The organism is Streptomyces sp. NPDC045998 (assembly GCF_056430285.1).
In genome coordinates this window covers 378,438-433,217 of the sequence record NZ_JBWKLJ010000005.1, presented here as the reverse complement: position 1 = coordinate 433,217, position 54,780 = coordinate 378,438, and the positions used below count along the sequence as shown (strand labels likewise).

General features: G+C 72.8%; 51 protein-coding genes, 1 tRNA gene and 2 pseudogenes (2 of these 54 running past the window's edge). 22 read left to right on the top strand and 32 right to left on the bottom strand.

The features are described 5' to 3' along the window. Both AC07FJ_RS18430 and AC07FJ_RS18425 read right to left on the bottom strand, forming a co-directional pair. On the bottom strand, nt 1-334 hold the 5' portion of the coding sequence (locus AC07FJ_RS18430; RefSeq protein ID WP_479050101.1) for a GNAT family N-acetyltransferase. Its footprint begins 218 nt before the window's first position; only the first 334 of its 552 coding nucleotides appear in the window; its start codon is at nt 332-334; its stop codon lies beyond the left edge, outside the window. Between the two features lie 135 nt (nt 335-469). Further along, nucleotides 470-1,627, bottom strand: a complete 1,158-nt coding sequence (locus AC07FJ_RS18425) for an acyl-CoA dehydrogenase family protein (protein ID WP_361428739.1) — start codon at nt 1,625-1,627, stop codon at nt 470-472. A 178-nt stretch (nt 1,628-1,805) separates the two neighbouring features. Between AC07FJ_RS18425 and AC07FJ_RS18420 the strand changes: the two genes are divergently transcribed. Further along, complete coding sequence (locus tag AC07FJ_RS18420; RefSeq protein WP_361428741.1) at nt 1,806-3,149, top strand: UDP-glucose dehydrogenase family protein; 1,344 nt, start codon at nt 1,806-1,808, stop codon at nt 3,147-3,149. 275 nt (nt 3,150-3,424) lie between these two features. On the opposite strand, the gene AC07FJ_RS18415 is transcribed toward AC07FJ_RS18420, so the two are convergent. Continuing rightward, complete coding sequence (locus AC07FJ_RS18415) at nt 3,425-3,931, bottom strand: CGNR zinc finger domain-containing protein (RefSeq protein ID WP_479050099.1); 507 nt, start codon at nt 3,929-3,931, stop codon at nt 3,425-3,427. A 93-nt stretch (nt 3,932-4,024) separates the two neighbouring features. On the opposite strand from AC07FJ_RS18415, the gene AC07FJ_RS18410 reads away from it, so the two are divergent. Continuing rightward, the gene (locus AC07FJ_RS18410) at nt 4,025-4,384 is read left to right on the top strand and encodes a VOC family protein (protein WP_479050097.1); all 360 of its coding nucleotides are present in this window, start codon (nt 4,025-4,027) and stop codon (nt 4,382-4,384) included. A 29-nt stretch (nt 4,385-4,413) separates the two neighbouring features. Next, nucleotides 4,414-4,788, top strand: a complete 375-nt coding sequence (locus AC07FJ_RS18405) for a VOC family protein (protein WP_361428747.1) — start codon at nt 4,414-4,416, stop codon at nt 4,786-4,788. A gap of 21 nt (nt 4,789-4,809) precedes the next feature. Here the strand turns inward: AC07FJ_RS18405 and AC07FJ_RS18400 are convergent, their stop codons facing one another. From AC07FJ_RS18400 to AC07FJ_RS18385, 4 genes are all read right to left on the bottom strand, one after another. Further along, a complete protein-coding gene (locus AC07FJ_RS18400) occupies nt 4,810-5,898 on the bottom strand; it encodes a dipeptidase (protein WP_479050095.1) in 1,089 nt (362 codons plus the stop codon). 168 nt (nt 5,899-6,066) lie between these two features. Beyond that, nucleotides 6,067-7,221, bottom strand: a complete 1,155-nt coding sequence (locus AC07FJ_RS18395; RefSeq protein WP_479050210.1) for a dipeptidase — start codon at nt 7,219-7,221, stop codon at nt 6,067-6,069. Nucleotides 7,222-7,271: 50 nt separating this feature from the next. Beyond that, the gene (gene purE, locus AC07FJ_RS18390) at nt 7,272-7,745 is read right to left on the bottom strand and encodes a 5-(carboxyamino)imidazole ribonucleotide mutase (RefSeq protein ID WP_479050209.1); all 474 of its coding nucleotides are present in this window, start codon (nt 7,743-7,745) and stop codon (nt 7,272-7,274) included. Nucleotides 7,746-7,782: 37 nt separating this feature from the next. After that, entirely contained in the window at nt 7,783-8,934 is a 1,152-nt protein-coding gene (locus AC07FJ_RS18385) for a 5-(carboxyamino)imidazole ribonucleotide synthase (RefSeq protein WP_479050093.1), read from the bottom strand. A gap of 148 nt (nt 8,935-9,082) precedes the next feature. On the opposite strand from AC07FJ_RS18385, the gene AC07FJ_RS18380 reads away from it, so the two are divergent. Then, a complete protein-coding gene (locus AC07FJ_RS18380) occupies nt 9,083-9,613 on the top strand; it encodes a GtrA family protein (protein WP_479050091.1) in 531 nt (176 codons plus the stop codon). Nucleotides 9,614-9,630: 17 nt separating this feature from the next. Here AC07FJ_RS18380 and AC07FJ_RS18375 read toward each other — a convergent pair whose 3' ends face one another. Further along, nucleotides 9,631-10,896, bottom strand: coding sequence for an ATP-binding protein (locus tag AC07FJ_RS18375; protein WP_361428757.1), 1,266 nt, complete (start codon nt 10,894-10,896; stop codon nt 9,631-9,633). A 40-nt stretch (nt 10,897-10,936) separates the two neighbouring features. After that, nucleotides 10,937-11,614 carry a response regulator transcription factor gene (locus AC07FJ_RS18370; protein WP_361428759.1) on the bottom strand — a complete coding sequence of 226 codons (678 nt, stop codon included), beginning with the start codon at nt 11,612-11,614 and terminating at the stop codon, nt 10,937-10,939. Between the two features lie 497 nt (nt 11,615-12,111). On the opposite strand from AC07FJ_RS18370, the gene AC07FJ_RS18365 reads away from it, so the two are divergent. Further along, nucleotides 12,112-13,617: a peptide MFS transporter gene (locus tag AC07FJ_RS18365; RefSeq protein ID WP_479050089.1), complete on the top strand. Its 1,506-nt coding sequence runs from the start codon at nt 12,112-12,114 to the stop codon at nt 13,615-13,617. Nucleotides 13,618-13,705: 88 nt separating this feature from the next. Here AC07FJ_RS18365 and AC07FJ_RS18360 read toward each other — a convergent pair. Both AC07FJ_RS18360 and AC07FJ_RS18355 read right to left on the bottom strand, forming a co-directional pair. After that, nucleotides 13,706-14,119, bottom strand: a pseudogene (locus tag AC07FJ_RS18360) (ATP-binding protein); the annotation flags it as partial. A gap of 566 nt (nt 14,120-14,685) precedes the next feature. Further along, nucleotides 14,686-15,054, bottom strand: coding sequence for an STAS domain-containing protein (locus tag AC07FJ_RS18355; RefSeq protein WP_361428763.1), 369 nt, complete (start codon nt 15,052-15,054; stop codon nt 14,686-14,688). A 243-nt stretch (nt 15,055-15,297) separates the two neighbouring features. Here AC07FJ_RS18355 and AC07FJ_RS18350 point away from each other — a divergent pair, with 243 nt between their 5' ends. From AC07FJ_RS18350 to AC07FJ_RS18340, 3 genes and pseudogenes are all read left to right on the top strand, one after another. Continuing rightward, nucleotides 15,298-16,251 carry an RNA polymerase sigma factor SigF gene (locus AC07FJ_RS18350; protein WP_479050087.1) on the top strand — a complete coding sequence of 318 codons (954 nt, stop codon included), beginning with the start codon at nt 15,298-15,300 and terminating at the stop codon, nt 16,249-16,251. 158 nt (nt 16,252-16,409) lie between these two features. Next, a complete protein-coding gene (locus AC07FJ_RS18345; RefSeq protein ID WP_479050208.1) occupies nt 16,410-17,546 on the top strand; it encodes a DegT/DnrJ/EryC1/StrS family aminotransferase in 1,137 nt (378 codons plus the stop codon). Next, a pseudogene (locus tag AC07FJ_RS18340) lies at nt 17,536-18,789 on the top strand (lipopolysaccharide biosynthesis protein); the annotation flags it as partial. The gene AC07FJ_RS18345 and the pseudogene AC07FJ_RS18340, both read left to right, overlap by 11 nt. A gap of 10 nt (nt 18,790-18,799) precedes the next feature. Here AC07FJ_RS18340 and AC07FJ_RS18335 read toward each other — a convergent pair. The 10 genes from AC07FJ_RS18335 to hutU all read right to left on the bottom strand — a co-directional run bounded on the left by AC07FJ_RS18335 (nt 18,800) and on the right by hutU (nt 31,089). Then, complete coding sequence (locus tag AC07FJ_RS18335) at nt 18,800-19,861, bottom strand: glycoside hydrolase family 26 protein (protein ID WP_479050085.1); 1,062 nt, start codon at nt 19,859-19,861, stop codon at nt 18,800-18,802. Then, nucleotides 19,858-20,235 (bottom strand): hypothetical protein, encoded by a 378-nt coding sequence (locus AC07FJ_RS18330; RefSeq protein WP_479050083.1) that lies wholly within the window; start codon nt 20,233-20,235, stop codon nt 19,858-19,860. Before AC07FJ_RS18330 ends, AC07FJ_RS18335 begins: the two co-directional genes overlap by 4 nt. After that, a complete protein-coding gene (locus tag AC07FJ_RS18325; RefSeq protein WP_479050081.1) occupies nt 20,232-22,127 on the bottom strand; it encodes a hypothetical protein in 1,896 nt (631 codons plus the stop codon). The genes AC07FJ_RS18330 and AC07FJ_RS18325 overlap by 4 nt, the downstream gene beginning before the upstream one ends. Before the next feature lie 38 nt (nt 22,128-22,165). Further along, entirely contained in the window at nt 22,166-22,960 is a 795-nt protein-coding gene (locus tag AC07FJ_RS18320; protein WP_479050079.1) for a polysaccharide deacetylase family protein, read from the bottom strand. Then, the gene (locus tag AC07FJ_RS18315) at nt 22,957-24,264 is read right to left on the bottom strand and encodes a glycosyltransferase family 2 protein (protein ID WP_479050077.1); all 1,308 of its coding nucleotides are present in this window, start codon (nt 24,262-24,264) and stop codon (nt 22,957-22,959) included. Before AC07FJ_RS18315 ends, AC07FJ_RS18320 begins: the two co-directional genes overlap by 4 nt. 15 nt (nt 24,265-24,279) lie before the next feature. Then, nucleotides 24,280-25,383, bottom strand: coding sequence for a GNAT family N-acetyltransferase (locus tag AC07FJ_RS18310; protein ID WP_479050076.1), 1,104 nt, complete (start codon nt 25,381-25,383; stop codon nt 24,280-24,282). Nucleotides 25,384-25,536: 153 nt separating this feature from the next. After that, nucleotides 25,537-26,784 carry an imidazolonepropionase gene (gene hutI, locus AC07FJ_RS18305; RefSeq protein WP_479050074.1) on the bottom strand — a complete coding sequence of 416 codons (1,248 nt, stop codon included), beginning with the start codon at nt 26,782-26,784 and terminating at the stop codon, nt 25,537-25,539. A gap of 98 nt (nt 26,785-26,882) precedes the next feature. After that, on the bottom strand, nt 26,883-28,223 hold the full coding sequence (locus AC07FJ_RS18300) for a formimidoylglutamate deiminase (RefSeq protein WP_479050072.1): 1,341 nt from the start codon (nt 28,221-28,223) through the stop codon (nt 26,883-26,885). Then, a complete protein-coding gene (locus tag AC07FJ_RS18295) occupies nt 28,214-29,404 on the bottom strand; it encodes an allantoate amidohydrolase (protein ID WP_479050206.1) in 1,191 nt (396 codons plus the stop codon). Before AC07FJ_RS18295 ends, AC07FJ_RS18300 begins: the two co-directional genes overlap by 10 nt. Nucleotides 29,405-29,424: 20 nt before the next feature. Next, entirely contained in the window at nt 29,425-31,089 is a 1,665-nt protein-coding gene (gene hutU, locus AC07FJ_RS18290) for a urocanate hydratase (RefSeq protein WP_468289033.1), read from the bottom strand. A 149-nt stretch (nt 31,090-31,238) separates the two neighbouring features. Between hutU and AC07FJ_RS18285 the strand changes: the two genes are divergently transcribed. From AC07FJ_RS18285 to AC07FJ_RS18260, 6 genes are all read left to right on the top strand, one after another. After that, a complete protein-coding gene (locus AC07FJ_RS18285) occupies nt 31,239-32,633 on the top strand; it encodes a type III PLP-dependent enzyme domain-containing protein (protein WP_479050071.1) in 1,395 nt (464 codons plus the stop codon). Nucleotides 32,634-32,661: 28 nt separating this feature from the next. Further along, nucleotides 32,662-34,023 carry an APC family permease gene (locus AC07FJ_RS18280; RefSeq protein WP_479050069.1) on the top strand — a complete coding sequence of 454 codons (1,362 nt, stop codon included), beginning with the start codon at nt 32,662-32,664 and terminating at the stop codon, nt 34,021-34,023. Between the two features lie 158 nt (nt 34,024-34,181). After that, the gene (locus AC07FJ_RS18275) at nt 34,182-34,631 is read left to right on the top strand and encodes a hypothetical protein (protein WP_361418370.1); all 450 of its coding nucleotides are present in this window, start codon (nt 34,182-34,184) and stop codon (nt 34,629-34,631) included. Further along, entirely contained in the window at nt 34,628-35,320 is a 693-nt protein-coding gene (locus AC07FJ_RS18270; protein ID WP_479050067.1) for a transcriptional regulator, read from the top strand. Before AC07FJ_RS18275 ends, AC07FJ_RS18270 begins: the two co-directional genes overlap by 4 nt. Further along, complete coding sequence (locus AC07FJ_RS18265) at nt 35,317-35,838, top strand: roadblock/LC7 domain-containing protein (RefSeq protein ID WP_479050065.1); 522 nt, start codon at nt 35,317-35,319, stop codon at nt 35,836-35,838. Before AC07FJ_RS18270 ends, AC07FJ_RS18265 begins: the two co-directional genes overlap by 4 nt. Nucleotides 35,839-35,845: 7 nt before the next feature. After that, nucleotides 35,846-36,217 (top strand): hypothetical protein, encoded by a 372-nt coding sequence (locus AC07FJ_RS18260; RefSeq protein WP_361418361.1) that lies wholly within the window; start codon nt 35,846-35,848, stop codon nt 36,215-36,217. Nucleotides 36,218-36,224: 7 nt separating this feature from the next. Here the strand turns inward: AC07FJ_RS18260 and AC07FJ_RS18255 are convergent, their stop codons facing one another. The 7 genes from AC07FJ_RS18255 to AC07FJ_RS18225 all read right to left on the bottom strand — a co-directional run bounded on the left by AC07FJ_RS18255 (nt 36,225) and on the right by AC07FJ_RS18225 (nt 41,748). Continuing rightward, nucleotides 36,225-36,788 carry a hypothetical protein gene (locus AC07FJ_RS18255; RefSeq protein ID WP_479050064.1) on the bottom strand — a complete coding sequence of 188 codons (564 nt, stop codon included), beginning with the start codon at nt 36,786-36,788 and terminating at the stop codon, nt 36,225-36,227. A gap of 88 nt (nt 36,789-36,876) precedes the next feature. Then, nucleotides 36,877-37,737: a MurR/RpiR family transcriptional regulator gene (locus tag AC07FJ_RS18250; protein ID WP_479050062.1), complete on the bottom strand. Its 861-nt coding sequence runs from the start codon at nt 37,735-37,737 to the stop codon at nt 36,877-36,879. 103 nt (nt 37,738-37,840) lie between these two features. Beyond that, complete coding sequence (locus tag AC07FJ_RS18245; protein WP_479050060.1) at nt 37,841-38,308, bottom strand: DUF3574 domain-containing protein; 468 nt, start codon at nt 38,306-38,308, stop codon at nt 37,841-37,843. A gap of 70 nt (nt 38,309-38,378) precedes the next feature. Next, nucleotides 38,379-39,299, bottom strand: coding sequence for a DNA-binding protein (locus tag AC07FJ_RS18240; RefSeq protein ID WP_479050058.1), 921 nt, complete (start codon nt 39,297-39,299; stop codon nt 38,379-38,381). 9 nt (nt 39,300-39,308) lie between these two features. Then, the gene (locus AC07FJ_RS18235; protein ID WP_479050056.1) at nt 39,309-40,523 is read right to left on the bottom strand and encodes an MAB_1171c family putative transporter; all 1,215 of its coding nucleotides are present in this window, start codon (nt 40,521-40,523) and stop codon (nt 39,309-39,311) included. After that, on the bottom strand, nt 40,520-41,083 hold the full coding sequence (locus AC07FJ_RS18230; RefSeq protein ID WP_479050054.1) for an ImmA/IrrE family metallo-endopeptidase: 564 nt from the start codon (nt 41,081-41,083) through the stop codon (nt 40,520-40,522). The genes AC07FJ_RS18235 and AC07FJ_RS18230 overlap by 4 nt, the downstream gene beginning before the upstream one ends. A gap of 185 nt (nt 41,084-41,268) precedes the next feature. After that, nucleotides 41,269-41,748 (bottom strand): helix-turn-helix domain-containing protein, encoded by a 480-nt coding sequence (locus AC07FJ_RS18225; RefSeq protein WP_479050052.1) that lies wholly within the window; start codon nt 41,746-41,748, stop codon nt 41,269-41,271. A 244-nt stretch (nt 41,749-41,992) separates the two neighbouring features. Here AC07FJ_RS18225 and fabG point away from each other — a divergent pair, with 244 nt between their 5' ends. Next, complete coding sequence (gene fabG, locus AC07FJ_RS18220) at nt 41,993-42,736, top strand: 3-oxoacyl-ACP reductase FabG (protein ID WP_361418337.1); 744 nt, start codon at nt 41,993-41,995, stop codon at nt 42,734-42,736. Nucleotides 42,737-42,862: 126 nt separating this feature from the next. Then, nucleotides 42,863-43,480, top strand: coding sequence for a hypothetical protein (locus AC07FJ_RS18215; protein WP_479050050.1), 618 nt, complete (start codon nt 42,863-42,865; stop codon nt 43,478-43,480). A 264-nt stretch (nt 43,481-43,744) separates the two neighbouring features. Here AC07FJ_RS18215 and AC07FJ_RS18210 read toward each other — a convergent pair whose 3' ends face one another. Continuing rightward, nucleotides 43,745-45,130, bottom strand: coding sequence for a cystathionine beta-synthase (locus tag AC07FJ_RS18210; RefSeq protein ID WP_479050048.1), 1,386 nt, complete (start codon nt 45,128-45,130; stop codon nt 43,745-43,747). Nucleotides 45,131-45,235: 105 nt separating this feature from the next. Between AC07FJ_RS18210 and AC07FJ_RS18205 the strand changes: the two genes are divergently transcribed. The 3 genes from AC07FJ_RS18205 (at nt 45,236) to AC07FJ_RS18195 (ending at nt 48,818) form a co-directional block, all read left to right on the top strand. Next, nucleotides 45,236-46,270, top strand: a complete 1,035-nt coding sequence (locus tag AC07FJ_RS18205; RefSeq protein WP_479050046.1) for an SGNH/GDSL hydrolase family protein — start codon at nt 45,236-45,238, stop codon at nt 46,268-46,270. A gap of 140 nt (nt 46,271-46,410) precedes the next feature. Beyond that, on the top strand, nt 46,411-47,631 hold the full coding sequence (locus AC07FJ_RS18200; RefSeq protein ID WP_361418325.1) for an acetyl-CoA C-acetyltransferase: 1,221 nt from the start codon (nt 46,411-46,413) through the stop codon (nt 47,629-47,631). 329 nt (nt 47,632-47,960) lie between these two features. Continuing rightward, nucleotides 47,961-48,818 carry a hypothetical protein gene (locus AC07FJ_RS18195; RefSeq protein ID WP_479050205.1) on the top strand — a complete coding sequence of 286 codons (858 nt, stop codon included), beginning with the start codon at nt 47,961-47,963 and terminating at the stop codon, nt 48,816-48,818. A 130-nt stretch (nt 48,819-48,948) separates the two neighbouring features. Here AC07FJ_RS18195 and AC07FJ_RS18190 read toward each other — a convergent pair whose 3' ends face one another. After that, nucleotides 48,949-49,299 carry a hypothetical protein gene (locus AC07FJ_RS18190; RefSeq protein WP_479050044.1) on the bottom strand — a complete coding sequence of 117 codons (351 nt, stop codon included), beginning with the start codon at nt 49,297-49,299 and terminating at the stop codon, nt 48,949-48,951. Between the two features lie 99 nt (nt 49,300-49,398). Between AC07FJ_RS18190 and AC07FJ_RS18185 the strand changes: the two genes are divergently transcribed. Beyond that, nucleotides 49,399-49,629, top strand: coding sequence for a DUF4287 domain-containing protein (locus tag AC07FJ_RS18185; RefSeq protein ID WP_355362153.1), 231 nt, complete (start codon nt 49,399-49,401; stop codon nt 49,627-49,629). Between the two features lie 95 nt (nt 49,630-49,724). Here AC07FJ_RS18185 and AC07FJ_RS18180 read toward each other — a convergent pair whose 3' ends face one another. Continuing rightward, nucleotides 49,725-50,603 (bottom strand): Bax inhibitor-1/YccA family protein, encoded by an 879-nt coding sequence (locus AC07FJ_RS18180; protein ID WP_479050041.1) that lies wholly within the window; start codon nt 50,601-50,603, stop codon nt 49,725-49,727. 413 nt (nt 50,604-51,016) lie between these two features. Next, nucleotides 51,017-51,097 (bottom strand) — tRNA-Leu (locus AC07FJ_RS18175). A 482-nt stretch (nt 51,098-51,579) separates the two neighbouring features. Here AC07FJ_RS18175 and AC07FJ_RS18170 point away from each other — a divergent pair. Beyond that, nucleotides 51,580-52,350, top strand: a complete 771-nt coding sequence (locus AC07FJ_RS18170; protein ID WP_468289089.1) for an ABC transporter ATP-binding protein — start codon at nt 51,580-51,582, stop codon at nt 52,348-52,350. A 96-nt stretch (nt 52,351-52,446) separates the two neighbouring features. Next, nucleotides 52,447-54,780: the 5' portion of an ABC transporter permease gene (locus AC07FJ_RS18165; protein ID WP_479050039.1), read on the top strand. 195 nt of this gene lie beyond the right edge of the window; 2,334 of the gene's 2,529 nt are visible here — the first part of the coding sequence; it begins with the start codon at nt 52,447-52,449; the stop codon falls past the right edge of the window.

The window sequence follows — 54,780 nt, the reverse complement described above, 5'->3', positions numbered from 1 at the left end:
AGGCGTATCCCTTGCCCCGGTGCTCGGCGGCGATGGTGACGCCGTACTCGAAACGGCCCGCTCGCGGGTCGGCGTGGTTCGTGCCGACGGCGCCGACCGCGTCCCCCGAGCCGGTGGCTTCGATCACCAGCTGGAAGCAGTCGCCGTCGGGCGGGGCGGCGGCCCGCTCCCGCGCCCAGACGCGGTGACTCTCGGTGGAGCGGGGCGGGCCCAGCAGGTCGCCCAGGCGCTCCTCGTCCGTGGCGAAGCGCATGAACGCGCGCCAGTCGTCGGGCTCGATACCGCGCAGGCGTATCCGCTCGCCGGTCCAGAAGGAGGTCGTTCCGGAGGTCATTCCGGCAGGTGATCACGGGCCCGGGTGTGGCGTCCATCCCCCCGTACATCCCCCGGGAAGTGGAGCGGCCCCGCCCCCGGCGCGCGCTGCGGTGCGCCGGGGGCGGGGCCGAGCCGGAGAGGGCCCGCCGGGGGCTTACGGCAGGTTCCGCGCCATCACGATGCGCTGGACCTGGTTGGTGCCCTCGTAGATCTGGGTGATCTTGGCGTCGCGCATCATCCGCTCGACCGGGTAGTCGCGGGTGTAGCCGTAGCCGCCGAGCAGCTGGACCGCGTCCGTGGTGACCTCCATGGCGATGTCGGAGGCGAAGCACTTCGCCGCGGCGCCGAGGTAGGTGAGGTCGGCGTCGCCGCGCTCCGAGGCGGCCGCGGCCTGGTACGTGAGGGCGCGGGCGGCGGAGATCTTCATGGCCATGTCGGCGAGCATGAACTGGACGCCCTGGAAGTCGGCGATCGGCTTGCCGAACTGCTTGCGCTCCTGGACGTACCCCTTGGCGTAGTCCAGCGCGCCCTGGGCGATGCCGAGCGCCTGGGCCGCGATGGTGATGCGGGTGTGGTCCAGGGTCTTCATCGCGGTGGCGAAGCCGGTGCCCTCCGCGCCGATCATGCGGTCGGCGGGGATGCGGACGTTGTCGAGGTAGACCTCGCGCGTCGGGGAGCCCTTGATGCCGAGCTTCTTCTCCGGGGCGCCGAAGGAGACGCCCTCGTCGGACTTCTCCACGACGAAGGCGCTGATGCCCTTGGAGCGCTTCTCGGGGTCGGTGACGGCCATGACCGTGTAGTACTCGGAGACGCCCGCGTTGGTGATCCAGCGCTTCACGCCGTTGAGGACCCAGAAGTCGCCGTCGCGTACCGCGCGGGTCTTCATGCCGGCCGCGTCCGAGCCCGCGTCGGGCTCGGAGAGGCAGTACGAGAACATCGCGTCGCCCTTGGCCAGCGGGCCCAGGTACTTCTTCTTCAGCTCCTCCGAGCCGGAGAGGATCACCGGGAGGGAGCCCAGCTTGTTCACGGCCGGGATCAGGGAGGACGAGGCGCAGGCGCGCGCCACCTCCTCGATGACGATCACGGTCGCGAGCGCGTCGGCGCCCGCGCCGCCGTACGACTCGGGGACGTGGACCGCGTGCAGGTCGGCGGCGACGAGGGCGTCGTGCGCCTCCTGCGGGAAGCGGGCCTCCTCGTCCACCGCGGCGGCGAACGGGGTGATCTTGGCCTCGGCGAGCGAGCGGACGGTGTCCCGGAGCATGTCGTGCTCCTCGGACGGGCGGTACAGGTCGAAATCAGGCGTTCCCGCCACGATCACTCACTCCCCTGGGCGTGTGCTAACTACCGTTAAGTAACCCGAATTTTAGTGCGCCGGATCCGAATGGCATAGGTGACCTTGCTGACAGGGCGGGCCCGACGGAAACGTGCCCGGGGCGGGGCGCGACTATGCTCGGGCGCGCACCGCCTCCCGCTCGTCAATGGAGAACCGCATGGCCCTCAAGATCACTGTGATCGGCACCGGATACCTCGGCGCCACCCATGCGGCGGCCATGGCGGAGCTGGGGTTCGAGGTGCTGGGCCTCGACGTCGTACCCGAGAAGATCGAGATGCTGGCCGCCGGCCGCGTCCCGATGTACGAGCCGGGCCTCGAGGACCTGCTGCGCAAGCACGTCGCCGGGATCGAGGGCTCCACCGGGCGGCTGCGCTTCACCACCTCCTGGGAGGAGGTCGCCGACTTCGGCGACGTCCACTTCGTCTGCGTGAACACTCCGCAGAAGCACGGCGAGTACGCGTGTGACATGCGGTACGTCGACGCCGCCTTCGGCTCCCTCGCCCCGCACCTCAAGCGCCCGACGCTCGTCGTCGGCAAGTCGACCGTGCCGGTCGGCAGCGCGGAGCGGCTGGCCCGGCTGCTCGCCGAGCGGGCGCCGGTGGGCGCGGACGCGGAGCTGGCGTGGAACCCCGAGTTCCTGCGCGAGGGCTTCGCCGTGCAGGACACGCTGCACCCGGACCGGATCGTGGTCGGCGTGGAGAGCGCGGCGGCGGAGAAGGTGCTGCGCGAGGTGTACGCCACTCCGATGGAGGAAGGGTCGCCGTTCGTGGTGACCGACTTCCCGACGGCCGAGCTGGTGAAGACCGCCGCGAACTCCTTCCTGGCCACCAAGATCTCCTTCATCAACGCCATGGCGGAGGTCTGCGAGGCCGCCGGCGGCGACGTCGCCAAGCTGGCGGAGGCCATCGGCTACGACGACCGCATCGGCGCGAAGTTCCTGCGGGCCGGCATCGGCTTCGGCGGCGGCTGCCTGCCGAAGGACATCCGCGCCTTCATGGCCCGCGCGGGCGAGCTGGGCGCCAACCAGGCGCTGACCTTCCTGCGCGAGATCGACTCCATCAACATGCGGCGGCGCGGCCAGATGGTCGGCATGGCGCGCGAGGCGCTGGGCGACGGCACCTTCCTGGGCAAGCGGGTCGCGGTGCTGGGCGCGGCGTTCAAGCCGGACTCGGACGACGTCCGGGACTCGCCCGCGCTGAACGTCGCCGGGCAGATCCACCTCCAGGGCGGCCAGGTCACGGTGTACGACCCCAAGGGCATGGACAACGCGCGGCGCGTCTTCCCGACGCTCGCGTACGCGGACAGCGCGCTGGAGGCCGTGCACGGCGCGGACGTGGTGCTGCACCTCACGGAGTGGCGCGAGTTCCGCGACCTCGACCCGCGCGAGCTGGGCGAGGTCGTCAACACCCGCCTCATCCTGGACGGCCGCAACGCCCTGGACCCGGTCCGGTGGCGCGAGGCGGGCTGGACGTACCGGGCGATGGGGCGCCCGCGCGCGTAAGGATGGGCCCCGCCTGAACGCCGACGTCCGCACGGACGTGCAGCGGTACCTCGGCGCCTGACGTCGCTGTCGCCGTCAGCGGGCGAGGGGGCGCGCGAGCCGGGACCGCTGCCGCGGCGGTGCGGGGCGGACACCAGGACCAGCACACCGAGCGCGATCTCGAACCAGCCGACGCCGCTCCAGAAGGTCCATATACGTCCAGAAGGTCCATATACGCCGGTGTCCGCCGGGGCGTGACCCGCCAGTCCGGCCCGAGCCCCGAGCTCCGAGGGCTCCTAGCCCCTGCGCGCCCGGTATGCGCGCATCTTCGCTCGGGCGCCGCAGACCGACATGGAGCACCAGCGGCTGCGGCCGGCCGGGCTGCGGTCGTAGTAGGCCCAGAGGCAGTCGGCGGCCTCGCAGGCCTTGAGGCGGAGCCAGGTGCCGTCGGCGGCGGCCGCCGCGATGGCCGCCGCCACGCGCGCGGTGAGGGTGTCCGGCGGCGCCGGGCGCAGGGCGGCCGTGCCGTCGGCGGGGTCGACCGTGACCAGCAGGGGCGCGGCGGAGAGCAGGTCGTCGAGCGGTGTCGTCGGGCGGTGCGGGGGGTGTCCGGCGTGGGCGAGGCAGGCGGCGCGGAGGGCCTCGCGCAGCTCGCGGGCCGGCTCGACCTCGTGGGGCGCGAGGCCGAACCGGGCGCGGCCGTCCTCCGTGTCGAGGGAGTCGGCGCCCGACTCGATGTCGAGGCTGTTCACCAGGGCCTCCACCAAGGCGAGGGGCCCCGGCGCGGGCGCTCTGTCGTTCATGGTTGCGACGTTACCCGTTCTGCGGGACCATACGGTCACGGTTACCGGTTGCCAGCTGCTACCGGTAACGACCCGACGGCAGGAGAACTCGTCATGGCCATCGCCAAGCTCAGCACCGTCGTCCTCGACTGTCCCGACCCCGACGCCCTCGCCGCCTTCTACGCCGAGCTCCTCGGCGGTACGCGGCAGAGCCACGACGACTGGGTCGAGGTCACCGGCCACCCCGGCACGCCGCTCGGCTTCCAGGCCGCGCCCGGCTTCGTACCGCCGCGCTGGCCCTCGCCCGACGGCTCCCAGCAGTTCCACCTGGACCTCGACGTCGACGACCTCGACGCGGCGGAGGAGAAGGTGCTCGCCCTCGGCGCGACGGTGCTCGACGCGGACGACCGCGACCGCACCTGGCGGGTTTACGCGGACCCTGCCGGGCACCCGTTCTGCCTGTGTGCCGGCTGACCGCCGGCTGAGCCTCGAGGAGGACGTCCATGGGCTTCGCCACCCTTGCCCTGACCGCGATCGACTGCCCGGAGCCGGAGCGGCTCGCCGAGTTCTACGCCGCGATGCTCGGCGGCGACATCACGAGCGAGCCGGACACGGACGGCGAGTGGGTGGAACTGCGGCTGCCCGACGGGAAGCGGCTCGCCTTCCAGCGGTCGCCCGGACTCCAGCCGCCCGAGTGGCCCCGCGCCGACCGGAACTCCCAGCAGTTCCACCTCGACCTCGACGTCGACGACCTCGACGCGGCCGAGGAGAAGGTGCTCGCCCTCGGCGCGAAGGCGCTGGACACGGACGACCGCGAGCGCAGCTGGCGGGTGTACGCCGACCCGGTCGGCCACCCGTTCTGCCTCTGCCGCGCCTGATCACACCCGGCGCGCCACGGCTCACACCCCGCGCGCCACGGCCTCGGCCTCCCGTACGACACGCGCCGCGTTGCCCCAGGTCAGCGCGGCGATGTCGGTCTCCGGCCAGTCGCGGTGCAGCAGCTCGGCGATGAGGTTCGGGTAGCAGGAGGCGTCTTCCAGACCGATGGTGTGCGGGGCGTGCGTCGCCATGCCGTACGAGCCCGCGAGCCCCAGGCACTCCGGTCCGGCCACCTCGCGGACGTGCTCCAGGTGGTCGGCGACGTCCTGCAGCGTGGCCGGGGCCTCGCGGAGCCGGGCCACCTGGTCGGGCGCGAAGCTCACCATGCACACGCCGCCGTTGGCGCGCAGGCGGCGCAAGACGTCGTCGGTGACGTTCGACGGGTGCGGGGTGAGGGCGTACGCGGCCGAGTGCGAGAGGATCACCGGCGCCTTGGTGACGTCGAGGACGTGGCTCATGGTGTCGGTGGAGGCGCCGGAGAGGTCGACCAGCACCCCGAGGTGGTTCATCTCCCGGATGACGTCCTGCCCGAACGGCGTCAGCCCCTCGGGCCCCGCGGCCCAGCGGGCGCCCGCGACTCCGGCACTGCGTACGCCGAGGGCGTGGTACGCGCGCAGCGTGCCGAGCGAGTCGCCGAGGGCGGCGCCGCAGACGGGGCCGAGGAGCGAGGCGATACGGCCGCAGTCGCGGGCGGCGGCCATCTCGGCGGCGGTGAGGGCGAGGCGAAGGGCTTCCGGGCAGGACTCGATGAGGGTCCGTACGGCGTCGATCAGGTCCAGGGTGCCGCCGATCAGGCGGTCCTCCGCGTACGAGCGGGGCACGTGCAGCGACCAGAACTGGGCGCCGACGCCACCGGCCCGGATCCGGGGTATGTCGGTGTCGAGCGCGGCCTCACCGTGCTGGAGGGCGTGGTGGTGCGTGCGGTCGAGCTCCTGGGCGAGGGTGTTGTGCCCGTCCACGACGAGCTGCGCGGCGAGCAGAATCCGGGCCCGCGCGAGATCGGTCTCAGCGGGCGTGGGGGCTTCGGCGGCGGTGGCGCCGCCCGTCGGGTCGTCGAGTTCACCGGCCGTGGCGGGTGCGACGTAGGGAAGGTCCTGCAGGTCTGCCATGACGGGGGCTCCGGCTCCGTGAACGGCGTTGCGAGCCATAGGGCCACGGTGGCACGCACGGAAGCGGGGGGCCCGGCGGTGTACTGCGTCCGGGTGGATTCCCCCGCCCCTCCCCTCCCCGAAACCGGGGCCGGGGCCGGGGCGGGGGCGGGAGCGGGGGCGGGTCGCTCAGCCGTCCAGGGACTCCAGCGTGGCGTTCGACGGAGGGCGGGAGGACAGGCCCCGGGCGACCGCTTCGGCGTCGCGGAGGGCGCGGACCGGGTTGGACCAGGTCAGCATCGCGATGTCCGTGCGGGACCACTTGCGGGACAGGAGCTCCGCGATGAGGTTCGGGTACGCCGACACGTCCGAGAGGTCCGAGGGCGTGAAGGCCGTGCCGTCGAAGTCGCCGCCGATGCCGAGGTGGGCGATGCCCGCCACCTCGCGCATGTGGTCCAGGTGGTCCGCGACGTCCGCCGCGGTGGCCACCGGGCGCGGGTGCGCCTCCTCGAAGGCCTCGTGGACGCGCATGGCGTCCGGCGTGGTGGCCAGCGGGTGGAAGCCGTGCTCCCGCATGTTCTCCTCGGCGCGCCGCGTCCACTCCACCGCCGCCGGGAGGACGAACTTCGGCACGAACGTGACCATGGCCACGCCGCCGTTCGCCGGCAGTTGCGCCAGCACGTCGTCCGGGATGTTGCGGGGGTGGTCGCAGACCGCGCGGGACGACGAGTGGGAGAAGATCACCGGCGCCTCGGAGGCGGCCAGGGCGTCGCGCATCGTCGTCGCGGCGACGTGCGAGAGGTCCACCAGCATGCCGAGGCGGTTCATCTCGCGGACGACCTCGCGGCCGAAGGCGGACAGGCCGCCGACGCCCGGCTCGTCGGTCGCCGAGTCGGCCCACGGGACGTTGTCGTTGTGTGTCAGCGTCATGTAGCGGACGCCGAGGGCGTACAGCGCACGGAGGGTGGCGAGCGAGTTGTTGATGGAGTGGCCGCCCTCGGCCCCCTTGAGGGAGGCGATCCGGCCGGCGGCCCGCGCCGCCTCCATGTCGTCGGCCGTCAGCGCGGGCGCCAGCTCCGCCGGGTGGCGGGCGAGAAGCTGGTCGACGCAGTCGATCTGCTCCAGCGTGGCGCTGACCGCCTCGTCGCCCGTGAGCTCGCAGCGCACGTACACCGACCAGAACTGCGCCCCGACCCCGCCGGCCCGCAGCCGGCGGAGGTCGGTGTGGAGCCGGCCCGTCTGGTCCGCCGCGATGTCGAGGCGGTCCAGGTCGTACCGCGCCTTCGAGCGCAGCGCCCACGGCAGGTCGTTGTGGCCGTCCACCACCGGGAAGTCCCCCAGCAGCGCGCGCGCCTCGGCGAGGAGCTCCTCGGAGGCCGCGGACGCGGAGGCCGTCACTTGCCCACCTTGGAACGCAGCCGCCGGCCCTTCTCCGTGGCCTGGTCGTTCAGCTCCTGCTGGAAGTCGCTCATGCGGGCCAGCAGGTCCGGGTCGGAGGTCGCGAGGATCCGCGCGGCGAGCAGGCCGGCGTTGCGCGCGCCGCCCACCGAGACCGTCGCCACCGGCACGCCCGCCGGCATCTGCACGATCGACAGCAGGGAGTCCATGCCGTCGAGGTACTTCAGCGGGACGGGGACGCCGATCACCGGCAGCGGCGTGACGGAGGCGAGCATGCCCGGCAGGTGGGCCGCGCCGCCCGCGCCCGCGATGACCGCCTTCAGGCCGCGGTCCGCCGCGCGCTCGCCGTACGCGATCATCTCGCGCGGCATCCGGTGCGCGGAGACGACGTCGACCTCGTACGGGATCTCGAACTCGTCGAGGGCCGTGGCCGCGGCCTCCATGACCGGCCAGTCCGAGTCGGAGCCCATGACGATGCCCACGAGGGGTCCGTTCTGCCCGAGTGCGTTACTCAACGATCGTTCCTCGCAGGTAGTCGGCGGCGTGACGGGCGCGCTCCAGCACGTCGTCCAGGTCGTCGCCGTAGGTGTTGACGTGCCCCACCTTGCGGCCGGGCTTCACGTCCTTGCCGTACATATGGATCTTCAGCTGCGGATCGCGGGCCATGCAATGCAGGTACGCCTGGTACATGTCCGGGAAGTCGCCGCCCAGCACGTTGCACATGACGGTCCACGGGGCGCGCGGGCGCGGGTCGCCCAGCGGCAGGTCGAGCACGGCCCGCACGTGGTTGGCGAACTGCGAGGTGACCGCGCCGTCCTGGGTCCAGTGGCCGGAGTTGTGCGGCCGCATCGCCAGCTCGTTGACGAGGATGCGGCCGTCGCGGGTCTCGAAGAGCTCGACGGCGAGGTGGCCGACGACGTCGAGCTCCTTGGCGATGCGCAGCGCCAGCTCCTGCGCCTGCCCGGCCAGCTCGGCCGAGAGGCCGGGCGCCGGAGCGATCACGGTGTCGCAGACGCCGTCGACCTGCCGCGACTCGACGACCGGGTACGCCACGGCCTGGCCGTGCGGGGAGCGGACGATGTTCGCCGCGAGCTCGCGGACGAAGTCGACCCTCTCCTCCGCCAGGACCGGCACCCCGGCCTGGAACGGCTCGTGGGCGTCGGCCTCGGAGCGTACGAACCACACGCCCTTGCCGTCGTACCCGCCGCGCACGGTCTTGAGGATCACGGGGTAACCGTCGCCCTCGCCGCCGCCCTCCGCCGCGAACGCCGACACGTCGGCCGGGTCCGCCACGATGCGGTGGCGCGGGCAGGGAGCACCGATGGCGTCGAGCTTCGCGCGCATCACGCCCTTGTCCTGGGCGTGCACCAACGCGTCGGGCCCGGGGCGGACGGGGATGCCGTCAGCCTCCAGGGCCCGTAGGTGCTCGGTCGGTACGTGCTCGTGGTCGAAGGTGATCACATCGCAGCCGCGTGCGAACTCACGCAGCGTGTCCAGGTCGCGGTAGTCGCCGATGACGACGTCGCTCACGACCTGGGCCGCGGAGTCCTGGGGTGTGTCACTGAGGAGCTTGAATCTGATGCCGAGGGGGATACCCGCCTCGTGGGTCATCCGGGCCAGCTGTCCGCCGCCCACCATGCCTACTACCGGGAACGTCACCCTCTTAGGGTATCGGGCCCCGCGGAGGGGACCCCTCCCCGGGGAAGGGACCGGGCAGGGGGGCTCCTCCGCTCCCCGAGCGGTACCGACGGGCCCTGGTTAGCATGGCTTGGTTGACCCACTCGACCGGACGGGGCTGTTGATCACCATGAGTGAACGGGGCGCACTGCGGGTGCGGCTGGACCGGCTCGTCCGCGAGATCGCCAAATTCGGGGTGGTCGGCGGTCTCGGGCTGCTGGTGAACATGGCCGTCTTCAACCTGGTGCGGCACACCACCGAGATCCCGGTGGTACGGGCCAGCCTCATCGCGACCGTCATCGCCATCGTCTTCAACTACGTGGGCTTCCGCTACTTCACGTACCGGGACCGTGACAAGAGCGGCCGTACGCGTGAGCTGTCGCTCTTCCTGGCGTTCAGCGTGGTGGGGATGGTCATCGAGAACGGCGTGCTGTTCGCCGCGACGTACGGCTTCGGCTGGGACACCCCGCTGCAGAGCAACTTCTTCAAGTTCTTCGGCATCGGCGTCGCGACGCTGTTCCGCTTCTGGTCGTACCGCACGTGGGTGTTCCGTACGCTGCCGGGCCCCGAGGCCGCCGTGGCACCCGCCGCCGAATCGTTCCTGGAGCAGCGGCGGCACCGGGACGAGCCCGCCGCCGAGCCCGTCGGCCCGCGGCGGTAGGCGTCAGGCGGTAGGCGTCAGCGCACCGTCGGCGGGTGCTCCTTGCGGCTGGGCACCTCGCGGCTGAGGAAGAGCGCGAAGACCGGCGGCTGCTGCTGGAGCAGTTCCAGCCGTCCGCCGTCCGCCTCCGCCAGGTCGCGGGCGACGGCGAGGCCGATGCCGGTGGAGTTGCGGCCGCTGATGGTCCGCTCGAAGATGCGCGCGCCGAGGTCGGGCGGGACGCCCGGGCCCTCGTCGGTGACCTCGACCACCGCCTGGTTGCCGGTGACGCGGGTGCGCAGCGCGACCGTGCCGCCGCCGTGCATCAGGGAGTTCTCGATCAGCGCGGCCAGCACCTGGGCGACCGCGCCCGGGGTTCCCACCGCGCGCATGCCGACCTTGCCGGAGCGGACGATGGCCCGCCCTGCGCTGCGGTAGGCGGGGCGCCACTCCTCGATCTGCTGCTTGACGACCTCGTCGAGGTCGAAGGCGATCGCCGAGCCGGTGCGCGGGTCGCGCGAGTTCGTCAGGAGCCGCTGGACGACGTCGGTGAGCCGCTCGACCTGGGTGAGCGCGATGTGCGCCTCCTCCTTGACCGTCTCCGGGTCGTCGGTGACGGAGATCTCCTCCAGCCGCATGGAGAGCGCGGTCAGCGGCGTACGCAGCTGGTGGGAGGCGTCGGCGGCCAGCCGGCGCTCGGCGGTGAGCATCCGGGCGATCCGCTCGGCGGACGCGTCCAGGACGTCCGCGACCCGATCCAGCTCGGGCACCCCGTACCGCTTGTGGCGCGGCCGCGGGTCGCCGGAGCCGAGCCGCTCGGCCGTCTCGGCGAGGTCGGTGAGCGGCGAGGCGAGCTTGTTGGCCTGGCGTACGGCGAGGAGGACGGCGGCGATCACGGCGAGCAGCGCCACGGCGCCGATGATCAGCAGGGTGCGGCCGACCTCGGCGGTGACGGTGGAACGCGGCTCCTCGACGGTGACGGTCTCGCCGCGCTCGCCCTCGGCGGTGCCCCGGATGACGCCGCCCTCGGGGCGCTTGCCGATCTCGATGGGCGCCCGGCCGGGGATGCGGATCACGGCGTACCGCTTGGCGCCGCTCTGCTCGGCGAGGATGTCGGGGTTGACGGGCTCCCCGCCGATCAGCCGGCTCTCGACGATGGAGATGAGGCTCACCGCCTCGGAGTCCACGCTCTCCTGGGCGCTGCTGCTGATGGTGCGGGTCTCGACGATGACGAGGGAGACCCCGAAGACGGCGATGACGACGAGCACCACCGCGAGCGTGGAGTTGATCAGTCGGCGGCGCACCGTGCGTACCTACCCGGTCTCAGCTCTGTACCTACCGGTCCTAGCTCTTTTCGAAGCGGAAACCGACACCGCGCACGGTGGCGATGTAGCGCGGGTTCGCGGCGTCGTCGCCGAGCTTCTTGCGCAGCCAGGAGATGTGCATGTCGAGGGTCTTGGTCGACGACCACCAGGTGGTGTCCCACACCTCGCGCATCAGCTGGTCGCGGGTGACGACCCGGCCGGCGTCCCGGACCAGGACCCGCAGCAGGTCGAACTCCTTCGCCGTGAGCTGGAGCTCCTCGTCGCCCATCCAGGCGCGGTGCGACTCGACGTCGATGCGCACGCCGTGGGTGGCGGGCGCCGGGGCCGGCTCGGCGGAGCCGCGCCGCAGCAGGGCCCGCACCCGGGCCAGCAGCTCGGCGAGCCGGAACGGCTTGGTGACGTAGTCGTCCGCGCCCGCGTCGAGCCCGACGACGGTGTCGACCTCGTCCGCGCGGGCGGTCAGCACCAGGATCGGCACCGTGTGCCCCTCGGCGCGCAGGCGTCTCGCCACCTCGAGCCCGTCCATCCCGGGCAGGCCGAGGTCCAGCACGACGAGGTCGATCCCGCCCTGGAGTCCCGTCTCGAGCGCGGTGGTTCCGTCCTCGCGCACCTCGACCTCGTAACCCTCCCGCCGCAGGGCGCGGGCCAGCGGTTCCGAGATGGATGCGTCGTCCTCGGCGAGCAGTACACGGGTCATGGGGTGATGGTAGTCCGCGCGGGGTACGCGCCGGAGTGGGATCGACGCTTGATCATCATCGCCTGGGACTATGGGATGCCATCCTGCTTATCACCTTCGTTTATGGGCAGTCGGTTCCATGCACCCCTGTGATCCATATCTCAAGTCCTTCCTTATCCGCCACTGTCGTGTCGTATGGTGGCGAGACGCCTGATGCAGTACTCCGGGACCTTTGGCCCGCCAAGAGCGCCAAGGGTCTCTTTTCTGCCCGGGGCCGGCCCTGCCAGCCTTGAGGCAGTGAACGACCTGTGGGCCGGGCCCCGATGCGCGACGACGCGCCTGTCGGGGCGTGGATCCCGGTGCGTCCGAACCCTCGCCTCCGTGCGCCGCACGGGGGCGAACCCCTGTCCAGGCGTCGGGGGACGGGACGGAACGCGCGCCGGTGCCGGCCGCGCCCCCCACCGGGCGCGTCACGCTCACGAAGCGGATGGCGCGTCCCGAGCAAGCAAGGATCGACCATGGCGTCCAGCCTGACGAGGGACCCGGCCGGCAGCACCGCCGCCGGCCTTGAGAAGACGTTCCTCGGCCACCCCCGCGGTCTGGCCAACCTCTTCATGACCGAGATGTGGGAGCGCTACAGCTTCTACGGCATGCGGGCCCTGCTCGTGCTGTACCTGTCGGCCTCCGTGGCCAACGGCGGTCTCGGCTTCGACACGGCGACCGCCGTCGCCATCTACTCCGTCTACAACGCGATGGTGTACCTCCTCGCGCTGCCGGGCGGCTGGTTCGGCGACCGGGTGTGGGGCGCCCGGAAGACCGTGGCGATCTCCGGCACGGTCATCATGACCGGCCACTTCCTGCTGGCCCTGCCGACGGAGATCTCCTTCTTCATCGGCCTGGCGCTCATCGCCGCCGGCTCCGGTCTGCTCAAGGCCAACATCTCCACGATGGTCGGCCACCTGTACCGGGACAAGAACGACCCGCGCCGGGACGGCGGCTTCACGATCTTCTACATGGGCATCAACCTCGGTGCCTTCGTCGCCCCGCTGACCATCGGCTACGTGGGCCAGAAGATCAACTGGCACTACGGCTTCGCCATGGCCGGCGTCGGCATGGCCCTCGGCCTCGCGTTCTACTTCCTGGGCTTCCGCAACCTGGCCCCGGAGTCGAACCAGGTCCCCGCGCCGCTGTCGGACGCCGAGCGCACCGGCATCGTCAAGAAGGCGCTGATCTGGCTGGCCATCGCGGCCGTCGCGTACGGCGCGGCCGGTCTGACCGGCCGGCTGACCATCGACTGGGTGCTGTGGCCGCTGACCATCCTCGGCCTGGTGCTGCCCGCCTGGTACCTGTTCCGCATCAAGCGTGACACCGACCTGGACCAGGTCGAGCGGTCCCGGATGTCGGCGTACGTCTGGTTCTTCGTCGCCGCCGCCGTCTTCTGGGGCATCTACGACCAGACCGGCTCGACCCTGAGCCTGTTCGCGGAGCACAACACCGCGGGCTCCCTCTTCGGCTTCGAGTTCCCTGCGAGCTGGTTCCAGTCGCTGAACCCGCTGTACGTGATGGCGCTGGCCCCGGTCTTCGCCTGGCTGTGGGTGGCGCTCGCCCGCCGCTCCAAGGAGCCCAGCACGCTGGTGAAGTTCACGCAGGGCCTGGTGCTGATCGGCGCCTCGTTCTTCGTGATGATGCTGGCGCAGGCCGCCTCCGCGGGCGGCGTGATGGTCACCCCGCTGTGGCTGTGCTCGGTCTACCTGATCCAGACCGTCGGCGAGCTCACGCTCTCGCCGGTCGGCCTGTCGCTGACGACGAAGCTGGCGCCGCAGAAGTACGCCTCGCAGATGATGGGCGTCTGGTTCCTGGCCGTCACCGCCGGTGACTCGGTCATCGCGCTGCTCCAGCTCATGGGCGCGCCGACCGACACCACGTGGTGGTTCGCCAGCCAGGGCGCGCTCGCGGTGCTCGCCGGTGTCGCGATCTTCATGTACCGCCGGAAGGTGCAGCCCCTCATGGGCGGCGTGCACTGACCCGCCCCCCAGGGCACGAGAAAGGGCCGCCGTACCGGATCCGTCCGGTACGGCGGCCCTTCGCCGTGTGCGGGGAGGCGCGAGCGGCTTACGCCGGGGCCGCGAGCTCCGCCCAGACCGTCTTGCCCGGAGCGTCGTCCGTCCGTACGACGCCCCAGTCGAGGCAGAGGCGCTGCACGATGAACATGCCGTGCCCGCCGGGCCGCCCGGCGCGGTGTGGGGTGCGGGGCGCGGGCTGGCCGGCGCCGCGGTCCTCGACCTCCAGGCGCAGCACCTTGGCGTCCAGGGAGACGCGCAGCTCCTCGGGGCCCTCGGCGTGCAGGCAGGCGTTGGTGACGAGCTCGGAGACGACGAGCAGGACGTCCTCGGCGGCGGCGCGGCGGTCGGCGGTGGCGGCGGGCAGCCAGCCCCAGTCGTAGAGCGCCTGCCGGGTGAAGTCGCGCGCGAGCGGAACGATCCCGCTGGCGTTCCCCAGGGAGAGCCTCCGGAACCGCCCGCCGCCCTCGGAGGCGGCCGGCGCGTCGGCCTGCGACGAGGACGAGGCGGCCTGCGACGAGGCGGCGGACGGCGCGCCGGGCCGCGTGCCCGACGGCGTACCGGACTGCTCGCCCGACGGCGTGCCCGACGCGGGGCGCGCTCTGTCCCCGGAGCCGGGCGGCGTACCCGGCCCGGGGGAAGAGGCGCGTACCGCGGTCCCGCCGCCCGCCGCGGCACGGTACGCCGTGGCGTCGACACCCTTGACGGGGCCGGCGACAGGTTCGGCACCCGCGCCGGCGCCCGCGCCGCCCGGCTCGCCGCCGAGGCCGCTCGGCGGATGCTGCTGGGTGCTGCCCATCAGCGCTTCACCTCACCGATTCACCAGTTCGCCATTGCCAATAAGTTTCGATACGGAGCGTCGCGGAGTCCCACCCTTCACACCCTCGCGCAGGTTCTTCTGCCCGGAGTTGCGGGTACGACACCCGGTTCGTCATCCGATGCGCGTGAGCAACCCGCCAACCGCCCTCGGCCGTCACGGCAGGGCCCGGCGGCGCAGCGGTCGACGCCGCGGCGCGGGAAGGGTGCGCCGGGTCAGTCGGCGAGGGCCTCGTCCAGGGTGTCGTGCAGGGTGAAGACCGCTTCCGCGCCGGTGATCTCGAAGACGCGGGCCACCACGGGCTGCATTCCGGCCAGATGGACCCCACCCCCTGCCGCCTCGGCCTTGAGCCGGGCCCCCAGCAGGACGTTGAGGCCGGTGGAGTCGCAGAACGCAAGCTGCGAACAGTCCACCACCAACCGTGAACGCCCTTGCTCCAGCGCGGCATCCAGCGGTTCGCGCAGGAGATCCGCGGTGTGGTGATCCAACTCACCCACCGGTGTGACGATCTCACTGCGGCCCACCGTCCGGACCCCGACGCTGAGCCGGCCCTGATTCGCGCTGCCGACCGTCCCGCGGTCCATGCCGCCCCTCTTCGCCGATGCCGTTGAGTCGGTAGAACCCTACGCCCTCTCCTCATCGGCCGGTAGTCGGACTCCCCTGTTAGTCAGACATATGGGACAATTGACACTTGCAACGACCTAGGAAGAGCGGGTAGGGCTAGTAGGGACACCCATCCACCCACCCAGCCGGCTTTGGAGGCGCCGCACACCGCAGCGACGCAATTCGGCATCGGCGGCCTTATGCCGAGAACGATGGAGGAGACCATGTCACCCCGGCTCGACGAGACGCGTACCCCCGACGCGGCGTCGATAACTCCGCTCGAACTCATTCCCACCCCCGACGACCCCACCGGCGAGACCACCCCCGATCTCCTCGCCGAAACCGGCCCGAGCGGTCTGAACGGCATCAGCAGCCTCAGCGGCCTGCCCGAGATCCCGCCGTACGACGAGGTCGGACCGCTCGACGCGCGCGCCCTGTCGAAGACGCTCTTCGCCCGCCTCGAGACGCTCGAGGAGGGCACGCACGAGTACGCGTACGTCCGCAACACCCTCGTCGAGCTCAACCTCGCCCTGGTCAAGTTCGCCGCCTCCCGGTTCCGCTCCCGCAGCGAACCGATGGAGGACATCATCCAGGTCGGCACCATCGGCCTGATCAAGGCCATCGACCGGTTCGAACTCGCCCGCGGGGTCGAGTTCCCCACCTTCGCGATGCCGACCATCGTCGGCGAGATCAAGCGCTTCTTCCGCGACACCTCGTGGTCCGTGCGCGTCCCGCGCCGGCTCCAGGAGCTCCGCCTCGACCTGGCCAAGGCCGGTGACGAGCTCGCCCAGGAGCTGGACCGCGCCCCGACCGTCGGTGAGCTCGCCGAGAAACTCGGCATCACCAAGGAGGAGGTCGTCGAGGGCATGGCGGCGAGCAACGCGTACACCGCGAGCTCGCTCGACGCCCAGCCCGAGGAGGACGACACGGAGGGCGCGCTCGCGGACCGCATCGGCTACGAGGACCACGGCCTGGAGGGCATCGAGTACATCGAGTCCCTCAAGCCGCTGATCGCCTCGCTGCCCGCCCGCGACCGCACGATCCTCTCCCTGCGGTTCGTCGCCGGCATGACGCAGTCGGAGATCGGCGAGGAGCTCAACATCTCGCAGATGCACGTCTCGCGGCTGCTCTCCCGCACCCTGGGCAAGCTCCGCAAGGGGCTGACCGTGGAGGAGTGACCCCTCCCCGCCCCCTGTCCGAAGGGCCCGTTTCCGTCAAGGGATGGGCCCTTCGGCCGTCTTGACGGAGTCGTCCCCCCGGGGCCACATTGGCCCGGGGGCAGGGGGGTCACATGCGGTATGCGGCTTACGCGGCCTACGCGGGTCTGGAAGAGCGCATGCGGGCGCGGCTCGGCAGGGAGTGCCTGTACGTGCCGTCGTGCCGGCTCGGGCTGTACGTGGCGCTGCGCCACTGGTGCCCGCCCGGCGGCCGGGTGCTCATGTCCCCGGTCAACGACGACGTCATCCTCTTCGTGGTCCTCGCCGCGGGCCTGCGCCCCGTACAGGCGCCGCTGAACCCACGGGACGGGTCCCTCGACCCGGCGGCCGTCCCGGAGGCGGTGTGGCGCGGCCTGTCCGCCGTCCTGACCACCAACCTGTACGGGAACCCCGACCCCGCCCCGGAACTGGCCGAACGGTGCCGCGCCTTGGGCATCCCGCTGCTGGAGGACGCGGCGCACGCGATCGGCGGCGAGGTCGGCGGGCGCCCCGTCGGCACGCACGGCGAGGCGTCGGTCTTCAGCCTCTCCAAGCACACCGGCGCGAAGACCGGCGGCTTCCTCGCCGTACGCGACCCCGCGCTCTACGGCGAACTGGCGCGGGCGCGCGACGCGTTGCTGCTCCCGTCCCGGCCGGCCGCCGAACTCGCCTACGCCGTACGCCCGTACGCCGAGGCGGCGGTGCGCGGGATGCGGCTCGTACAGGCCGCGCGGGCCGCGCTGCGGGCGCTCGGCCGGGAGGAGCGCGCGGGGATCCGGATGCCGCTGCGGCCGGCGGAGCTCAAGGACGCCCTGTCCGCCGCCTCCGGGCTCGTACCGTTCGACGCGTGGGTCCGGGTGGACCTGCACGACTACCGGCTCGCCCCCGGGCGGGTACGCCTGCGCCGTACGGAGCGGCTCCTCGGGCGCCTGGACGCGACGCTGGCGGCCCACCGTGCCGGTACGGAGAAGCTGCTGGCGTCACCCTGGGGAGACACCCGGGCGCCCGTCCGGCCACTCTTCCGGGTGCCGTTGCTGGTCGAGGACCGGGACGCGGCCGTCGCCGCCCTCGCGCGGGCGCGCGTGCCCACCGGGTACCTGTACGACCCGCCGCTGGACGACTACGCGGGGCCCCTCTTCACCGACCCCTCACCGCGGCCCGAGGGCGCCCGGTGGTTCGCGCGCCACACGCTGCCCGCCGATCCGCTCCGGGCGGACCAGGTCCTGGAGGTGCTGCGCGCGTCGGGCGCCCGGCCCGCGGGCCCCTGTGGTGGCTGACACCGTCGCGCGCGCCGGCGGCGACTCGATGTTCCGCAACGCCTACGCGCTGATGCTGTCCACCGGCGTCTCGGCCGCGCTCGGACTCGGCTTCTGGCTGGTCGCCGCCCGCCACTACACCGAGGAGGCCGTCGGGCAGGGCTCCGCCGCCATCGCCGCGATGCGGCTGCTCGCCTCGGTCACCGCCACGACGATGATCGGCGCGGTGGTGCGGTACGTGCCGCGCGCGGGGCGGGCCACGGGGCCGCTGGTGTGGCGCGCGTACGCCGTCAGCTCGCCGGTGGTGGCGACGGCGAGCGTGGCGTTCCTGCTGACGCTGGACCTGTGGGGGCCGTCGTACGCGCCGCTGCGCGGCCCGGCCGCCGGGGCGTTCTTCGTCGTCGCGTGCGTGGCGTGGGCGCTGCTCACCCTCCAGGACGGCGTCCTGACGGGCCTGCGCACGGCCGTGTGGGTGCCCGTCGGCAACGCCGTCTTCTCGCTCGGCAAGCTGCTCCTGCTGGTGGCCTTCGCGGGCGCGCTGCCCGTGCTGGGCATCTTCGTCTCGTGGGCCGTCGCCATCGCCCTGTCGGTGCTGCCGCTCGGCTGGCTGGTGTTCCGGCGGCTCATCCCGCGCCAGGCCGCCGCCGACCGGGACCGGGAGCCGCCGACGGCGCGCGAGATGGGGCGGTTCCTCGCCGGGGACTCGGTGGGCGCGCTGTTCAGCCTGGCGATGATCAACCTGCTGCCGGTGATGGTCGCCGTCCGCTTCGACGCCGCGCACAACGGCTGGTTCTACACCGCGTACACGGTCGGCGGGACCATGGAGTTCCTGGCCATCAACATGGCCTCCTCCCTCACCGCGCACGCCTCGCACAGCCCCGAGTCGCTCGCCGAGGGCGTACGCGGCGCGCTACGCCGCATGGCGCTGCTGCTGGTGCCGGTGGTGGCGGTGCTCGTCGTCTTCGCGCCGTGGATCCTCACGCCCTTCGGGGCGGCGTACGCCGAGCACGGCACCCTCGTGCTGCGGCTGCTGGCCGCGGCGGCGCTGCCGCGCGTCGCGGTCGAGCTCTACATCGGGGTGCTGCGGGTGCAGGGGCGCACGGGCATGCTGGCCGCCGTGCAGGGCGCCATGTGCGTCCTGGTGCTGGGGAGCGCGGCCGTGCTGACGGCGTCGGCGGGGATCGCGGGGGCGGGGCTCGCGGTGCTGCTGTCGATGGCGGTGATGGCGCTGGTGGCGGCGCCGGGGCTGCGGGCGGCGCTGCGGCCGAAGGGGGTCACCGGGGCGGGACGGGCTGCTTGAAGTAGGGGTCCTGGCCGGCCAGGCGGTACCCCTCCAGGCCGGGCCCGGCGTTGACGGTGAGGTCGCACCCGTCGCCCGGCACCGGGCGGTTCCAGTGGACCAGCGCCTTGACCTTCGGCAGGGTCGGCGCGACCTTCGGGATCTCGGCGTACCAGTCGCGCTGGCGCTGCGGCCGCGCCGGGTCGGGTGCGGTGGCGAACTCGGCCAGCATGAGGGGCTTCTCGGCCGAGACGTGGGCGCGCAGCCAGTCGTAGGAGGGGCGCTGGCTGCGCTCGAAGTCCAGCCAGGTCGTCGTCTTGTGGCAGAGGTGGTAGTTGTACTGGTCCATGCCGATCCAGTCGACGTACGCGTCGCCCGGATACAGCTCCTTCATCTGCCGCGCGTTCCCCAGGTAGCCGGAGACCGTCCACACCCACACCACGTTGTCCACGCCGAGCCGCTCGAACCGGTCGTGGAGGTGGCGCCAGGCGGCGACGAACTCGGCCGGGGTGCCGGCGCCCTCCTTGAGGCGGAAGTCGGTCTCCTGGTCGAAGGAGAGGAAGACCCGCTTGCCGTACGCCTTGATGCGGCGCGCCTGCGGGTCGATGACCTCCTCGTCGTACGCGCCGGAGGCGATGTTCTTCCAGCCGAGCTGCCGCTCCGTCCAGTTGGCGTGGTGGGGCTCGGTCCAGACGGTGGACTCCCACGCCAGCATCAGCAGCCGCTCGCGGCCGAGCTCCTGCTCGTCGGGGGTGAGGAGCTGTCCGTCGAGCTCGGTGCCGGACATGTCGTGGTAGTTGTAGACGAGATCGAGCTTCCTGCCGATCTTCTGCTCGAAGTCGGTCACCGCGTCCGTGAGGGACCCGTTCGCCGCGTACGGCACGTAGGCGCCCCACCAGGCCCCGCAAGGGGGCTCCAGCAGCGCGGTGGCCGCGCAGGGATCGTCGGCCCGGGTGCCGTCGGGCCGGGTGGCCGTCCACATCCCGAGCCCGAGGAGCAGCGCCCCGACGACGGCGAGGGCGAGGGCGAGCGCCGTGTACGTACCCCGCCACCTCATCCGGCGCCCTCGCGGGTGTCCGCCGGGAGCGGTACCCCGGGAAGGGCGGCGGCCACCGTCACGAAGACGGCCAGCGACACCAGGAACGCCGCGGTGGAGAAGGCCTCCGCCAGGAACAGCGCCGTCGCGACGAGCGCGGCCAGTGACAGGCTCAGCGGCACGGCGAGCGCCAGCGTCTCCAGCGGCTGCGCCCGGGCGCCGTGCCGCGGGTGCAGCAGCGCCAGGCCCGGGGCGAGCGTCAGGAACAGCAGCACCGGGACCCAGCGCAGGGGCGAGCCGCCCGGCAGCGCGGTGGCGGCGAGGACCGGCCATCCGGAGGCGGCCAGGGCCACCCTGGTCCATGTTCCGGTCCGCGCGTGGTGGTTCGGCTTCATGGTGATCCCCCTGTCACCGTGGGGACGTACCGCAGGACGAGACCGTGCTCGCTCTCCTCCACCACGCGGAAGAGCGGTGACCGCTTGAGGGCGGCCGTCAGCGTGTCGAAGCCGCCGGGCGGCAGGTAGCCCTCGCCGATGACCGCCTCCTCCTGGGTGGGGGTGAGGATCACGTACGCCCGCCGGCCCTCGGGGATGCCCCGCGCCAGGTAACCGGCCGGGTCGCGCAGCATCCTCAGGTTCTCGGGCACGTCCTGCTCGGTGAAGAACCAGCGTTCGTACCGGTCGTAGCGGGTGTACGCGCCGGGGAATGACCCGGTGGTGGCGAGGATCAGCGAGCCGGCCGGAGCCCGGTCGTACGCGCGCGTCACCAGCGCGGTCTCGGCGGGCGGCGCGTAGTGCATGCCCTCCTTGCCGTAGTAGGACGGCAGGAAGCCCGCGAGCAGCGCGGTGAGGGCGACGGGCAGGGCGACGGCCGCCACGCGCCGAGCCGTGCGGGCGGCACCGGCGGCCGGGACCAGCGCGGCCGCCGCGAAGAACGCCGTCTCGGGCAGGCCGAACAGGTAGACGCGGAAGAGCATTTCGCCGCCGTAGTCGTTGACGGCGAACATCGGCACGGGCGCCGCCGCCGCCAGCAGCAGCGGCAGGGCCGTGCGCACCAGGCGGCGGCGCAGGAGTACGGCCGTACCGGCGAGGACGGCGAGGGCCAGCACCATGAGGACGTTGGCGGTGCCGACCAGCTCGGGGCCGGGCCCGGTGGGCTCCCCGGCGTATCCCGCGCGGGAGTTGCCGAGCAGGTCCCCGGCCGACTCGCGCAGGCTGCCGAGGGTCTCCAGGAACAGCACCCGGCCCATCGTCAGGTCCCAGGCCAGCATGATCAGGCCGGTGACGGCGAGCAGCCCGAGGTTGCGGTAGCGGCGCGTGAGGCACAGCGCGAACAGCGTGGCGCACAGCATGACGGGCGTGAGCTGGTGCGCCGCGTTGACGGCCGCGACCAGCGGTACGAGGAGCAGCACCCCGGCCGCGCGCCGCCGCAGGCCCGTGGACGGTGGCGCGACGGCCGCCGCCGGGTCGAGCCGGTCCCTGTCGCGCAGCCGCCCGGCGGAGCCCGGCCGGACGAAGTGCCGTACGACGACGAGGAGGACGGTGAGGTGGAGCAGGTACGCGAAGCCCTGCGGCGCGAGGTAGTCCTGGCCGACCCAGTTCGCCAGCTGGAAGATCCACACGCCCGTCCACACCAGCCGCCGGTCGTCGGTGAAGGTGCGGTAGAGCAGCGTCAGCACGGGCAGGGTGAGCACGCCGAACGCGACGGGCGCCCAGTTGACGTACGCGGCGGCCGACTCCACGCCAACGGCCCGTACGAGCGCGGCGTTGAGCGCGAAGAAACCCGGCCACTGGTCGTACGCCGACATGCCGCCCGACAGCTCGGCGTACGGGTGGACCGTGCCCTCCGCGAGGAGCCGGGTGATGACGGCGTCGTGCTTGGACGCCCACGCGTACCGCACCCCGTCGTACAGCAGGGCGGGCGGGGCCTTGAGCGCCACCAGCATCGCCACGCAGTAGGTGGCGGGCCACCAGGTCCCGGACCGGGCGCCCCGCCGCAGGGTGAGCGCGAACCCGGCCGTCAGCGCGGCGAGCGCGGCGTAGAAGGCGGCCGGGAAGCGGTCCAGGAGGCCGTAGTCGCCGATGGCGCGGAAGTCCACGTGGGGCAGGGCGTACAGCCACAGGGCGGCGGCCGACAGCAGCGGCAGCGCGGCGAGGGCGGTGCGCGGCGAACGGCGCGCTCCGCGCGAGGGGGACGGGGGCGCGTCCGCGGTCCCCCCCGCCGGGGCGTCCGCCCCTCCCCCGGCCGGCGCGGCGGCGACCGGCGCGGGCACGCGTTGCTGCCCCACTGTGCGACCCCCTCTCTCTCGACGTCTTCCGGCCGCTCCTAGCCCGCGAACACGGGCCCGCGCACCGCCGCTCTCGCCCGCCGGTACACCCGCCACCCGACGGTCGCCGGCGAGTCCGGGTACGGCGCCGTCCGCGCGCCCCGGCCCTGCATCCAGCGCTCGACGTCGGCGACGGTGTGCGTACGGCGCAGGATGAGCCGGGCGATGCGGTACGTCTCGTCCGTGCGGGAGCTGAGGGCGTGCCGTACGGCGACGGCGGACGCGTAGCCGGCCTCCCGCGCGGCCCGCCGTACGGCGCGGCTGTTGTAGCCGTGCGGGTAGGCCAGGTGGGCCACCTCGTGGCCGAGCACGTCCTCCAGGGCCGCCTTGGAGTCGCGCAGCTCCCGGCGGACGGCCCGGGGCGGGAGCACGTCCAGCTGGGGGTGGGTGACGGTGTGCGCGCCGACCTCCAGGCCGTACTGCTCCAGCAGCGGTGCCTGCGCGAGCGCCATCATCGGCGCGGGCGGCAGCAGGCAGGCGCGGCCCGGGGTGATGGCCCCGGTCGTCAGATAGGCGGTGGCGGGCAGGGAGCGGGCGGCGAGCGCCTCCGCGGTCGGGCCGGGCAGGTCGGCGAAGCCGTCGTCGAAGGTGAGCACAACGGGCCGGGGCGGCAGGCCGCCCTTCCCCGCGAGGTGGTCGGCGAGGGCGCTGAGCGGCACGGGGGTGCGGCCGCTCGCCACGACGGCGTCGAGCTGCGCCGCGAAGTCGGCGGGCGTGACGGTGAACTCGGCGATCCAGGGCGGCGGGTCGTCCGTCACGGCGTGGTACAGCAGCACCGGCACGGGTGTCCTCATCGGGCCTCACCGCTTCCGCCGCTTCTGAGGCGCAGCCGCGCGCGGGCGTAGCCGACGGGCCCGTACAGCATGCCCAGCCGCTCCAGGCGGGAGAGGGAGCGCGGCCAGGGGTGGCCGTGGGCCCCGTGTGCGCCGGGGGCGGCGACTCCGGGGGCGGCGCCGCGCGCGGCGGTCATCGCGCGGGCGTGGGCCAGGCCGCGCGGGAGGCGGGCGAGGAGCGCGGGCAGCAGGGCGGGGCGGCGGACGGCGAGGGCCGTGAGGTACGCGGTGAGCCCGGCGCCGTAGCCGTACGCCTGCCGGCGCAGGTCCTGCCAGGTCTCGCGGTGGTGGTGCCAGACGAGCGCGTCGGGCGTGTAGCGCAGGCGGTGCCCGGCGGCGAGGACGCGGACGAAGGCGTACAGGTCGTCGCCGCCCTTGGCGGGCGTGCCGGTGCCGGTGGCGGGGTCGAAGCCGCCCACGGCCTTCAGGGCGCTCGCGCGGAAGGCCATGTTGGCGCCCGAGCCGAAGCTGCCCGCCGTGAACGGGAAGAGCGGCTCGTCGGCGGGCGGGCGCGCCGGGTCCCAGGTGCGCGGCGTGAAGCCCTTGGCGAAGCCGCCGTGGCTCTCCAGGAGGACCTGGGCGGGCGTACGCAGCCGGGCGGGCAGGATCAGGCCGGTGACACAGCCGGTGCCCGGGTCGGCGGCGAAGGGCGCGGTGAGGGCGGACAGCCAGTGCGGATCGGCGACCACGTCGTCGTCGGTGAAGGCGAGGACGGCGCCGTCGGCGACGGCCGCGCCCCTGTTGTGGGCGGCGGCGAGACCGGGGACGTCCTCCCGGACGTACCGGACGGTGGGGTACTTCGCGGCGATGAGGTCACGTGTGTCGGTGGTGCGGGGCGCGTTGTCGACGACGACGGTCTCGTGGTCGGGGTGGTCCTGGGCGAGGAGCGAGTCCAGGGCGCGGGCGAGCTGCCCGGCGCGCTCGCGGGTGGCGACGACGATGGTCGTCCGGGGCAGGTCGCCGTACGGTTCCACCGGTGGCCGGGGCCCCGTGCCGGCCAGGTGCTCGCGGGCGAGGGCCGCGACCGCGCGGGCGGGGTCCACGGTGGCGGCGAGACGGCCCAGGACGGTGCCGACGGGCCTGCCCCGGACCCGTACGAGAGCGAAGACCCACTCCGTCGGCTCGTCGGCGCACCGGAAGGAGCGGATGGAGGCGCCGTCCACGTCCGGGTCCGGGTCCAGGTCCAGGTCCGTGAGGTCGTCGAGGTCGAGGTCCAGGTCGAGGTCGGCGACGGCGATCGGCGGCCGGGGCGGGCTGTGCGGCATGAGGGAGCTCCTCCTTCAGCGGCGGCGGAGCCGGCCGGCCTGGTTGAGTGCCTGCCGGGCGTATCCCGCGAGGCGGGGCCGGTCGCGTACGAAGCGGTGGGCGCGGCGGCGCGGCTCACGGGCGATCCGGTACAGGCCCGCGCGCACTCCGGGGCGTACGGAGGCCCCTTCGTAGACCCGCAGTTCACCGGTCTTGAGGGCGTCCTTGTACTCGGCGGCGCCGCGCCCGAGGTCGAGCATCCCGATGCCCGCCGCGGCGGCCGCCTCGGCCAGGCGCAGGTGCAGGATCAGGCCGGGCGAGTACGTGGCGTAGGCGGGGTCGTACGCCGGGAACCAGCACGACAGGACGGTGCGGGAGCGCAGCCCGAAGTGGGCGGCGACCGGCCGCCCGGAGACGTACAGCACGGACAGCACTCCGGAACAGCCGGGCGCGCGCGTGCGGTGCAGGCCGCGCACCAGGGCGCTGATCCACTCCCGCGCGAACCGGTCGCGGCGGCCGGTACGGCGGTACTGGGCCGACTTCCACGCCATGAGCGTGCGCAGGGCGGCCGGGTCGCGCTCGTCGAACACGAACCGCACCTCCCCGGCCCGGCGGCCGAGGCGCCGTTCCTTGGCGAGGGTGGTCTTCAGGAACTTGGGCGACCGCGCGCGCAGGGCCCTCTCGTACGCCGCGTACCCCTCCCCGACGTCGATGACGGGCGAGGCGAACTCCTCGGCGGCGTCCGCGACGAACAGGCCCTGTCCGGCCTCGAGGTTGTCGAACCTCCAGGCGGTCAGCCCGCAGCCGCGCAGCAGCGCGGGGCCCGTCGTCCTCAGACCGGCTCGGAACACCCCTCCCTGGCAGTCCGAAACGCCGTGTCCGATGGCCCGTCCGTGGCCCAGGGGGCCGTTCTCGTACGGGAGGAACCCGGCCGTCTCGCCGCCTTCGGAGAGGACGGCGACGCGCGCCGTGCCGGGGCGTACGCGGGCGACGGCGAGGGTGAACTCCGGCTCCATGAAGGGGTTGGCGGGGACTTTGGAGGTGGCGCGCAGTGCGCGCCACGTCTCCAGGTCCCCTTCGGTCAGCTCCCCCGGCCTGACGACATGGACGCGGACGCCCTGTTCACGCGCAGCGCTCAACTCCGACCCCCGGTCCCGGTTCCCCGGTCTCCCCCATGAGCCTTGCTGGACGAGACGGTACCGGGTCAAATCCCCTTAGGACAGGGTTACTTACGCATGTGGTGACCGAGGGGAAGCCTGGGGTGGCCAGAGGGGCCGGAGAGGCGGGAGGGGTCAGACCTCGCGTACGCCGCCGCGCCAGACCGCCGCGGCGAGCGGGACGCCCGGGCGGTAGGCCAGGTGGACGTGGGACGGGGCGTCGAGGAGGACCAGGTCCGCGCGGGCGCCGGGGGTGAGGCGGCCGATGTCCTCGCGGCGCAGGGCGGCGGCCCCGCCGGCGGTGGCGGACCAGAGCGCCTCGTCGGGCGTCATGCCCATGTCCCGTACGGCGAGGGCGATGCAGAACGGCATGGAGGAGGTGAAGGAGGAGCCGGGGTTGCAGTCCGTGGACAGGGCGACGGTCACGCCCGCGTCCAGGAGGCGGCGGGCGTCCGGCCACTCGGCGCGGGTGGAGAACTCGGCACCCGGCAGCAGGGTCGCGACCGTGCCGCCGCTCGCGAGGGCGTCCACATCGGCCTGGGTGAGGTGGGTGCAGTGGTCGGCGGAGGCGGCGTCGAGTTCGACGGCGAGCTGGACGCCGGGGCCGTACGACAGCTGGTTGGCGTGGACGCGGGGGTGCAGGCCGCGCGCCTTGCCCGCGGTGAGGATGGCGCGGGCCTGGTCGCCGTCGAAGGCGCCCTTCTCGCAGAAGACGTCGATCCAGCGGGCGTGCGGGGCGCACGCCTCCAGCATCGGGCCGGTGACGAGGTCGACGTAGCCGGCCGGGTCGTCGGCGTAGTCGGGGGAGACGATGTGCGCGCCGAGGTAGGTGACCTCGTCGGTGTGGCGGGCGGCGATGCGCAGGGCGCGGGCCTCGTCCTCGATGGTGAGGCCGTAGCCGGACTTGGTCTCGAAGGTGGTCGTGCCCTGGCGCAGGGCCTCGCGCAGATAGCGGGTGAGGTTGGCTTCGAGGGCCTCGTCGGTGGCGGCGCGGGTGGCGGCGACGGTGGTGCGGATGCCGCCGGCGGCGTACGGCTGCCCGGACATGCGGGCGTTGAACTCGGCGGTGCGGTCGCCCGCGAAGACCAGGTGGGAGTGGGAGTCGACGAAGCCGGGGACGACGGCCCGGCCGCCGGCGTCGACCCGATTGTCAGTGGCGGGTGCTTTGCTGGCTTCACCGATCCAGGAGACGCGGTCGCCGTCGATGACGACGGCCGCGTCCCGGATCAGGCCGAGGGGGGATCCGTCACCGAGGGAGGGGTCGTTGGTGACCAGGCTGGCGATGTTGGTGATGACGGTCGCCGTCGCCGCGACGGCGCTGTTCGTCGTGGCGGGGGCGGGCGTCGCCGCGGGGGTGTTCGTGATCTCCGGACCGCTGCTCATGGTGAGGGGTGCCTCCTTCGGTCGTGCGGGCTTCGGTCGTGCGGGCGCGGGTGCGGGTGCGGGTGGTGCCGGCCGCGTCGCCGGTCGCGTCGGTCGCGTCAGTCGCGCAGGGCGGCGATCGCGTCCGCCAGTGCCCGGGGGACGTCCGGGACCTGGGCGTGGGCCCCGTCCCGCACGACATGGCGGCCTCCCACGACCGTATGCCGCACATCCGCTGCCGACGCGGCGAATACCGCCGTCTCGGCTGCCAGACGCGGTGGCGGCCCCGCTGTCCTGACCGAGTCGAGCGCGATCGTCGTGAAGTCGGCGAGCGCGCCCGGCGCCAGGCGGCCGGCGTCGGGCCAGCCGAGGGCCGCGTGGCCGTCGGCGGTGGCGGCGCGCAGCAGCGCGGCGGCCGTCCAGTGGCCGCGCGTGCGGGTGCGCAGGCGCTCGTCGAGCTCCATCGCGCGGGCCTCCTCCAGCAGGTCGATCACCGCGTGGCTGTCGCTGCCCAGCGACAGGGGCGAGCCGGCCTTCTGGAGGGCGGCGGCGGGGCCGATGCCGTCGGCCAGGTCGCGCTCGGTCGTCGGGCACATGCAGGTGCCGGTGGCGGAGCCGCCGAGCAGGGCGATGTCCTCGTCGGTGAGGTGGGTGTTGTGGACGCCGGTGGTGTGCGCGCCGAGCACGCCGTGGTCGGCGAGCAGACGGGTCGGGGTGCGGCCGTGGGCGGCCAGGCACGCCTCGTTCTCCGCCGTCTGCTCGGAGAGGTGGACGTGCAGCGGCGCCCGGCGCTCGGCGGCCCACTGGGCGACCGTGGACAGCTGGTCGGCGGGGACCGCGCGGACGGAGTGGATGGCGGCGCCCACCCGGGCGTGCTCCCGCTCCTTGAGCAGCGCGGCGCGCTCGGCCCAGGCCTCGGCGGTGCCGTCGGAGAAGCGCAGCTGGTGGTCGTTGGGCGGCTCGCCGAAGCCGCTCGACAGGTACGCCGTGTCGAGCAGCGTGATCCGGATGCCTGCCTCGCCGGCCGCCGCGACGAGCGCCTCGCCCATGGCGTTGGGATCGGCGTAGGGGGTACCACCGGGCGCGTGGTGCAGGTAGTGGAACTCACCGACGGCGGTGATGCCGGCGAGCGCCATCTCGGCGTACGTCGCCCGCGCGAGCGCGTGGTACGTGTCCGGGGTGAGCCGCTGGGCGACCCCGTACATGACCTCGCGCCAGGTCCAGAAGGTGCCGCTGCCCACCTGTACGGAGCCGCGCAGGGCCCGGTGGAAGGCGTGGCTGTGCGCGTTCGCGAGCCCGGGGAGCGTCAGGCCCCGCAGGACGGTCGCGCCCGTCGGCGGGGTGGCGACGCCGGTGCGGACGGCGGTGATCCGGCCGTCCGCCCCGGCGTCGAGGACCACGCCCGACTCGACCGCCGGGTCCAGCCAGGCGTGCTCCAGCCAGTACGTGGTCACGCGCATGCCAGCCCTTCCAGTACGTCGGCGAGGGCGTGGACGCCCGCCACGCAGTCGTCCTCGGTCGCGGACTCCGCCGGGGAGTGCGAGACGCCCGTGGGGTTCCGTACGAACAGCATGGCCGTCGGGATGGAGGCCGACAGGATGCCCGCGTCATGCCCGGCGCCGGTGCCGAGGACCGGGATGCCGCCGCCGAGGATCTTGGCGAGCTCGTCGCGCAGCGCGTGCGCGAACTCGACGACCGGCGTGAAGGACTCCCGGACGACCGTGAGGTCGATCCCGTGCCGGTCGGCGTACTCGCGCGCCGCCCGCTCGATGCCGGACACGACCGTGTCCAGCGTCTCCTGGTCGGCCGCGCGCGAGTCGAGCCAGCCGCGTACCAGCGACGGGATGGCGTTGACGCCGTTCGGTTCGACGGAGATCTTGCCGAAGGTGGCCACCGCGCCCGCCAGCTCCGCCTCGCGGCGGGCGGCGAGCACGGTCTCGGCGTACGTCAGCATCGGGTCGCGCCGGTCGACCAGCCGGGTGGTGCCGGCGTGGTTGGCCTCGCCGTGGAAGTCGTACCGCCAGCGGCCGTGCGGCCAGATGGCGGAGGCGATGCCGACCGGGTCGCCGGACAGGTCCAGGGCCCGGCCCTGCTCGACGTGGAGTTCGACGAACGCGCCGATGCGCGCGAGCCGCTCCGGGTCCGGGCCGATGGCCTCCGGGTCGTACCCGGCCTCCTCCATGGCCCGCGGCAGCGGGACGCCGTCGCCGTCGCGCAGCGCGTACGCCGCCTCCTTGGTCAGCTGCCCGGCGGTCAGCCGGGAGCCGACGCAGGCGAGGCCGAAGCGGGCGCCCTCCTCGTCGCCGAAGTTGGTGACGGCGACCGGCCGGCGGAACTCCACACCCCTGTGGCGGAGTTCGTCCAGCGCGGCGAAGGAGGACACGACGCCCAGCGGGCCGTCGAAGGCGCCGCCGTCCGGGACGGAGTCCAGGTGCGAGCCGGTGACGATCGCGCCCTCACCGAGGGGGTCGCCGAGCCAGGCCCACTGGTTGCCGTTGCGGTCGGTCTCGTAGGTGAGACCGCGGGACTCGGCCTGCTCCTGGAACCAGGTGCGGCAGTCGGCATCGGCGCCGGTCCAGGCGTACCGGCGGTAGCCGCCGGAGGCCGGGTTCCGGCCCACCGGCAGCAGGTCCCGCCACATCTCCTGGAAGGTCGGGGACGTCACGCGTCGTCACCCTCGCGCATCGGGACCCGGACACCCTTCTCGTCCGCGACCGTCTCGGCGATGTCGTAACCGGCGTCCACGTGCCGGATGACGCCCATGCCCGGGTCGTTGGTCAGCACGCGGCGGATCTTCTCGCCCGCCAGCGGCGTGCCGTCGGCGACCGTGACCTGGCCCGCGTGGATGGAGCGGCCCATGCCGACACCGCCGCCGTGGTGGAGGGAGACCCAGGAGGCGCCGGAGGCGACGTTCACCATGGCGTTGAGGAGCGGCCAGTCGGCGATGGCGTCCGAGCCGTCGAGCATGGCCTCGGTCTCGCGGTACGGGGAGGCGACGGAGCCGCAGTCGAGGTGGTCGCGGCCGATGACGACCGGCGCGGACAGCTCACCGCTCGCCACCATGTCGTTGAAGCGCTCGCCCGCGCGGTCGCGCTCGCCGTAGCCGAGCCAGCAGATGCGGGCGGGCAGGCCCTGGAAGTGGACGCGCTCGCCGGCCATCTTGATCCACCGGGCGAGGGACTCGTTCTCGGGGAAGAGGTCGAGGATCGCGCGGTCGGTCGCGGCGATGTCCTTGGGGTCGCCGGACAGGGCGGCCCAGCGGAAGGGGCCCTTGCCCTCGCAGAAGAGGGGCCGGATGTAGGCGGGCACGAAGCCGGGGAAGGCGAAGGCGCGGTCGTAGCCGGCGAGCTGCGCCTCGCCGCGGATGGAGTTGCCGTAGTCGAAGACCTCGGCGCCCGCGTCCATGAAGCCGACCATGGCCTCCACGTGCCGGGCCATCGACTCGCGGGCCCGCTGGGTGAAGTCGGCGGGCTTCTCGGCGGCGTACGACGCCATGTCCTCGAAGGCGACGCCGACCGGCAGGTAGGCGAGCGGGTCGTGGGCGGAGGTCTGGTCGGTGACGATGTCGATGGGCGCGCCCATGGCGAGCAGCTGCGGGACGAGCTCGGCGGCGTTGCCGAGGACGCCGATGGAGAGCGGCTTGCGGGCGTCGCGGGCCTCGGTGGCGAGGGCGAGGGCGTGGTCGAGGGAGTCGGCCTTCACGTCGAGGTAGCGGTGCTCGATGCGGCGCTCGATGGCGCGCGGGTCGCAGTCGATGCAGATCGCGACGCCGTCGTTCATCGTCACGGCGAGCGGCTGGGCGCCGCCCATGCCGCCGAGACCGGCCGTCAGGGTGATGGTCCCGGCCAGCGTGCCGCCGAACTTCTTCGCGGCGACGGCGGCGAACGTCTCGTACGTGCCCTGGAGGATGCCCTGGGTGCCGATGTAGATCCACGAACCGGCGGTCATCTGCCCGTACATGGTCAGGCCGAGCTGCTCCAGGCGCCGGAACTCCTCCCAGTTCGCCCAGTCGCCCACCAGGTTGGAGTTGGCGATGAGGACGCGCGGCGCCCACTCGTGGGTCTGCATGACGCCGACCGGGCGGCCGGACTGGACGAGCATCGTCTCGTCCTGCTTCAGGGTCCGCAGCGTACGGACCATGGCGTCGAACGAACGCCAGTCGCGCGCGGCCTTGCCGGTGCCGCCGTAGACGACGAGCTTGTCGGGGTGCTCGGCGACCTCGGGGTCGAGGTTGTTCTGCAGCATCCGCAGGGCGGCTTCCTGCTGCCATCCCAGGGCGCTCAGTTCCGTACCGCGCGGGGCCCGTACGGGGCGGGGTCCTGACATGGGGGTGCCTCCTCGAAACGACTGCACGAAGACGTGTGGGAACGAAGACGTGGGGGACGTGTTGCAGAATCAGTTATTCACATATTGGCCTGCTGAATAGAAGTAGTCAACGGCTGCGGTCGCGCACGCCGGGTGATTGGCTGGAGCACATGGCTTCGAACCGTCGCGATCACGCCGTGCGAGCCGCGGTCGACCAGGGCCTCCTCACCGAGGCCGAGCCCGTCGTCGCGCTCCTCGACACCGACGGCGTCCGCGCCTCCGCCGCCGCCCTGCGCGCCGCCTTCGCCGCCGTCACCGACGCGCCCGTGCTGCACGCCTTCGCCGTCAAGGCCTGCCCGCTCGTCCCCGTCCTGCGCCTGCTGTACGAGGCGGGGCTCGGCGCCGAGGTCGCGAGCCCCGGCGAGCTGGCCCTGGCCCGCGCCGCGGGGGTCGACCCGGCCCGGATCGTCCTCGACTCGCCGGCCAAGACGCCCGCCGAGCTGCGCGAGGCCCTCGCCCTCGGGATCGCCGTCAACGCCGACAACCCGCAGGAGCTCGCCCGTATCGACGCCCTGCTCGCGCAGGCGCCGAGCGCCTCGCCCCTCGGGCTGCGGGTCAACCCGCAGATCGGCGGCGGCACCATCAACGCCCTGTCCACCGCCACCGCCACCTCCAAGTTCGGCGTGGCGCTGCGCGACGAGGGCGCCCGCGCCCGCGTCGTCCGGGCGTACCTCGAACGCCCGTGGCTCACCCGGCTGCACACCCACTCCGGCTCCCAGGGCCTGCCGCTGTCGCTCCTCGTCACCGGTGTCCGCGCGGCGTACGAACTCGCCGAGGAGATCAACGCCGCCGCCGGGCGCCGCCAGGTCGACACCCTCGACATCGGCGGCGGCCTCCCGGTGAACTTCGCCTCCGACGAGGAGACCCCGACGTACGCCGCGTACGCCCGCCTCCTCGCCACCGAGGTACCCGGGCTGTTCGACGGGCGCTACGGCCTGGTGACCGAGTTCGGCCGGTCGCTGCTGGCCAAGCACGGCACGGTCCTCGCCCGCGTCGAGTACACCAAGACGTCCGGCTCCCGGCCCATCGCCGTCACCCACGCGGGCGTCCAGGTCGCCACCCGTACCGTCTACGACCCCGCCTCCTGGCCGCTGAGGATCGCCGCGTACGACGCACAGGGGCTGCCCAAGGAGGACGGCCCGGCCGTCGACCAGGACGTGGCGGGCCCCGCCTGCTTCGCGGGCGACCTCCTCGCCGTCGCGCGCCCGCTGCCGCTCCTCGAACCGGGCGACGTGGTGGCGGCGCTGGACACCGGGGCGTACTACTTCGCGCACCACTACGCGTACAACTCCCTGCCCCGCCCCGGCGTGTACGGCTACACCGCGGGCGACGACGGGACGGTCCGCTTCACCACCGTGCGGCCGCCGCAGAGCGTCGCCGAGATCGTCGCCGAGGCGGGCGGCGGTCAGCCGGACGCGCTGGTGTCCCCGGACGGGCCGATGCGCCCGGACGGGACGATCCGCCCGGTCGCGCCGGTGCGCCCGGACGTACCAGCGTCCGACTGACGCCGTGTCTCCGGGGCACAACCTCCCCATGGCCACGCACGTACCCCAGCAGGAGCAGGGCCCCGGAGATGACACCGCGCTCAAGCGGGCCATCGGGCCGAAGCTGCTCATCCTCTTCGTCATCGGCGACATCCTGGGCACCGGCATCTACGCCACCACCGGCAAGGTCGCCGGCAAGATCGGCGGCGCGCTCTGGCTGCCGTTCCTCATCGGCTTCGTCGTCGCGATCCTGACGGCGGCGTCGTACGTCGAACTCGTCGGCAAGTACCCGAAGGCGGCCGGAGCGGCCCTCTACACCCAGAAGGCGTTCAAGGTCCCCTTCCTGACCTTCATCGTCGCCTTCATGGTGATGTGCTCGGGGCTCTCGTCCGCGAGCGCCGCCGCGCGGGCCTTCAGCGGGGACTACCTCGCCGAGTTCACCGGGGGCGCGGTCCCGCCGACGCTGATCGCGATCCTGTTCATCCTCGCCCTCGCGGCGCTCAACCTGCGGGGCGTGTCGGAGTCGGTGAAGACGAACGTCGTCCTCACCGTCGTCGAACTGACGGGCCTGCTCGTCATCCTGACCATCGGCGCGTGGGCCGTCCTGACGGGCGAGGGCGAGCCGTCGCGCCTCGGCGACCTCACGGCGACCGGCACGGGGTACGCGCTGCTCACCGGCGTCCTCGGCGCGACAGCGCTCGGCTTCTTCGCCTTCGTCGGCTTCGAGGACTCGGTCAACATGGCCGAGGAGACCCGCGACCCGGTCCGCACCTTCCCCCGGGCGATCTTCACCGGCGTCGCCGTCACCGGCACCATCTACGTCCTGGTGGCGCTGGTCTCCTCGCTCCTCGTCGACCACCGCACGCTGGAGAAGTCCAGCGGGCCGCTGCTGGAGGTGGTCAAGGCGGGCGGGCTGGACTTCCCGCCCAAGGCGTTCGCGCTGATCGCGCTGTTCGCCGTCACCAACTCGGCGCTGATCAACATCATGATGGCCTCGCGGCTCTGCTACGGCATGGCCAACGAGCGGATCCTGCCGCGCGCCATGGGCCGCGTGCTCGCGGTGCGGCGCACGCCGGTCGTCGGCATCGTCTTCGTCGCGCTCCTGGCCATCGGCCTCGTCTCGACGGGCGAGATCGAGGGGCTCGGCGACACCACCGCGTTCCTCCTGCTGTGCGTCTTCGCGGTGGTCAACATCGCGGTGCTCGTGCTGCGCCGCGACCGCGTCGGACACGCGCACTTCCGTACGCCGACGGCGCTGCCGGTCCTCGGGGCGCTCACGTCCCTGATCCTGGCGAGCCCGCTCGCGGACCGGGAGGCGGACGTGTACGTCCGGGCGGGCGTGCTGCTGGCGATCGGCATCGCGCTGTGGGCGGTCAACAAGCTGGTGCTGCGCGTACGCGGCGAGGGGTGAGGCCCGGGGGGCGCGGGTCCGACGTGTGAGGCGAACCGTACCGCCCGGGGCGCATGTTCCGTTGGAAAATGCCAGAACTCCCTCCGGGCGGGCGAACGTTGCGTAACGTCGCCGTCACTGCCGTGTCCACGCAACGGGGAACAGGGAGGCGAGCCCGCGTGCCCGGAATCGATGAGTGCCTGCTCCACGCCATGACCGTGCCGGGCGCGCGGGGAGCGGCCCTCGTCGACTGGACGAGCGGTCTGGCGCTGGGGGTGATCGGGGACTCCCCGGTGGGCGACCACGAGACGACCGCCGCCGAGACGGCCGAACTGGCGCGGGCGGCGGCCGAGTACGAGTCGTTCGCCCGCCCCGAGGAGTTACGCGACGGCGCGTTATCCGACGACGAGCTCCCTGACGCCGGGTTACGCGACGGCGGCTCCCCCAAGGGGCCGCCCGTCGAGGACGTCATCGTCACCACCCGCTCCGGCTACCACGTCCTGCGCTTCGTCGAGACGACCTTCGACAGCAGCGTCTTCCTCCACCTCTGGCTCGACCGCTCCACCGGCAACCTCGCGCTCGCCCGCCTCCGCCTGCGCGACCTCGCGGAACGGCTGGTCCTCGGATGACCGTCGTCTCGCCCCTGCTGCTGCGGCTGGCCGCCGAGAGCGCCACCGGCGCACTGCTGCGCGACCACGGCACGCTGCACGTCGTCGACGGCCGCGTGGTGCACGCCGAGAGCCCCGTCGCACCCGGCCTCGACGTCCTGCTCACGGCGGGCGGCCGACTGCCCCCGGACCGGCGGCTCGGCGACGGCGAGCTGGAGATCTGCCGCCTCGGCGCCCTGTACGACGCGGCGTTCTTCGCGCTGACCCCCGGCAGCGGCCCGACCCGCTTCCGCTACGGGCCCGTCGCCGTCCCAGGCCCGGTACCCCCCGTACGCCCCATCCCGCTCGTCGACGTGGAGCGCGAGACCCGGCGCCGCCGCGCGCTGCTGGACGGCGTGTGGCCGTACCCGGCCGTGGACGCCGCGCCCGTGGTGCCCCGCCCGGCGGCCCCCGGCCAGACCCTCACACTGCGGCAGCGGGCGCTCCTCGCGTACGCCGACGGCACGCGTACGCCGGTGGAGCTGGCCCGTGCGCTGGGGCGGCCCGCCTTCCACACGCTGCTGGAGGTGCGGCGGCTCGCGGCGGCCGGGCTGGTCGCCACGCCGCTCGAACCGGCGCCACCGCCCCCGCGCTGGCTGCCGCCGTCCGTCCCCGACCCGGACACCGCCCTGCTCCGCCGGCTCCGCGACGCCCTGGAGGCCCACCTGTGACGACGACCCGCACGGCAGCCCACGCCGAAGCCCAAGCCCAGGTGCTCGGCGAGCTCAGACGCCTGCGGGCCCGGCTCCCGCAGCTGACCGGGGCCCTCGCGGCGAGCGCCGACGGCCTGGTCCTCGCCCACGACACGGGCGGCGGCGGCAGCACCGCCGAGGGCGTCGCCGCGCTGACGGCCGCCGCGCTCGGCGTGGCCCAGCGGCTCACCGACGCGACCGGCCAGGGCGGCTTCCGCGAGCTGCTGGTCCGCGGCGAGGAGGGCTACGTCGCCACGTACGCGGCGGGCGGCTCCGCCGTCCTCACCCTCCTCGCGGAGCCCCGCGTCAACGTCGGCCGCCTCCATCTGGAGGCCCGGCGCTCCAGCGCCCGTATCGGCAGCGTGGTCGACGCCGCGCTCGTACCGCAGCAGCGGCCGCCCGCGCGGCCCCCGATCCCGCCCCGCCCGTCCCACACACCGCCGTCCCCCACACCGCCGTCCCCCACACCGCCGTCCCAGACACCGAAGGAAGCGTGAGCAAGCGATGGCCAACGTCGAAACCGCCCTGAAGGAAACCACCACGATCGACGGCGCGTTGGGCGCCGCGCTCGTCGACTACACCAGCGGCATGGCCCTCGGCACGATAGGCGGCGGGAAGGACCTCGACCTGGCGATCGCCGCGGCGGGCAACACCGACGTCGTCCGCGCCAAGGTCCGCACGATGGAGATGCTCGGCCTCAAGGACGAGATCGAGGACATCCTGATCACCCTGGGCACCCAGTACCACCTCATCCGGCTCCTCAAGAGCCGCGGCGGTGCGGGCCTGTTCCTGTACCTGGCGCTCGACAAGGAGCGGTCCAACCTGGCGATGGCCCGCCACCACCTGCGGCGCATCGAGTCCGAACTCGAAGTGTGAGCCGCGCTCAGCGGCGGCGCCGCGCCCCGCCGGGTGCGGCGTCGCCCGCGGCGATGCCCGTGGTGCGGTACGCGCGCACGGGCTTGCCGGCCGGGCCCTTGGCGAGCCGGTCGGCACACACCCACAGCAGCGTCTCGTGCCGGTGCTCCCAGCGGCCCAGCCACACGGCCTTCAGCCACAGCCCCGCGCCGGCCCCGGCCAGCCACAGCCCGCCCGCGCCGGGCAGCGCGAAGGAGAGGCCGAGCGCGGCCAGGAAGGCGCCCAGCAGCCACCAGCGGCGGGAGCGGCGCCAGGCCCGGGCGGTCACGGCCCGGTCCTGGAGGAAGTCGGCGCGCGCGGCCCGGGTGGCCTCCGCCGCCAGGCGCGTGTACCGCGCGCGCCGCGCGAGGGCCACCGCGGCGGCCGTCACCAGGAACAGCGCGGCCCCGGTGAGCAGTCCGATGCGCCGCCCGGTCAGCCCGGGCACCAGCGCCCCGAGCCCGGCGGCCAGCAACCCCGGCCACCACAGGGGAGCCGCCCCCGCTCGTACGACCACGGCCACTCTCGCCAGCGCCTGACCGCCCCGCGCCACGTCCGCCTCCTCAACGCTCCCGACATCAGCTGCTTCTGTCGCGGCGGAAGGCTAGCGCCCTTCCCTTAACGTCTCCTGAGAGAGGCCATCACTCCACGAAGAGGCCGCGCGCCGCCGCCCCCGCGTCGAACTCCTCCAGGCGCGCCTGCGCGTCCGGCAGCCCGTCGCACATCGCCTCCAGCAGCACCCGCCCCAGCAGCATCGGCGCGCACGCCGTGTCGAAGGCGAGCCCGGTGCCGACGGCCGCCGGGAGCAGGACATCGCTGTGCTTGGCGACCGGCGCGAACGCCGAGTCCGCGACCGTCACCACCGTCAGGCCGGCCTCCCGGGCGTGCGCGAGCGCCTCGACGCCCTCCTTGGGGTGGCGGGGCAGCGCGAAGCAGAGCAGCACCGTGGCCCCGGCCCGTACGGCGCCGTCGATCCGGTCCACGAGCATGGTGCCGCCCTCGTCCAGCAGCCGGACGTCGGGGTGGACCTTGGCCGCGAAGTACGCGAAGCCGCGCGCCTGCGAGGAGGCGGCCCGCAGCCCGAGCACGGGCAGCGGCCGCGAGGAGGCGAGCAGCCGCCCGGCCCGCTCCACGGGCTCGGGGTCGGCGAGCAGCCCGGCGAGGTGGCGCAGGTTCTCGATCTCGGCGTGGACGGCCTGCTGGTACTCGTTGAACTCCGAGGCCCCGGCCGGCACCGGCTCGGCGGGCGCCACCTCGCGCAGGTACTTGCGCAGGCCCGGGTAGCCGTCGAAACCGAGGGCGACCGCGAACCGGGTCACGGACGGCTGGCTCACCCCGGCCAGCTCGGCGAGCTCCACGCTCGACAGGAACGGCACGTCCGCGGCGCGCCGCACCATCCAGTGCGCGATCCTGCGCTGCGTCGGCGTCAGCCGGTGCCCTTCGAAGAGCGCCTGCATCCGCGCGGCGGGACTGTCGCTCACGGTGTCCGTCCCCCTGTCCATTCAGTCGTGCACAAGTGTGCATGACTCTATGCACCGACTGCACCCCGGGAGACCCCCCGGCCCCGCGGCCACCGGGTCACCGCCCGCGCCGGGTGCCCTCCGCTCAGAAGTCCGCCACCACCTGCACATCGGCTCTGCCCACCGACTCCAGGCCCCACATCCGCGTGTAGCGGTCCCGGATGTACTCGATGTCGGAGTCCCGGGCCTGCGCGGCCGACCTCGGGTACAGCACGATCAGTTCGTACGAGCGCTCGCTGTTGATGGAGCCGGTCTTGTCGCGCCACTGCCCGTGGCCCTCCTGGAGGGTGAGGCCGGAGGGGAAGCGGGGCGTGATGTGGTCGTCCAGGAACTTCATGAACTGCTCCTCGGTGATCGGCGGAGCGCCGTTGTGGCGACCGGTGCCGAAGAACAGGTGCGTCTCGACGTACGGCTCACCGCGCAGGACGGGGGTGGCGGCCTGCTGCGCCGGCTGGGCCGGCGCGGCCCAGCCGGCGACGGTGTCGGCCGCCCCCGCCAGGACGACGGCGGCGGTGGTGAGGTGGAGCAGGCGCGAGGTGGTTCCTGACAGCACGGGTGTCCTCCGGGGGTTCTCGGGTTCCTGGGTTCCTTGGTTCCTTGCACGGACGGGTGAGGCCGCGGGGTCAGCGCGGGAGGAGGCGGGCGAGGTGCCGTGCCGTCTCGCGCGGACCGCGCGGCACACCGCGCCCGCGTTCGACGGCCCGCGTCGCGGCCTCCAGGGCCCGGAGGGCGCGTACGGATCCCATGGCCGGGACCGTCCCGGACTCGATCAGGCCCGACAGCCACGCGTCCGCCTCGCGCCACGCCCCGGCCCGCGCGAGGACGTGACCGAGCTCGGCGGCGAAGAGGGACCGGTAGGCGGGCCCGTCGCCCGCCTCCGTCGCCGTGTGCAGCAAGGACGCCGCCCGTTCCGTATCGCCCAGGTCGGCGAGGGTGAGCCCGTGGTGGCCGTCGAGCTCGGCGCGGTCGAACCACCAGGCCCACTCGGGGTCCTTGGCGCCGGGCCCGTCGGCGTGCAGCTCGTGGGCGATGCGCAGCGACCGCAGCGCCGCACGCCGGTCCAGGCGCTGGGCGTGGGCGCGGGCCTCGCGTACGTGGAAGAGGGCGGCCACCCGCGTCGGCAGGCCCTTGCGCGCGAGGACGGCCGAGGAGATGCGCAGCGAGTCGCCGGTGCGCCCGAGGTGGGCCGCCTGCATGCTCAGCACGGACAGGGTCAGCAGCTCGATGGAGCGGTCCTCGTCGCCGAGACCACGGGCCAGGGCGAGGGCGCGCCGGTTGAGGCGGTACGAGAGCGCGTGCTGCTCGGCGTCGAACAGGATCCAGGCGGCGACCTCGAAGAACTCGGCGAGATCGGCCGGAACGGCGAGACCGGCGGGGACCGCCGCAGGGGGCGGGGGGCCGGGGTGCCGCAGGACCGCGGCGACGGCGCGCACGGCCACGGGCGCGGCGCTGCGCGCGCCGGACGCCCGGTCGATCGCCAGCAGCTCCGCCGTCATGGCCGCGATGTCGCGCGGGGACCGGAACGTTTCCTCCGTCCCTTCCATACCAGCGGGTCACCTCGGCTTTCGGGGGGCGGTACGGCGCTTGGGCGCGGCGCGGCGCTTGGGCGCGGTGCGGGCGAAGGCCGTGGCCACCTCGGCCAGCCACGCCACCTCCTTCGCGTAGTCGCCCCGGCTCTCGGCGGGCGAGGGCCCGGTGCCGGGGACGAAGGGCGCGGAGGCGTCCGGGTCCTCCGCCCGCGCCCGGAGGGCGGCGTGCAGGAAACCGGCCTCGTCCTCGGGGGAACGCCGCGCGGTCTCCGGCGCGTCGCCGCGGAGCGCCGCGGCGTGGGTGAGGTGCGGCCGCAGGGCGAGGAACCCGTCGAGTATCTCGATGACCCGCCGGTAGAGCCGGTACTCGAGGCTGTACGGCGGCAGCCGGTCCAGCCACCTCGGCGGCGGCGGCTCCAGCGCGATGCCCGGTGCCGCCTCGTACAGCGCCCACCACAGCGGGCGCAGCCGCAGGTAGGAACGGTAGTTCCACAGCCAGCGGGAGAGCGCGAGCCCCCAGGACGGGACGGTCCAGCCGAAGACCTGCAGCAGCGAGCCCACGTCCCCGGCGAGCCAGTACGCGGGTTCCCAGGCGCTCATGTCGTAGCCGAGCTGGGTGCCGATCGTCTGGGTGTAGCGGATGGCACAGTACAGCAGGATGAAGGAGGCGCCCGCGGTCACCGTCCACATGCCCACGCGCAGCCACGTGCGGTGGGCGATGCGCGCGTACCGGTAGGACAGGCGCAGGGCTCCGACCTGCCCCACCGCGCAGATGGTGATGTAGAAGAGCAGGTAGCCCGCGTAGTCCAGGTCCTGCATGTTCCGCAGCAGCGTGCCCTCCGCGGAGGGGTCCCTGCGGTAGGGCTCGACGATGAAGAACAGCGCGACGAGGGCCGCGAGCGTGACGGAGAAGGCCCGGATGCGCCGTCTGGCCAGCACGCGTGCCTCTTCGGGGGGATGGGACCAGTGCACCAGCACGACCTGCTGGGCGGCGGTGAGGACGACGACCGCGGCCTGCGTGAGGATGGTGGTGAAGTTGGCGTATCCGGCGAGGGCGTTGACGTGGTCCCGCAGCCAGTTGAAGTCGATGAGGAAGCTGAGGCCGGAGCACAGGAAGTAGACGGCGAGGGCCCACAGGGCGGGATCGGTCCTGCGCTGGACCAGTTCAGGGAGCTTGTAGCAGAACGCGGCGAGCCCGGCCGCGGCGCAGATGTGCGCCAGCACGTCGTAGAGGTTCATCCGCGGCCGATGACGCTTTCCACGCGGGCCATGACGCTGGCGATCTCGGGGGCGAGGGCGGGGGGCGCCCCGGTGACGTCCTGGCGGGCACCGGCCAGGATGAGCGACGCCATCATCTCCGCTTCCTGCTCGTCGCGGTCCGAGTAGACGGACCTCATCAGCGACCTGCGGACCAGGTTCGGGTCGAGGTCGGGGAAGAGGTGCTCCGGAACGGTGACCCGCTTGGGCGCCGCCGCCACCGGGGTGGCCGTCGCGGGACCGGTCGTCGCGCGGGCGGTGGTCGCCGGGGCCGCCTCACCGTCGTGCCCGCAGATGATGTGCGACAACTCGTGGGCGATGATGTGCTCTTGGTGGGACCTGCTGGTGTCCGCCTGGTAGACGATGATGTCCGTCTCAGGGACGGCGATCCACAGTCCGTGGAGCGACGGGTCCTCCAGTTCCATGGAGGTGAGCCGGATGGCGCGGCCCCGCCGACGGCTGACCTGTTCGCAGATGGCCATGATGTCGCCGCCCGGGGTGATGCCGGCCTCGTCGATGAGCCTCTCGCAGGTACGGCGCATCTGCCGGAATGCGGTGCGCCGACCGGGTACGCGTAGCGGAGATGCTCCCACCGATGTGTCCTTTCCGGCCTACATGCCGGCAGTGCCGTTGGCGTTCGATCGTTGCCAACTGTCCGGGCGGGCGCAAGGGCCGACCGGGGCGGCCGGGCGGAGGTTGACCGAAAGACGCCCCCCGCCACGGCCCGTCAGCTCCCCGGTCCGGGCTGCCCCCGGGGCTCGTCCCGGCCGTCCTGCGGCGCCTCCTGCGGGGGCAGGCCCTCCAGTTCCCGTACGCGGTCGATGACTTCGGCGATCGAGCGCAGGCTCTTGGAGGACAACCCGGCCGCCCGGAGGGCGACGTGCTGCACCTGGGCGTCCCGCAGCGCGGCGAGCATGCCGAGCTGGGCCTCGACGGCCGCCGTCACCTCGTCGTCGAAGAAGTAGGCCGGGGGCACGCCGAAGAACCGGGCCAGCCCTTCGAGGTGCCGGATGGTCGGATTGTCGCGCTGCCCCTTGCGCAGCAGCCAGATGTAGCTGCCCGAGATGGGCACCCCCTGCTCGCTGATGGCCCGGGCGGCCTCCTCGGTGCTGTAGGGGCCGCGACCGGCCGGAACCACTGTCTCGAAAAGGTGGTTGATCTTGTCGGCCAGACTCTTTCTTCCCGGCACGTCCGACGAACTGGTCATTGCCGCACCTCACCTCCGTGACTGCAACCTATCCCCACACTGGTGTGCAGTCCACGTCGCCCGCTCTTCCACACCAGTTGACGCCCCGTCATGACGGCACTAGCGTGACGCCTCGACTACGACTGGTATTGGAACGGCGACTCGCTGAAGTGTCACACCAGTTCATCGATCAAGGCGTGGTCCGCGCCGCGTGCTGACCCTGCTCTCCAGGGCGACGGCCACCACCCAGCGAGAAGGGTTGTGCATGAGGGGATGGGACGTACGACCGGTCGCCCTGGTGACCGGCGGTTCACGCGGCATCGGCCGGGCGGTCGTCCACCGGCTGGCGCGCGACGGACACGACGTGGCGTTCTGCTACAGGTCCGACGACGACGCCGCCGCGCAGGTGGAGAAGGAGGTCGTCGAACTGGGCCGGCGCGCCTTCGCCTGCCGCGCGGACGTCTCCCAGGCCGACGAGGTACGCGCCCTGGTCCGCGAGGTCGAGAACGAGCTCGGCCTGATCGACGTGGCGGTGGCCGCGGCGGGCATCACCCGGGACAGCCCGCTGCCGCTGATGCGCGAGGAGGAGTGGCACCAGGTCCTGGCCACGAACCTGGACGGGACGTACCACGTCAGCCGGGCGGTCGTCTTCGAGATGATGAAGCGCCGACGCGGCTGCATCGTGAACATCTCCGCCGCCGCCGGCGTCCACGGACAGGCCTGCCAGACCAACTACTCCGCCTCCAAGGCCGGGATCATCGGCTTCACCAAGGCGCTGGCCAAGGAGGTCGCCCCGTACGGCATCCGCGCCAACGCGATCGCGCCCGGCTTCATCGAGACCGACCTGACCGCGTCGCTGCCGCAGACCGCGCGGGACGAGGCACTGCAGGCCATCCCGCTGCGCCGCTTCGGCCGGCCGGAGGAGGTGGCCGACATGGTCGGTTACGTGGTCTCCGCGGAGTACATGACCGGAAACGTGCTCCACATCGACGGGGGCGTCACCCTCTGAACCGACCACCCGCGACGCTGACATGATCAAGGGCGGACCGGCCACGTCCGACGCGGTGACGGGATCGCCGGCGGGACGAAGAGGCCGGGCCGCGACCCTCGGCCCTTCGATCAGTCACGGACCGCCATGCACACCACCCTCACCCCGTTCACGCTCACCTTCTGGAAGGGGGAGCGGCCTCCGGGCGGGCCTCGGCCGCGCGGCTGGCAGGGTACGTCTCCGGAATACGGGGACATCCGCGTCATCTGGTCCGCGCCTCCCCGTGTCCAGGAGCTCCTCACCGCACAGGTGAGCGGTGACCTCCTTCCGACGGTCACCTTGGAGACCCGCGGCATCCACGCCGAGCTCATGGTGATGCCGGCCCTGAACCGCTCGACCGTGCGCGTGGGCGACGGCCTCGTGTCACTGAGGCGGAACAGGTTCGCCATGACGAAGAGAGGCCGTTCCCTGCGCATGACGTACCTGGGTGACCACTACAGGCTGACAGCGATCAATCGGAAGGCGTACACGCTCGCGCGGAAGCCCGACACCGACGACCCCGGCGTCGTTCTCACGGTGCGGCAGTCGGGGGTCGGGAAAGGCAAGAAGGTCTCCGTCCAGGCGAACGGCCGGGTCCTGCCCGCGGATCTGGCCCTGGCGGTCCTCTTCGCCGGAGTCGACCGGGCCGTTCTCACCCGGGGAGGCGCGGTGCGTGCCGGCATCGCGAGGATGTCCATGCTCTGGGCCGAGACCCACAACCCCTGACCGCACGGGCCGTACGGGAGAAGCGCGGGGACCGCCGCACCCCCGTTGCCGGGGGGCGGGACGACGGCGGTCCCCGCGGGGGACGCGGGCCGGGTCAGGGCCGGTCTCCGCGTCCGCGGCGTGCGGGAGGTCCGGGAGCCGCTCCGGAAGTTCCTGACGCCGACACGTCCTACCGTGCACGAGCAGTGTTAAGCGGGTGCTGCCGTGACATGACGTGCTCGTACCGTTTGTGCGAAGCCGCCCCGAAGGGCGGCCGCCTCGCGGCTACCTGCCTTCCTTCGCCAGGAACGACAGCAGGTCCTGACGGCTCACCACACCGGTGGGCTTGCCCTCCACCAGCACGATCGCCGCGTCCGCCGTGCCCAGCACGGACATGAGGTCGGCGACCGGCTCACCGGAGCCGACCTGCGGCAGCGGCGGGCTCATGTGCTTCTCGAGCGGGTCGTCGAGGGAGGCCCGCTTCGTGAACAGGGCGTCCAGCAGCTGGCGTTCCACCACCGAGCCGACGACCTCGGCGGCCATGACGTCGGGGTGGCCGGCGCCCGGCTTGACGATGGGCATCTGGGAGACGCCGTACTCGCGCAGGACCTCGATGGCCTCGCCGACGGTCTCCTCGGGGTGCATGTGGACGAGCTTGGGGATGTCGCCCTCCTTGTGCCGCAGGACGTCGCCCACGCTGGCGGACGGGCCGGCCTCCTCCAGGAAGCCGTAGTCCGCCATCCACTCGTCGTTGAAGATCTTCGAGAGGTAGCCCTTGCCGCTGTCCGGCAGCAGCACGACCACCACGTCGTCCGGGCCGAGCCCCTCCGCCGCCCGCAGCGCCGCGACGACGGCCATGCCGCAGGAGCCGCCGACGAGCAGGCCCTCCTCCTTGGCCAGGCGCCGGGTCATCTGGAAGGCGTCCTTGTCGGAGACCGCGATGATCTCGTCCGTGACGCTGCTGTCGTACGCGCTGGGCCAGAAGTCCTCGCCGACGCCCTCGATCAGGTACGGGCGCCCGGAGCCGCCGGAGTACACCGAGCCCTCCGGGTCGGCGCCGATGACGCGGACCTTGCCGCCGCTGACCTCCTTCAGGTAGCGGCCGGTGCCGGTGATGGTGCCGCCGGTGCCGACGCCCGCCACGAAGTGGGTGATCTTCCCGTCCGTCTGGTCCCACACCTCGGGACCCGTGGTCTCGTAGTGCGAACGGGCGTTGTTCGGGTTCGAGTACTGGTCCGGCTTCCAGGCGCCCGGCGTCTCCCGTACGAGCCGGTCGGAGACGTTGTAGTACGAGTCCGGGTGCTCGGGGTCGACGGCCGTGGGGCACACCACGACCTCGGCGCCGTACGCCCGGAGCACGTTGATCTTGTCCGTGGAGACCTTGTCGGGGCAGACGAAGACGCACTTGTAGCCCCGCTGCTGGGCCACGATCGCGAGGCCGACACCCGTGTTGCCGGACGTGGGTTCGATGATGGTGGCGCCGGGCTTGAGCTCACCGCTCTGCTCGGCCGCCTCGATCATGCGCAGGGCGATCCGGTCCTTCACCGAACCGCCCGGATTGAAGTACTCCACCTTGGCGAGGACGGTGGCCTGCAGGCCCTCGGTCACACTGTTGAGCTTCACCAGCGGGGTGTTGCCGATGAGGCTGATCATCGAGTCGTGGAATTGCACCGTAGTTCTCCGGGGTCTCCGTAATGGTCCCGCCAGCGTATGCGTAGGACGAGGCGGTTACGGGGCAGTTAGCTCTTGTACTGCCTGGAGGAGGTGACTGCCCCTATGTCGAGGGCGAGGGTGGCGCGACGGATCGCCGCGGGCGCGGCGTACGGCGGCGGGGGCCTCGGGCTGCTGGGCGCGGCGGCGGTGGGGGTGCTGCTGGCGGAGGTCCAGCTGGCGAAGCGTTCCGTGGGCGGCGGGGTGGCGCCGCTGCCACCGGCGGCCGACGGGCTGTACGGCCGTGGTTTCGGGGGCTCCGAGCCGGTCAGGCTCGCCCTTCTGGGCGATTCTACGGCGGCGGGCCAGGGTGTGCGGCGGGCCGGCCAGACACCGGGCGCGCTGCTGGCCTCGGGGCTCGCGGCGGTCGCGGAGCGTCCCGTCGAGCTACGCAACGTCGCCCTCCCCGGCGCCCGCTCCGACGACCTGGAGCGCCAGGCCACGCTGCTGCTCGCGCACCCGGGGCGGATCCCCGACGTGTGCGTGATCATGATCGGCGCGAACGACGTGACGCACCGGATGTCACCGACCCAGTCCGTGCGCTACCTGTCGACGACGGTGCGGCGGCTCCGCACCGCGGGCGCGGAGGTGGTGGTCGGCACCTGCCCCGACCTGGGCACCATCGAGCCGGTGTACCAGCCGCTGCGCTGGGTGGCGCGGCGGGCCTCGCGCCAGCTGGCCGCCGCCCAGACGATCGTGGTCGTGGAGCAGGGCGGCCGTACGGTGTCGCTCGGCGACCTGCTGGGTCCGGAGTTCGAGGCGAACCCGCGCGAGATGTTCGGCGCGGACAACTACCACCCCTCGGCCGAGGGGTACGCGACGGCGGCGATGGCCGTCCTGCCCACGGTCTGCGCCGCCCTGGGCGTCTGGCCGGAGGAGGAGCGGCTGGAGGCCGACCGCCGCGAGGGCATCCTGCCGGTCGCGAAGGCGGCGGCGGAGGCCGCGGAGGAGGCCGGTACGGAGGTCACCCCGGCCCGCGCCCCCTGGGCCCGCCTCAAGCACCGCCGCCGCCGGCGCCTGCCCCCGGTCACGGGCCCGGCACCCGAGCCGTCGCCGGACTGGCCGGACGCCCGCGGCGACGCCCGGGAGCGCCCCGCGTAGCGGCCCGTACACCCGGCACGCCTGAGCGAGCGCTTAGAAATGCGGCGCTCATCACACGTTCCGTGCAGTGACCTGCGCGATACGTGCGGGTAACTTCACCTCACAGGTCCGCCATCCGCCCCACCGCACCTGGAGCCCCGATGCCCGAAGCCGTGATCGTCTCAGCCGCCCGCTCCCCCATCGGCCGGGCCTTCAAGGGCTCCCTGAAGGACCTGCGGCCGGACGACCTGACCGCCACGATCATCCAGGCCGCGCTCGCCAAGGTGCCCGAGCTCGACCCGCGCGACATCGACGACCTGATGCTCGGCTGCGGCCTGCCCGGCGGTGAGCAGGGCCACAACCTCGGCCGTATCGTCGCCGTGCAGATGGGGATGGACCACCTGCCCGGCTGCACCGTCACGCGCTACTGCTCCTCCTCGCTGCAGACCTCCCGCATGGCGCTGCACGCCATCAAGGCGGGCGAGGGCGACGTCTTCATCTCCGCCGGCGTCGAGATGGTCTCCCGCTCCGTGAAGGGCACCAGCGACGGCCTGCCCGACACGCACAACCCCCTCTTCGCCGAGGCCGAGGCCCGCACCGCGGCCCGCGCGCAGCAGGAGGGCGCCGACTGGCACGACCCGCGCGAGGACGGGCTGCTGCCCGACGCGTACATCGCGATGGGCCAGACCGCCGAGAACCTGGCCCGCCTCAAGGGCGTCACCCGCCAGGACATGGACGAGTTCGGCGTACGGTCCCAGAACCTCGCCGAGGAGGCCATCAAGAACGGCTTCTGGCAGCGCGAGATCACCCCGGTGACGCTGCCCGACGGCACGGTCGTCTCCCAGGACGACGGCCCGCGCGCGGGCGTCACGCTCGAGGGCGTCCGGGGCCTCAAGCCGGTCTTCCGCCCCGACGGCCTCGTCACCGCCGGCAACTGCTGCCCGCTGAACGACGGCGCCGCCGCGCTCGTCATCATGTCCGACACCAAGGCGCGCGAGCTGGGCCTGACCCCGCTGGCCCGCATCGTCTCCACCGGCGTCTCGGGCCTGTCCCCCGAGATCATGGGGTACGGCCCGGTCGAGGCCAGCAAGCAGGCGCTGCGCCGTGCCGGGCTGACCATCGGCGACATCGACCTGGTCGAGATCAACGAGGCGTTCGCCGCGCAGGTCATCCCGTCCTACCGGGACCTGGACATCCCGCTGGAGAAGCTGAACGTCAACGGCGGCGCCATCGCCGTGGGCCACCCCTTCGGCATGACGGGCGCGCGGATCACCACCACGCTGATCAACAGCCTGCAGTTCCACGACAAGCAGTTCGGCCTGGAGACCATGTGCGTGGGCGGGGGCCAGGGCATGGCGATGGTCATCGAGCGGCTGAGCTGAGCTGGAGCGGAGGGTAGGGGGCGCCCGAGGAACGAGGGCGGCACCTGCCCGCAGCGGTAGCGAAGCGAAGCGCGACCAAAAGATCGAGCGGCTGAGCTGAGCAGTTAATCGCACCGCGTCCCAGTCGTGACCGAATCTCCCCCAGGATGTGACCTACATCCCGGGGGAGATCCATTTATGCAGGTCAACCGGGGAGGGAGTGAAATCCAGGTGACGAAATACCTGTCCAATTCGTGACGTAATGCACTGACAGGGGGCGCGAGGACACGACAAGCTGATGTAGGAAGTGCGGGGGATCGATTGAAACCGGGAGTAAGTCAGTGAGCGCCATGTCTCTCGCCCTGCTGCTGACCACGGCCACCGCCACGGCCGTGGGCGCCGCCGCCCTGCACGCTGCGCACGGGCTGCGCAAGCAGGTGGTCGCCCTGCGCGCCGATCTCGCCGCCGCGCACGACCTCGCCGACCACGCCCCCACCGTGCCCCACGCCCGCACCACCACCGACGACATACGCGCCGCCGTCGCCGAGGCCCTGGCCGAGGAGCGCGAACGCGAGCTCGCCGAGGCGCGCGCCTTCTGGGCCGCCCAGGAGGCCCGCGACGCCGCCGACGCCCCCGGCACGCTGCTGGGCGGCGGCCTGTCCGGCCTCCCCGACGACGGCCCGTTCTTCGTACCGCGCCAGGCGGACTTCGTGGGCCTGGAGGCCCTGGGCCTCGACGGCGACCACGACCGCGACCGCGACGACGCGGACTACGCCGAGTACGCCGCCGAGTACGAGCTCCCCGAGTTCCCCGAGGACTCCCCCGAGCTGGCCGCCGCCCGCCGCCGGCACCCCTCGCACCCGGACTTCGTGCCGGTCCAGACGCCCGTCGTCACCGACCACGAGCGCACCGTGGCCCGCCTGGAGGAGCTCGCCGAGGCCCGTACGGCGCTCACCGACGTACGCCCCGGCCCCCTCGGCACGCTCGACGTGTACGTCTTCGCCGACGGCACGACGCTGTGCATGACCCCCGGCCACCGCGAGACCGCCGAGCGCCTCGCGGACGCGCTGCGCAAGGGCGCGGCACCGGTCCTGCTCGGCGGCTCCGGCGTCTCCGGCGCGTACGCCCTGACCTTCTCGTGCGACGAGGGTGACGGCGGCTCCGAGAACGTCTACGTCCTCGCCGACCGCGTCATAGCCTCGCTTTAGGGCCTGTCTCCCGGATCTTGCCGGGCTCGCGTGCCCTGGCACCGCACCTCGCCGCGTTGTCGTCGGTCGCCACTGCTCCGCAGTGCCTCCCTCCTCCGCCTTGCGATGTACGGCACCAGACCCCGCTCCCTTATCCGGCCTGATCCGAAAGACGGGCCCTGGCCGCCGCCCGCTCCACCAGCCCCACGGCCTCGTCCAGCTGCTCGGCGGCCGCGCCGCCGGGGGCCGGGGCCGTCCGCAGAACCTCCGCCAGATCGTTACCGGCCACCACAAGTTGGTCGGCGACGCTGAACACCCCCGCGTCCGGCATGGTCCGCGGCTCCGCCCCCGGGTCCTCGAGACGCTGCGCCCGCAGCGCCAACTCCCTTGCCAGCGCGAGCCCTTCGGCGGCCGCGCCCCGTTGGAGGCGGCTCTGCGGGGCGGCCCGCAGCCAGTCGGCGAAACGTTCCACGGCACGGGTCAATTCAGTCGTGTCCACCACGCCGCGACCCTATGCGCCGGTACGGCACTGTTGCCAATACGCGAACGCTCAGGCACGGTGACGTGAAGGAGCACACGCGCACAGCGTCCGGAGGCGCCGATGTCCCAAGTCTTCTCCGAAGAGACCCACCGAAATCTGCTCGCGCGCATTCCCGCCTGCACCGGCCGTGAAGTGGCCGACTGGCTTCGCACCGTCGAGGAAGGCCCCTCCCTCCTCCGCTTCGAGGAGAAGGTGAGCTGGCTCCGGGGCGAGCACAACCTCGCGTACGGGCACGCCAAGGCGATCATCCACGAGTACGACCTGCGCCGGGCGGCGCGCAAACTCCTCTGACGGCACTCGGACGGGACAGACGGGAAGGCCCCGCACCGGCTCTCGCCGGTACGGGGCCTTCCCTGTTCCGCGTGACGCGTTCCGCGTGGGTGGGGTCAGTCGTCGCCCTGCAGGATCGAGATCAGCCGCAGGAACTCCAGGTAGATCCACACCAGCGTCATGGTGAGGCCGAAGGCCGCCAGCCACGACTCCTCGCGCGGGGCACCGTAGGTGATGCCGTCCTCGACCTGCTTGAAGTCCAGGGCCAGGAAGCACGCGCCGAGAACAATGCCGATCACGCCGAACATGATGCCGAGGCCGCCGCTGCGGAAGCCGAGGCCGTCACCGCCGCCGAAGACGGCGAACAGCGCGTTCACCGCCATCAGCAGGATGAAGCCGAGCGCGGCCGCCATCACGAAGCCGTAGAAGCGCCGCGTGACGCGGATCCAGCGCATCTTGTACGCGATGAGCACGCCGGCGAAGACCGCCATGGTGCCGAGCACCGCCTGCGGGACCGCGCCCGGCGTGACGTACGTGGAGACGGCGCTGGAGATGACCCCGAGGAAGACGCCCTCGAAGGCCGCGTACGCCAGGATCAGCGCGGGCGACGCCTTGCGCTTGAAGGCCTGGATCATCGCGCAGACGAAGGCCACCAGGGCCGCGCCGATGCCGATGCCGTACGACTTGCCGATGTTCGCCGGGTCGACGGGCAGCAGGAGCCAGGCGAGCGTCGCGGTGACGAAGACCGTACCGAGCGTGATGCCCGTGCGGGTGACCACGTCGTCGATCGTCATGGCCCCCGTGCGCGCCGGTGCCTGCGGGGCGCCGAGCTGGACGGCGTCCTGCGCGTAGGGGTTGGTGGCGTAAGGGTTCGTCGCGTACGGGTTGGTTCCAGCGGCGGGGCCCCCGGCCGGCTGCTGCGCGTTGAAGCCCGCGTAGCCGCCGTTGTCGCGGCTGAACCCCCGTCGCGAGAAGACCGGGTTGCTGCTCCTCATCTCACTCCTCCATGGCCGCCGTGCGCGGCCTTGAGACAAGAGTAATGGGGACGCAAAAGAAACACCCTAGTGCTCGGGGAGGATCTTTCGGGCCGGAACGCACAGAACGCCCGCTCAGCAGGCATACGACCCTTTCCGGGGCGCCCCCTATGATCTCCGGGCACCGCACCACCCGCCCCCGCCGGAGAGGCCCGCCGGAGAGGCCCGCCGGAGAGGCCCGCCGACGACCGTGACCGCCGCTCGCGGCGGCCGGTCGCCGACCGACGGGTCGCACCCGCCAACGCCCACCCGGACGTGCGCGTCCGGACCACTGACATCGTGGCGTCCAACGACGAGGACGGCGTCGTCCGCTTCCTTCTGGGCGGGGTCCCGGGCGAAGCCGTGGGACCGCTCCCGGCGGTGCGGACGGTGAGTGCCCGGAGCCGGACTCGAACCGGCACGGCCTAAGGCCAGCGAGGTTTAAGCTCGCCGTGTCTGCATTCCACCACCCGGGCGCGGAACGCGGCTCCGCATGGCACATGAGCCTATCCGGAGGCGTCCCTCGAACAGCGGAACGCTGGCCCGATGTTGTCTTATTTTATTGACGCTTGAGGGTGCGTCAGCGCAGGTGAGGCGCGTGGCGCGGTAGCCGTATCGGACTCGCGGCAGCAAAGAACCGCGCAAAGGAATGACGGAAAGTCGCCGCCCCGCTCCGGCGCGCGGACCACCGGATGACCGACCGAAGACCGGGCGATGACCGGGCGAAGACCGGGCGATGACCGGCGAGGGGCACCGAGGGCCGTCCGCGGGGCGACCGGACCCGGTGGCGGGGTGGTTCTCAGGGGTCGTGTCATACCTCAGGAGGAGGGGCAGGGCCCCCGGTCCGACTCGAGACTGCCCCGGATACGGGCACGCGGACGGACGTCCGGCGGGGTGGCCGGCGCGGACGATGGACGAGTCCTCGATTCGAACCGCCGTTCCCGACAGGAGCACCCTCGTGACCACCACCCCCCTCGCCCACCGCGCCACCACGGTGGCCGCCCGCGCCACGGATCTGTCCAAGGTCTACGGACAGGGTGAGACCCAGGTGGTCGCCCTGGACCGGGTCACCGTGGAGTTCGGACAGGGCGAGTTCACCGCGATCATGGGCCCGTCGGGGTCCGGCAAGTCGACCCTGATGCACTGCGTCGCCGGCCTGGACACCTTCAGCTCCGGCTCGGTCCGCATCGGTGAGACCGAGCTCGGCTCCCTCAAGGACAAGCAGCTCACCCAGCTGCGCCGGGACAAGATCGGCTTCATCTTCCAGGCGTTCAACCTGCTGCCGACGCTGACGGCGGCCGAGAACATCACCCTCCCGATGGACATCGCGGGCCGCAAGCCCGACAAGGAGTGGGTGCGCAAGGTCATCGACATGGTGGGCCTGTCCGCCCGCCTCTCCCACCGCCCCGCGCAGCTCTCCGGCGGCCAGCAGCAGCGCGTGGCGGTCGCCCGCGCGCTGGCCTCCCGCCCCGAGATCATCTTCGGCGACGAGCCCACCGGAAACCTCGACTCGCGCTCCGGCGCCGAGGTGCTGGGCTTCCTGCGCAACTCCGTGCGCGAGCTCGGCCAGACGGTCGTCATGGTCACCCACGACCCGGTGGCCGCCTCGTACGCGGACCGCGTGGTCTTCCTGGCGGACGGCCGCATCGTCGACGAGATGCTCCGCCCGACGGCGGACGGCGTGCTGGACCGCATGAAGGAGTTCGACACCAAGGGCCGCACCAGCTGACCGGCTGACCGGACCGGCCGCCCAGCCACCCAGCCGGCCGACCGGTCGACCAGCCGACCGCCCCGTACGCCCGCACCCACTCCCAGGACCTCACTCATGTTCCGTACCGCCCTGCGCAACGTGCTCGCGCACAAGGCCAGGCTGCTGATGACCGTGCTCGCCGTCATGCTCGGCGTGGCCTTCGTCTCCGGCACCCTGGTCTTCACCGACACCCTCTCCCACGCCTTCCGCAACCAGTCGGCCAGGAGTTACGACGACGTCGCCGTCGCCGTCACCTCGTACGCCGACCAGGACGACGCCAAGCAGGAGCCCGGCCTCTCCCAGCAGACCCTCGACAAGGTCGGGAAGCTGGACGGGGTCGCCTCCGTCACCGGCCGGGTGGACGGCTTCGCCGGCGTCGCCGACCCCGACGGGAAGCTCATCGGCGTCGGCTGGTCCAACAAGGGCTCCAACTTCGCCCCCGGCAAGGACGGCAAGGACGTCGCCTACGACTTCACCGAGGGCTCCGGCCCGGTGAGGGACGACCAGATCGCGCTCGACAAGGACACCGCCGCCAAGGGCGCGTACAAGGTCGGCGACCGGGTGCGGGTGGCCACCAACGGGCCGGTGAAGGAGTACACCCTCGCGGGTGTCTTCACCACCGAGGACGGCGCCGTGAACGCCGGCGGCAGCCTGGTGATGTTCGACACCTCCGTCGCCCAGCAGCTCTACCTGAAGCCGGGCTACTACAAGGAGCTGACGGTCACCGCCGCGCCCGGCGCCGACGACGCGAAGATCCTCGACGCGGTGAAGCCGCTCATCCCCGAGAGCGCCACCGCACAGACGGGTGCCGCGCTCGCGGACGAGCAGGCGGAGATGATCGAGAGGGAGCTGAACAGCCTCAACCAGATGCTGCTGGGCTTCGCCGGCATCGCGCTCTTCGTCGGCGTGTTCCTGATCTCCAACACCTTCACCATGCTGGTCGCGCAGCGCACCAAGGAGCTCGCGCTGATGCGCGCCGTCGGCGCGTCCCGCAAGCAGATCACCCGCTCGGTGCTGGCCGAGGCCGGTCTGGTCGGCCTGGTCGCGTCCGTCGTCGGCTTCGCGCTCGGTGTGGCCCTGGCCGTGGGACTGCGCTCGGGGATGGCGGCGTTCGGCATGAAGATGCCCGACGGGTCGCTCGTCATCGGTACGACGCCGATGCTCGCCTCGCTCGCCGTGGGCGTCCTGATCACCATGTTCGCCGCCTGGCTGCCCGGCCGCCGCGCCGCGAAGATCCCGCCGGTGGCCGCGATGAGCAGCGTCCACGCGGTGGCGACGACGAAGTCCCTGGTGGTGCGCAACTCCATCGGCGCGCTCATCACCGCCGCCGGCGCGGCGCTGATCGTGGCGGGCGCCGCGGCCGGCTCCGACGGCCGGTGGCTGATCGCCGGCGGTGCCTTCCTCGCACTGGTCGGTGTGATCGTGCTCATCCCGCTGCTCGCCCGCCCGGTCATCGCCCTCGTGCGCCCGCTGCTGGTACGCGCCTTCGGCGTCTCCGGCAAGCTCGCCGGGCAGAACGCGGTCCGCAACCCGCGCCGCACCGGCGCCACCGCCTCCGCGCTGGCCATCGGCCTCACCCTGGTCACCGGCCTGTCGGTGCTGGGCGTCACGGTCGGCACGGCGCTGGACAAGATGACCACGGACCAGATCAAGGCCGACTACATGGTCGCCATGGCCAGCGGCGGCGCCCTCGACGAGTCCGCGCTGAGCGCACTGCAGAAGGCCCCGGGCGTCAAGGCCGTCTCGCCGCAGCAGGCCACGTCCTTCGACATCGGGGACGACTGGATCTCCGCGTCGGCCGTCACGCCCGGTGACATCGAGCAAGTGCTGAAGGTCGAGGTGGTGGACGGTTCGCTGGCCTCCCTCGGCGAGGGGCGGATCGCGGTCGCCGAGAAGACCGCCGCCAAGCGGAACTGGAAGGTCGGTGACACCCTGCCGGTCACCTTCGCCGACGAGAAGAAGGGCGAGCTGACCGTGGGCGCCCTCTTCAAGGACACCGAGTTCCTGTCGCCGGCGCTGGTGGCCACCGAGGTCGTCGCGCCGCACGAGAACAAGCCGTTCATGCCGCAGATCTTCGTGACGATGGACGGCGGTGACACCGCGGCGAACGAGAAGGCCCTGGTCGACGCGCTGGGCAACAACCCGGCGATCAACGTCATGGACAAGCAGGACATCCGCGACCAGTTCGGCGGCATGATCAACATGATGCTGAACATCATGTACGGCCTGCTGGCGATGGCGCTGATCATCGCGGTGCTCGGCGTCGTCAACACCCTGGCCATGTCGGTCTTCGAGCGGCAGCAGGAGATCGGCATGCTGCGGGCGATCGGCCTGGACCGGCGTCGGGTGAAGCGGATGGTGCGGCTGGAGGCCGTGGTCATCTCGGTCTTCGGCGCGGTGGTCGGCATC

Bases quoted from the DNA above. Each gene is read 5' to 3' on its own strand.
- AC07FJ_RS18420 (WP_361428741.1), top strand. From the start codon at position 1,806: ATGGCCCTCAAGATCACTGTGATCGGCACCGGATACCTCGGCGCCACC.
- AC07FJ_RS18415 (WP_479050099.1), bottom strand. From the start codon at position 3,931: ATGAACGACAGAGCGCCCGCGCCGGGGCCCCTCGCCTTGGTGGAGGCC.
- AC07FJ_RS18410 (WP_479050097.1), top strand. From the start codon at position 4,025: ATGGCCATCGCCAAGCTCAGCACCGTCGTCCTCGACTGTCCCGACCCC.
- AC07FJ_RS18405 (WP_361428747.1), top strand. From the start codon at position 4,414: ATGGGCTTCGCCACCCTTGCCCTGACCGCGATCGACTGCCCGGAGCCG.
- AC07FJ_RS18400 (WP_479050095.1), bottom strand. From the start codon at position 5,898: ATGGCAGACCTGCAGGACCTTCCCTACGTCGCACCCGCCACGGCCGGT.
- purE (WP_479050209.1), bottom strand. From the start codon at position 7,745: ATGGGCTCCGACTCGGACTGGCCGGTCATGGAGGCCGCGGCCACGGCC.
- AC07FJ_RS18380 (WP_479050091.1), top strand. From the start codon at position 9,083: ATGAGTGAACGGGGCGCACTGCGGGTGCGGCTGGACCGGCTCGTCCGC.
- AC07FJ_RS18370 (WP_361428759.1), bottom strand. From the start codon at position 11,614: ATGACCCGTGTACTGCTCGCCGAGGACGACGCATCCATCTCGGAACCG.
- AC07FJ_RS18365 (WP_479050089.1), top strand. From the start codon at position 12,112: ATGGCGTCCAGCCTGACGAGGGACCCGGCCGGCAGCACCGCCGCCGGC.
- AC07FJ_RS18355 (WP_361428763.1), bottom strand. From the start codon at position 15,054: ATGGACCGCGGGACGGTCGGCAGCGCGAATCAGGGCCGGCTCAGCGTC.
- AC07FJ_RS18350 (WP_479050087.1), top strand. From the start codon at position 15,298: ATGTCACCCCGGCTCGACGAGACGCGTACCCCCGACGCGGCGTCGATA.
- AC07FJ_RS18345 (WP_479050208.1), top strand. From the start codon at position 16,410: ATGCGGGCGCGGCTCGGCAGGGAGTGCCTGTACGTGCCGTCGTGCCGG.
- AC07FJ_RS18335 (WP_479050085.1), bottom strand. From the start codon at position 19,861: ATGAGGTGGCGGGGTACGTACACGGCGCTCGCCCTCGCCCTCGCCGTC.
- AC07FJ_RS18330 (WP_479050083.1), bottom strand. From the start codon at position 20,235: ATGAAGCCGAACCACCACGCGCGGACCGGAACATGGACCAGGGTGGCC.
- AC07FJ_RS18320 (WP_479050079.1), bottom strand. From the start codon at position 22,960: ATGAGGACACCCGTGCCGGTGCTGCTGTACCACGCCGTGACGGACGAC.
- AC07FJ_RS18315 (WP_479050077.1), bottom strand. From the start codon at position 24,264: ATGCCGCACAGCCCGCCCCGGCCGCCGATCGCCGTCGCCGACCTCGAC.
- hutI (WP_479050074.1), bottom strand. From the start codon at position 26,784: ATGAGCAGCGGTCCGGAGATCACGAACACCCCCGCGGCGACGCCCGCC.
- AC07FJ_RS18300 (WP_479050072.1), bottom strand. From the start codon at position 28,223: ATGCGCGTGACCACGTACTGGCTGGAGCACGCCTGGCTGGACCCGGCG.
- AC07FJ_RS18295 (WP_479050206.1), bottom strand. From the start codon at position 29,404: ATGTGGCGGGACCTGCTGCCGGTGGGCCGGAACCCGGCCTCCGGCGGC.
- hutU (WP_468289033.1), bottom strand. From the start codon at position 31,089: ATGTCAGGACCCCGCCCCGTACGGGCCCCGCGCGGTACGGAACTGAGC.
- AC07FJ_RS18285 (WP_479050071.1), top strand. From the start codon at position 31,239: ATGGCTTCGAACCGTCGCGATCACGCCGTGCGAGCCGCGGTCGACCAG.
- AC07FJ_RS18280 (WP_479050069.1), top strand. From the start codon at position 32,662: ATGGCCACGCACGTACCCCAGCAGGAGCAGGGCCCCGGAGATGACACC.
- AC07FJ_RS18270 (WP_479050067.1), top strand. From the start codon at position 34,628: ATGACCGTCGTCTCGCCCCTGCTGCTGCGGCTGGCCGCCGAGAGCGCC.
- AC07FJ_RS18260 (WP_361418361.1), top strand. From the start codon at position 35,846: ATGGCCAACGTCGAAACCGCCCTGAAGGAAACCACCACGATCGACGGC.
- AC07FJ_RS18250 (WP_479050062.1), bottom strand. From the start codon at position 37,737: ATGGACAGGGGGACGGACACCGTGAGCGACAGTCCCGCCGCGCGGATG.
- AC07FJ_RS18240 (WP_479050058.1), bottom strand. From the start codon at position 39,299: ATGGAAGGGACGGAGGAAACGTTCCGGTCCCCGCGCGACATCGCGGCC.
- AC07FJ_RS18235 (WP_479050056.1), bottom strand. From the start codon at position 40,523: ATGAACCTCTACGACGTGCTGGCGCACATCTGCGCCGCGGCCGGGCTC.
- AC07FJ_RS18230 (WP_479050054.1), bottom strand. From the start codon at position 41,083: ATGCGCCGTACCTGCGAGAGGCTCATCGACGAGGCCGGCATCACCCCG.
- AC07FJ_RS18225 (WP_479050052.1), bottom strand. From the start codon at position 41,748: ATGACCAGTTCGTCGGACGTGCCGGGAAGAAAGAGTCTGGCCGACAAG.
- fabG (WP_361418337.1), top strand. From the start codon at position 41,993: ATGAGGGGATGGGACGTACGACCGGTCGCCCTGGTGACCGGCGGTTCA.
- AC07FJ_RS18215 (WP_479050050.1), top strand. From the start codon at position 42,863: ATGCACACCACCCTCACCCCGTTCACGCTCACCTTCTGGAAGGGGGAG.
- AC07FJ_RS18205 (WP_479050046.1), top strand. From the start codon at position 45,236: ATGTCGAGGGCGAGGGTGGCGCGACGGATCGCCGCGGGCGCGGCGTAC.
- AC07FJ_RS18200 (WP_361418325.1), top strand. From the start codon at position 46,411: ATGCCCGAAGCCGTGATCGTCTCAGCCGCCCGCTCCCCCATCGGCCGG.
- AC07FJ_RS18195 (WP_479050205.1), top strand. From the start codon at position 47,961: ATGTCTCTCGCCCTGCTGCTGACCACGGCCACCGCCACGGCCGTGGGC.
- AC07FJ_RS18185 (WP_355362153.1), top strand. From the start codon at position 49,399: ATGTCCCAAGTCTTCTCCGAAGAGACCCACCGAAATCTGCTCGCGCGC.
- AC07FJ_RS18180 (WP_479050041.1), bottom strand. From the start codon at position 50,603: ATGAGGAGCAGCAACCCGGTCTTCTCGCGACGGGGGTTCAGCCGCGAC.